At 71.2% G+C, this 55,320-nt stretch carries 52 protein-coding genes (2 of these 52 cut by a window edge); 26 read left to right on the forward strand and 26 right to left on the reverse strand.

The window, feature by feature from the left end:
* The 3 genes in view from Acy02nite_RS12700 to Acy02nite_RS12710 are tightly spaced (each overlapping or abutting the next) and all read right to left on the reverse strand, a layout consistent with a single transcriptional unit that may run on beyond the window.
* Nucleotides 1-745, reverse strand: partial view of a xanthine dehydrogenase family protein molybdopterin-binding subunit gene (locus Acy02nite_RS12700; protein ID WP_203740180.1) — the start only. 1,289 nt of this gene lie to the left of the window's left edge; the window shows 745 of its 2,034 coding nt (coding positions 1-745); it begins with the start codon at nucleotides 743-745; its stop codon lies beyond the left edge, outside the window.
* Nucleotides 742-1,719, reverse strand: coding sequence for an FAD binding domain-containing protein (locus Acy02nite_RS12705; protein WP_203740181.1), 978 nt, complete (start codon nucleotides 1,717-1,719; stop codon nucleotides 742-744). The genes Acy02nite_RS12700 and Acy02nite_RS12705 overlap by 4 nt, the downstream gene beginning before the upstream one ends.
* Entirely contained in the window at nucleotides 1,716-2,207 is a 492-nt protein-coding gene (locus Acy02nite_RS12710) for a (2Fe-2S)-binding protein (RefSeq protein ID WP_203740182.1), read from the reverse strand. The genes Acy02nite_RS12705 and Acy02nite_RS12710 overlap by 4 nt, the downstream gene beginning before the upstream one ends.
* 108 nt (nucleotides 2,208-2,315) lie before the next feature.
* Here Acy02nite_RS12710 and Acy02nite_RS12715 point away from each other — a divergent pair, with 108 nt between their 5' ends.
* Nucleotides 2,316-2,714, forward strand: a complete 399-nt coding sequence (locus Acy02nite_RS12715; RefSeq protein ID WP_203740183.1) for a DUF6010 family protein — start codon at nucleotides 2,316-2,318, stop codon at nucleotides 2,712-2,714.
* Here the strand turns inward: Acy02nite_RS12715 and Acy02nite_RS12720 are convergent.
* Entirely contained in the window at nucleotides 2,680-2,859 is a 180-nt protein-coding gene (locus Acy02nite_RS12720; protein WP_203740184.1) for a hypothetical protein, read from the reverse strand. The two genes, Acy02nite_RS12715 and Acy02nite_RS12720, sit on opposite strands and share 35 nt — an antisense overlap.
* Nucleotides 2,860-2,920: 61 nt before the next feature.
* Between Acy02nite_RS12720 and Acy02nite_RS12725 the strand changes: the two genes are divergently transcribed.
* The 3 genes from Acy02nite_RS12725 to Acy02nite_RS12735 all read left to right on the forward strand — a co-directional run bounded on the left by Acy02nite_RS12725 (nucleotide 2,921) and on the right by Acy02nite_RS12735 (nucleotide 6,104).
* The gene (locus tag Acy02nite_RS12725) at nucleotides 2,921-3,595 is read left to right on the forward strand and encodes a P-loop nucleotide/nucleoside kinase family protein (protein WP_203740185.1); all 675 of its coding nucleotides are present in this window, start codon (nucleotides 2,921-2,923) and stop codon (nucleotides 3,593-3,595) included.
* A gap of 181 nt (nucleotides 3,596-3,776) precedes the next feature.
* A complete protein-coding gene (locus Acy02nite_RS12730; protein ID WP_203740186.1) occupies nucleotides 3,777-5,249 on the forward strand; it encodes an NAD(P)/FAD-dependent oxidoreductase in 1,473 nt (490 codons plus the stop codon).
* A gap of 180 nt (nucleotides 5,250-5,429) precedes the next feature.
* Nucleotides 5,430-6,104, forward strand: a complete 675-nt coding sequence (locus Acy02nite_RS12735) for a SprT-like domain-containing protein (RefSeq protein ID WP_239174668.1) — start codon at nucleotides 5,430-5,432, stop codon at nucleotides 6,102-6,104.
* A gap of 124 nt (nucleotides 6,105-6,228) precedes the next feature.
* Here Acy02nite_RS12735 and Acy02nite_RS12740 read toward each other — a convergent pair whose 3' ends face one another.
* From Acy02nite_RS12740 to mmsA, 3 genes are read right to left on the reverse strand one after another with little or no spacing between them, the layout of a single operon-like run.
* Complete coding sequence (locus Acy02nite_RS12740) at nucleotides 6,229-7,341, reverse strand: substrate-binding domain-containing protein (RefSeq protein WP_203740187.1); 1,113 nt, start codon at nucleotides 7,339-7,341, stop codon at nucleotides 6,229-6,231.
* A gap of 18 nt (nucleotides 7,342-7,359) precedes the next feature.
* Nucleotides 7,360-8,658, reverse strand: a complete 1,299-nt coding sequence (mmsB, locus tag Acy02nite_RS12745; protein WP_239174671.1) for a multiple monosaccharide ABC transporter permease — start codon at nucleotides 8,656-8,658, stop codon at nucleotides 7,360-7,362.
* Complete coding sequence (gene mmsA / locus Acy02nite_RS12750; RefSeq protein WP_203740188.1) at nucleotides 8,655-10,202, reverse strand: multiple monosaccharide ABC transporter ATP-binding protein; 1,548 nt, start codon at nucleotides 10,200-10,202, stop codon at nucleotides 8,655-8,657. Before mmsA ends, mmsB begins: the two co-directional genes overlap by 4 nt.
* Nucleotides 10,203-10,400: 198 nt before the next feature.
* On the opposite strand from mmsA, the gene Acy02nite_RS12755 reads away from it, so the two are divergent.
* Together Acy02nite_RS12755 and Acy02nite_RS12760 are read left to right on the forward strand one after the other, a co-directional pair.
* Nucleotides 10,401-11,522 carry an ROK family transcriptional regulator gene (locus Acy02nite_RS12755; RefSeq protein ID WP_239174674.1) on the forward strand — a complete coding sequence of 374 codons (1,122 nt, stop codon included), beginning with the start codon at nucleotides 10,401-10,403 and terminating at the stop codon, nucleotides 11,520-11,522.
* A 95-nt stretch (nucleotides 11,523-11,617) separates the two neighbouring features.
* Nucleotides 11,618-13,651 carry a sensor histidine kinase gene (locus Acy02nite_RS12760; RefSeq protein WP_203740190.1) on the forward strand — a complete coding sequence of 678 codons (2,034 nt, stop codon included), beginning with the start codon at nucleotides 11,618-11,620 and terminating at the stop codon, nucleotides 13,649-13,651.
* Between the two features lie 21 nt (nucleotides 13,652-13,672).
* On the opposite strand, the gene Acy02nite_RS12765 is transcribed toward Acy02nite_RS12760, so the two are convergent.
* Together Acy02nite_RS12765 and Acy02nite_RS12770 are read right to left on the reverse strand one after the other, a co-directional pair.
* Entirely contained in the window at nucleotides 13,673-14,035 is a 363-nt protein-coding gene (locus Acy02nite_RS12765; RefSeq protein WP_203740191.1) for a response regulator, read from the reverse strand.
* Nucleotides 14,036-14,277: 242 nt separating this feature from the next.
* On the reverse strand, nucleotides 14,278-15,069 hold the full coding sequence (locus Acy02nite_RS12770; RefSeq protein ID WP_203740192.1) for an LLM class oxidoreductase: 792 nt from the start codon (nucleotides 15,067-15,069) through the stop codon (nucleotides 14,278-14,280).
* 145 nt (nucleotides 15,070-15,214) lie between these two features.
* Between Acy02nite_RS12770 and Acy02nite_RS12775 the strand changes: the two genes are divergently transcribed.
* A complete protein-coding gene (locus Acy02nite_RS12775; protein ID WP_203740193.1) occupies nucleotides 15,215-16,828 on the forward strand; it encodes a methyl-accepting chemotaxis protein in 1,614 nt (537 codons plus the stop codon).
* On the opposite strand, the gene Acy02nite_RS12780 is transcribed toward Acy02nite_RS12775, so the two are convergent.
* Nucleotides 16,818-17,867, reverse strand: coding sequence for an LLM class flavin-dependent oxidoreductase (locus tag Acy02nite_RS12780; protein WP_203740195.1), 1,050 nt, complete (start codon nucleotides 17,865-17,867; stop codon nucleotides 16,818-16,820). The genes Acy02nite_RS12775 and Acy02nite_RS12780 overlap by 11 nt on opposite strands.
* 208 nt (nucleotides 17,868-18,075) lie before the next feature.
* Between Acy02nite_RS12780 and Acy02nite_RS12785 the strand changes: the two genes are divergently transcribed.
* Nucleotides 18,076-18,714: a DUF2461 domain-containing protein gene (locus tag Acy02nite_RS12785; protein ID WP_239174676.1), complete on the forward strand. Its 639-nt coding sequence runs from the start codon at nucleotides 18,076-18,078 to the stop codon at nucleotides 18,712-18,714.
* 46 nt (nucleotides 18,715-18,760) lie between these two features.
* Nucleotides 18,761-19,207, forward strand: a complete 447-nt coding sequence (locus tag Acy02nite_RS12790) for a VOC family protein (RefSeq protein WP_203740199.1) — start codon at nucleotides 18,761-18,763, stop codon at nucleotides 19,205-19,207.
* 10 nt (nucleotides 19,208-19,217) lie between these two features.
* On the opposite strand, the gene Acy02nite_RS12795 is transcribed toward Acy02nite_RS12790, so the two are convergent.
* Both Acy02nite_RS12795 and Acy02nite_RS12800 read right to left on the reverse strand, forming a co-directional pair.
* A complete protein-coding gene (locus Acy02nite_RS12795; RefSeq protein ID WP_264653266.1) occupies nucleotides 19,218-19,571 on the reverse strand; it encodes an ArsR/SmtB family transcription factor in 354 nt (117 codons plus the stop codon).
* Nucleotides 19,568-20,029, reverse strand: a complete 462-nt coding sequence (locus tag Acy02nite_RS12800) for an SRPBCC family protein (protein ID WP_203740201.1) — start codon at nucleotides 20,027-20,029, stop codon at nucleotides 19,568-19,570. The genes Acy02nite_RS12795 and Acy02nite_RS12800 overlap by 4 nt, the downstream gene beginning before the upstream one ends.
* Nucleotides 20,030-20,275: 246 nt before the next feature.
* On the opposite strand from Acy02nite_RS12800, the gene Acy02nite_RS12805 reads away from it, so the two are divergent.
* From Acy02nite_RS12805 to Acy02nite_RS12830, 6 genes are all read left to right on the forward strand, one after another.
* Entirely contained in the window at nucleotides 20,276-21,061 is a 786-nt protein-coding gene (locus tag Acy02nite_RS12805) for a GntR family transcriptional regulator (RefSeq protein ID WP_239174679.1), read from the forward strand.
* Between the two features lie 77 nt (nucleotides 21,062-21,138).
* The gene (locus Acy02nite_RS12810) at nucleotides 21,139-21,366 is read left to right on the forward strand and encodes a 4Fe-4S dicluster domain-containing protein (RefSeq protein WP_203740203.1); all 228 of its coding nucleotides are present in this window, start codon (nucleotides 21,139-21,141) and stop codon (nucleotides 21,364-21,366) included.
* Nucleotides 21,363-22,709: an ABC transporter substrate-binding protein gene (locus Acy02nite_RS12815; RefSeq protein ID WP_203740205.1), complete on the forward strand. Its 1,347-nt coding sequence runs from the start codon at nucleotides 21,363-21,365 to the stop codon at nucleotides 22,707-22,709. The genes Acy02nite_RS12810 and Acy02nite_RS12815 overlap by 4 nt, the downstream gene beginning before the upstream one ends.
* Nucleotides 22,706-23,533 carry an ABC transporter permease gene (locus Acy02nite_RS12820; protein ID WP_203740207.1) on the forward strand — a complete coding sequence of 276 codons (828 nt, stop codon included), beginning with the start codon at nucleotides 22,706-22,708 and terminating at the stop codon, nucleotides 23,531-23,533. The genes Acy02nite_RS12815 and Acy02nite_RS12820 overlap by 4 nt, the downstream gene beginning before the upstream one ends.
* Nucleotides 23,530-24,294, forward strand: coding sequence for an ABC transporter ATP-binding protein (locus Acy02nite_RS12825; protein ID WP_239174681.1), 765 nt, complete (start codon nucleotides 23,530-23,532; stop codon nucleotides 24,292-24,294). The genes Acy02nite_RS12820 and Acy02nite_RS12825 overlap by 4 nt, the downstream gene beginning before the upstream one ends.
* Nucleotides 24,291-27,023: a fumarate reductase/succinate dehydrogenase flavoprotein subunit gene (locus Acy02nite_RS12830; RefSeq protein WP_203740209.1), complete on the forward strand. Its 2,733-nt coding sequence runs from the start codon at nucleotides 24,291-24,293 to the stop codon at nucleotides 27,021-27,023. Before Acy02nite_RS12825 ends, Acy02nite_RS12830 begins: the two co-directional genes overlap by 4 nt.
* Before the next feature lie 167 nt (nucleotides 27,024-27,190).
* Here the strand turns inward: Acy02nite_RS12830 and Acy02nite_RS12835 are convergent, their stop codons facing one another.
* On the reverse strand, nucleotides 27,191-28,162 hold the full coding sequence (locus tag Acy02nite_RS12835; RefSeq protein ID WP_239174732.1) for an ArsR/SmtB family transcription factor: 972 nt from the start codon (nucleotides 28,160-28,162) through the stop codon (nucleotides 27,191-27,193).
* A gap of 70 nt (nucleotides 28,163-28,232) precedes the next feature.
* Between Acy02nite_RS12835 and Acy02nite_RS12840 the strand changes: the two genes are divergently transcribed.
* Nucleotides 28,233-29,471 carry an MFS transporter gene (locus Acy02nite_RS12840; RefSeq protein ID WP_239174683.1) on the forward strand — a complete coding sequence of 413 codons (1,239 nt, stop codon included), beginning with the start codon at nucleotides 28,233-28,235 and terminating at the stop codon, nucleotides 29,469-29,471.
* On the opposite strand, the gene Acy02nite_RS46470 is transcribed toward Acy02nite_RS12840, so the two are convergent.
* A complete protein-coding gene (locus Acy02nite_RS46470) occupies nucleotides 29,431-30,951 on the reverse strand; it encodes an HIRAN domain-containing protein (protein WP_239174685.1) in 1,521 nt (506 codons plus the stop codon). The two genes, Acy02nite_RS12840 and Acy02nite_RS46470, sit on opposite strands and share 41 nt — an antisense overlap.
* Before the next feature lie 216 nt (nucleotides 30,952-31,167).
* Between Acy02nite_RS46470 and Acy02nite_RS12850 the strand changes: the two genes are divergently transcribed.
* Nucleotides 31,168-31,965 carry a hypothetical protein gene (locus Acy02nite_RS12850; protein ID WP_203740214.1) on the forward strand — a complete coding sequence of 266 codons (798 nt, stop codon included), beginning with the start codon at nucleotides 31,168-31,170 and terminating at the stop codon, nucleotides 31,963-31,965.
* A gap of 113 nt (nucleotides 31,966-32,078) precedes the next feature.
* On the opposite strand, the gene Acy02nite_RS12855 is transcribed toward Acy02nite_RS12850, so the two are convergent.
* Both Acy02nite_RS12855 and Acy02nite_RS12860 read right to left on the reverse strand, forming a co-directional pair.
* The gene (locus Acy02nite_RS12855; protein WP_203740216.1) at nucleotides 32,079-32,420 is read right to left on the reverse strand and encodes an ester cyclase; all 342 of its coding nucleotides are present in this window, start codon (nucleotides 32,418-32,420) and stop codon (nucleotides 32,079-32,081) included.
* Nucleotides 32,417-32,854 (reverse strand): MarR family winged helix-turn-helix transcriptional regulator, encoded by a 438-nt coding sequence (locus tag Acy02nite_RS12860; protein WP_203740218.1) that lies wholly within the window; start codon nucleotides 32,852-32,854, stop codon nucleotides 32,417-32,419. The genes Acy02nite_RS12855 and Acy02nite_RS12860 overlap by 4 nt, the downstream gene beginning before the upstream one ends.
* 58 nt (nucleotides 32,855-32,912) lie before the next feature.
* Between Acy02nite_RS12860 and Acy02nite_RS12865 the strand changes: the two genes are divergently transcribed.
* Complete coding sequence (locus Acy02nite_RS12865; RefSeq protein WP_203740220.1) at nucleotides 32,913-33,317, forward strand: DUF3224 domain-containing protein; 405 nt, start codon at nucleotides 32,913-32,915, stop codon at nucleotides 33,315-33,317.
* A 405-nt stretch (nucleotides 33,318-33,722) separates the two neighbouring features.
* Here Acy02nite_RS12865 and Acy02nite_RS12870 read toward each other — a convergent pair whose 3' ends face one another.
* Entirely contained in the window at nucleotides 33,723-35,264 is a 1,542-nt protein-coding gene (locus tag Acy02nite_RS12870) for an alpha/beta hydrolase (protein WP_203740222.1), read from the reverse strand.
* A gap of 213 nt (nucleotides 35,265-35,477) precedes the next feature.
* Between Acy02nite_RS12870 and Acy02nite_RS12875 the strand changes: the two genes are divergently transcribed.
* The 7 genes from Acy02nite_RS12875 to Acy02nite_RS12905 all read left to right on the forward strand — a co-directional run bounded on the left by Acy02nite_RS12875 (nucleotide 35,478) and on the right by Acy02nite_RS12905 (nucleotide 43,442).
* Entirely contained in the window at nucleotides 35,478-37,148 is a 1,671-nt protein-coding gene (locus Acy02nite_RS12875) for an ABC transporter substrate-binding protein (RefSeq protein WP_307872278.1), read from the forward strand.
* Between the two features lie 73 nt (nucleotides 37,149-37,221).
* On the forward strand, nucleotides 37,222-38,229 hold the full coding sequence (locus tag Acy02nite_RS12880; RefSeq protein WP_203740224.1) for an ABC transporter permease: 1,008 nt from the start codon (nucleotides 37,222-37,224) through the stop codon (nucleotides 38,227-38,229).
* 14 nt (nucleotides 38,230-38,243) lie between these two features.
* Nucleotides 38,244-39,185: an ABC transporter permease gene (locus Acy02nite_RS12885; RefSeq protein WP_203740533.1), complete on the forward strand. Its 942-nt coding sequence runs from the start codon at nucleotides 38,244-38,246 to the stop codon at nucleotides 39,183-39,185.
* 6 nt (nucleotides 39,186-39,191) lie between these two features.
* Complete coding sequence (locus Acy02nite_RS12890) at nucleotides 39,192-40,178, forward strand: ABC transporter ATP-binding protein (protein WP_203740226.1); 987 nt, start codon at nucleotides 39,192-39,194, stop codon at nucleotides 40,176-40,178.
* Nucleotides 40,175-41,272, forward strand: a complete 1,098-nt coding sequence (locus Acy02nite_RS12895) for an ABC transporter ATP-binding protein (RefSeq protein ID WP_203740228.1) — start codon at nucleotides 40,175-40,177, stop codon at nucleotides 41,270-41,272. The genes Acy02nite_RS12890 and Acy02nite_RS12895 overlap by 4 nt, the downstream gene beginning before the upstream one ends.
* A 241-nt stretch (nucleotides 41,273-41,513) precedes the next feature.
* Complete coding sequence (locus tag Acy02nite_RS12900; RefSeq protein ID WP_203740230.1) at nucleotides 41,514-42,707, forward strand: coiled-coil domain-containing protein; 1,194 nt, start codon at nucleotides 41,514-41,516, stop codon at nucleotides 42,705-42,707.
* Nucleotides 42,708-43,103: 396 nt separating this feature from the next.
* A complete protein-coding gene (locus tag Acy02nite_RS12905; RefSeq protein ID WP_014689763.1) occupies nucleotides 43,104-43,442 on the forward strand; it encodes an RNA polymerase-binding protein RbpA in 339 nt (112 codons plus the stop codon).
* A gap of 376 nt (nucleotides 43,443-43,818) precedes the next feature.
* On the opposite strand, the gene Acy02nite_RS12910 is transcribed toward Acy02nite_RS12905, so the two are convergent.
* The 9 genes from Acy02nite_RS12910 to kdd all read right to left on the reverse strand — a co-directional run bounded on the left by Acy02nite_RS12910 (nucleotide 43,819) and on the right by kdd (nucleotide 54,132).
* Nucleotides 43,819-44,337 (reverse strand): FxsA family protein, encoded by a 519-nt coding sequence (locus Acy02nite_RS12910; protein ID WP_203740232.1) that lies wholly within the window; start codon nucleotides 44,335-44,337, stop codon nucleotides 43,819-43,821.
* Between the two features lie 270 nt (nucleotides 44,338-44,607).
* On the reverse strand, nucleotides 44,608-45,396 hold the full coding sequence (locus tag Acy02nite_RS12915) for a polyprenol monophosphomannose synthase (protein ID WP_203740234.1): 789 nt from the start codon (nucleotides 45,394-45,396) through the stop codon (nucleotides 44,608-44,610).
* The gene (gene lnt, locus Acy02nite_RS12920; RefSeq protein WP_203740535.1) at nucleotides 45,393-47,009 is read right to left on the reverse strand and encodes an apolipoprotein N-acyltransferase; all 1,617 of its coding nucleotides are present in this window, start codon (nucleotides 47,007-47,009) and stop codon (nucleotides 45,393-45,395) included. The genes Acy02nite_RS12915 and lnt overlap by 4 nt, the downstream gene beginning before the upstream one ends.
* 533 nt (nucleotides 47,010-47,542) lie before the next feature.
* The gene (locus tag Acy02nite_RS12925; RefSeq protein ID WP_203740236.1) at nucleotides 47,543-48,859 is read right to left on the reverse strand and encodes a glutamate mutase L; all 1,317 of its coding nucleotides are present in this window, start codon (nucleotides 48,857-48,859) and stop codon (nucleotides 47,543-47,545) included.
* Nucleotides 48,860-48,905: 46 nt separating this feature from the next.
* Entirely contained in the window at nucleotides 48,906-49,271 is a 366-nt protein-coding gene (kal, locus tag Acy02nite_RS12930) for a 3-aminobutyryl-CoA ammonia lyase (protein WP_203740238.1), read from the reverse strand.
* Complete coding sequence (gene kamE / locus Acy02nite_RS12935) at nucleotides 49,268-50,002, reverse strand: lysine 5,6-aminomutase subunit beta (protein ID WP_203740240.1); 735 nt, start codon at nucleotides 50,000-50,002, stop codon at nucleotides 49,268-49,270. Before kamE ends, kal begins: the two co-directional genes overlap by 4 nt.
* Nucleotides 49,999-51,546 carry a lysine 5,6-aminomutase subunit alpha gene (gene kamD / locus Acy02nite_RS12940; RefSeq protein ID WP_203740242.1) on the reverse strand — a complete coding sequence of 516 codons (1,548 nt, stop codon included), beginning with the start codon at nucleotides 51,544-51,546 and terminating at the stop codon, nucleotides 49,999-50,001. The genes kamE and kamD overlap by 4 nt, the downstream gene beginning before the upstream one ends.
* Before the next feature lie 14 nt (nucleotides 51,547-51,560).
* Nucleotides 51,561-53,027 (reverse strand): amidohydrolase, encoded by a 1,467-nt coding sequence (locus Acy02nite_RS12945; protein ID WP_239174738.1) that lies wholly within the window; start codon nucleotides 53,025-53,027, stop codon nucleotides 51,561-51,563.
* Between the two features lie 94 nt (nucleotides 53,028-53,121).
* Nucleotides 53,122-54,132, reverse strand: a complete 1,011-nt coding sequence (gene kdd, locus Acy02nite_RS12950) for an L-erythro-3,5-diaminohexanoate dehydrogenase (RefSeq protein WP_203740246.1) — start codon at nucleotides 54,130-54,132, stop codon at nucleotides 53,122-53,124.
* A 112-nt stretch (nucleotides 54,133-54,244) separates the two neighbouring features.
* Here kdd and Acy02nite_RS12955 point away from each other — a divergent pair, with 112 nt between their 5' ends.
* Nucleotides 54,245-55,320 carry the 5' portion of a KamA family radical SAM protein gene (locus Acy02nite_RS12955; protein ID WP_425548190.1) on the forward strand. The gene runs 301 nt beyond the window's last position, so only the first 1,076 of its 1,377 coding nucleotides appear in the window; its start codon is at nucleotides 54,245-54,247; its stop codon lies off the right edge, out of view.

Genomic DNA, 55,320 nt, shown 5'->3' on the forward strand with positions numbered 1-55,320 from the left:
CGAGGGCGGCGAGGACGGCGTTCGGGCGGGCGCTGCCCTTCGAGCCGAAGCCGCCACCGACGTGCTCGGTGACGACGTGCACCCGCTCGGCGGGCAGCCCGAAGATCGCCCCGACGGTCTCGGCGATGCCGGACGGGTGCTGGTTGGAGTCGTACAGGATCAGGTCCTGACCGTCCCAGCGGGCGATCGTGGCGTGCGGCTCCATCGGGTTGTTGTGCAGGGCCGGCGTCTCGTAGACGACGTCGATCGTGACCGGCGCCCCGGCCAGCGCGGCGTCGACGTCACCGGTGTCCGAGGTCGCGGGAGCATCCGGCACGACCGTCTCCGGCGTGTAGCGATCGGGGTGGTCGGCGCGCAGCTCGACGTCGTGGTCCTCGGCGGTGATCTCCAGCTGGACGGCCTGGGCCGCTCGGCGGGCGGCCTCGATCGAGGTGGCGATGACGAGCGCGAGGGGCTGGCCGCGGTACCGGATCTCGTCGGACTGGAGGACCGCCAGCTCGGGGTCGTCGGGTTTCTCCAGCTCAGGGGCGTTGCCGTGCCACAGGACGGCGAGCACGTCCTCCTCGGCGGGATCGGTCAGGACCGCGTCGAGGCGGCCGCGGGCGACCGGGGAGGCGACGATCCATCCGTACGCCAAATGATCTTGTGGGTATTCCGCCGCGTAGCGGGCCGCGCCGGAGACCTTGGCCGGGCCCTCCAGGCGCGCCAGGGGTGAGCCCACCGCGCGTGCCGACGTCGAGGTCATCGGGTCACCTCCCCGGCGAGGCCTTCGAGAACAGAAACGGTCAGATTCCGGATCAGTGGCAGCTTGTACGCGTTGTCGCGCAACGGCCGCGCGTCCCGCAGTTCCACGTCCGCGGCGGCCATGAAGTGCTCCCGGGTCGCCGGCTGCCCGCGCAGCGCCGCCTCGGCCGCGAACGCCCGCCACGGCTTCGGCGCGACCGCCCCGAACGCCAGCCGAACGTCGCTGACCAGGCCGTCCTGGATGTCGATGGCGGCCGCCACGGAGCCGACTGCGAACGCGTACGACGCCCGGTCGCGCGCCTTCCGGTAGGCCGACCGGGTCGCGAACGGCAGCGCCGGCAGGTCCACCGCCGTGATCAGCTCACCGTGCTCCAGGACGGTGTCACGGTCGGGAGTGTCCCCGGGCAGCCGATACAACTCGGTCACCGGAACCGACCGCTGACCCGTCGGCCCGTCGAGCTGCACGACCGCGTCCAGCGCCGCCAGCGCGACCGCCATGTCCGACGGATGCGTCGCGACACAGGCCGGCGAACCCCCGAGAATCGCGAGGTTGCGGTGGTCGCCGTCGCGCGCCGGGCAGCCGGACCCGGGCCGGTGCTTGTTGCACGGCATCGTCGCGTCCATGAAGTACCGGCACCGCGTGCGCTGCAGCAGGTTTCCGCCGGTCGTCGCCATGTTCCGCAACTGGCCCGACGCCCCGGCCAGGAGGGCCTGGCTCAGCACCGGGTAGGCGGTCCGCACGCGCTGATCCGCGGCAAGATCACTGTTGCGTACGCTGGAGCCGATGCGCACCCCGCCCCCGGGCAACTCGCCGACCTCGCTCATCGGGAGCTTGTTCACGTCCACGAGCACGTCGGGGGTGGCCACACCGAGCTTCATCAGGTCGACCAGGTTCGTGCCACCGGCCAGGAACACCGCGCCCGGCTCGAGTCCGTCGGCGAGGCCCGTGGCCGTACGGTATGCGAAGGTCTTCATCGGCCCGCCGCCTGCCTGATCGCCGGAACCATGTTCGGGTAGGCGGCGCAGCGGCACAGGTTCCCGCTCATCCGCTCGCGGATCTCCGCGTCGCTGAGCAGGTCGTCGCCGTCGCTCGTCGCCGCGCTCGGCCAGCCCTTGCCGACCTCGTCGAGCATGCCGACCGCCGAGCAGATCTGGCCCGGCGTGCAGTAACCGCACTGGAACCCGTCATGATCCAGGAACCCCTGCTGGACGGGGTGCGGCTCGCCCTTGTGTCCCAGCCCTTCGACCGTGGTGATCTCGGCGTCCTGCTGGGTGATCGCCAGGATCAGGCAGCTGTTGACACGGCGGCCGTCGAGCAGGACCGTGCACGCCCCGCACTGCCCGTGATCGCAGCCATTCTTGGCGCCGGTCAGGTGCAGGCGCTCGCGCAGCGCGTCGAGCAGGGTGGTCCGCGGATCAAGGCCGACGAGGTGGTGCTGAGCACCGTTGACGGTGAGACGCATTCCCCGGCGATACCCACGTACGGGGCGTCGAACCGTGTGGCCAGATCCCGTCGGCACGGGTCGTTCCAGCCACTGTCGGCGCGCGTCGATTCCTCCTAGGTTCGTGTCATGTCTGTGCTGTTGCCGCTGCTCATCGGCGTTGTCGCCGTTCTCGTCCTGTCCCTGCTCCCGGATCGTCACCGCCGGAAGGTCAACGCGCTCGGCATCGCCGGGGCGGGCGCCGTCTACGTCAGCGGGGGCGGCTTCGGGGTGTGGGAGCTCGCGTTCACCACGGTCATGACCGTCGTCGCCTACCTCGGCCTGCGCGACTGGAGGTGGATCGGTGCCGGCTGGCTGCTGCACACCGGCTGGGACGTGCTGCACCACCTCAAGGGCAACCCGATCCTGCCGTACGCCCATGACTCGTCGTTCGGATGCGCGATCTGCGACCCGGTGATCGCCCTGTGGTGCTTCGCCGGTGGCCGGTCACTGATCAATCGACGTCCTCCGGCGAGTGTGGACGCCTGACCGCCTGGTTCGCGGCGTCCGGCACGATGGTGCTGCCGTCGGACTCGCGGGTGCCGTCCGCGGCGACGTCCGGATGCGCCGCACGCCGATGCTCCTCGATCTCGCCGTCGGCCAGGTCCCGATGACACAGGTTGCAGGTCGCCATCCCCCTACCCAAGCAGACCGATAGCCGCCCCGCTGGCAGCATGGCCTGGCAGCATGGTCGGATGTCGACCGCCGAGCCGCCCCGGGCCCCCTCCATGCCGGCCGCCCACGAGGCCCCGGCGTCCCGCGCCGCCGAGCCGGCGTCCCCCGCCGCCGAGGCTCCGGCATCCTCGATCCCGCCCGCGGACGAGGCTCCGGCCGGGTCCGGCTCGGGTGAACGCGCGCTCGTCGCGGCCGTGTGCGGGTCGCCCGGCGCCGGGAAGACCACCACCGCCACAGCCATCGCCCGCTCGCTCGGGCTGATGCTGCTGACCCGGGACGAGATCTCGGCCGGCCTGCACCTGTCCGGGGTGAACCGCGACTCGTCCCGCGGCCGGGCCGAGGCGCTGCTGGTCGAGACGGCGTGCCGGTTCGCGAGCGCCGGGACGAGCGTCGTCGTGGAGAACTCCGTGCTCTCCCGCGACCTCGTCGACGGGCTGCTCGCCACCGGCGCCCGCGTGGTGGCGGTGCACGTCGTCGCCGACCCGGAGGTGATCGGCCGCCGCCTGCGCGACCGGGCGGTGCACGGGCGCGCGGTGGGCGGCATCCGGCCCGGCGACCTCGTCCTGCTCGACCTCTTCGAACGCGGCGAGATGCCCTCGTCGATCTTCGAACCGCCGTCCGGAGTGCACCAGCTCGTCCGGGTGGACACCTCCGCCGGCGGGGAGCCCGCCATCGCGGTGGCCGACCTCCTGTGAAGCGGTGCCACGGTCCGGGACCGTTGAACTTTCTGGCTCGAGATCCGTTGAAAGGTATGTCCGGGTGCTCGCGTCCCCAGCGCGGCGCCCGGACAACCCCTCCTCAGCCCTGACAGCGAAGGCCCTCTGTGACGGGCGAGACAGGCTGTCACAATCGCGGGGGCTGCGCGGTCCTCACTGTGTGCGAACGATTCTGGTGGTGGGCGGCGGTTACGCCGGGTTCTACACAGCGTGGAAGCTGGAGAAGAAACTCCGGCGCGGCGAGGCACGGGTCGTCGTCATCGACCCGCGGCCCTTCATGACGTATCAGCCGTTCCTGCCCGAGGTGCTGGCGGGCTCGATCGAGGCGCGGCACGCCGCCGTCTCGCAGCGACGTCATCTCAGGAAGACCAAGCTCGTCTCCGGTACGGTCGTGAAGATCGACCACGCGTCGAGAAGCGTGACCGTGCGTCCGGCCGAGGGCCCGGAATACCGGCTCGGCTACGACACGATCGTCGTCACGGCCGGTGCGGTGACTCGGAAGCTGGCCATCCCGGGCGTTGCCGAGCAGGCGATCGGGCTCAAGCACGTGGAAGAGGCGGTCGCCATCCGGGACCAGCTGCTCACGGCGTTCGACCGGGCGTCGACGCTGGCACCGGGCCCGCGCCGGCGACGGCTGCTCACCGTCACGTTCGTGGGCGGCGGCTTCTCCGGCGTCGAGGGGTTCGGCGAGCTGTTGTCGCTGGCCACAGCCCTGGCGAAGAAGTACCCGGAGCTCGACCCGGCCGAGGTCAGCTTCCACCTGGTCGAGGCCCGGGACCGGATTCTGCCCGAGGTGAGCGAGAAGCAGGGTCGCTGGGTGGTCCGGTCGCTGGAGAAGCGCGGCGGCCACGTGCACCTCGGGGCGCAGGTGCTCTCCGCGCAGGACGGGCACGTGGTGCTGTCGACCGGGGTGGAGTTCGACTCCGACCTGATCGTGTGGACGGCCGGCAACGCGGCGAACCCGATGGTGCACAACCGCACCGCCCTGCCGGTCGACGCCCGGGGGATGCTCGTCGTCCGGGCCGATCTGCGGGTCGGGACCGAGGACGCGCCGATCCCGGACGCGTGGGGCGCCGGCGACGACGCGGCGGTGCCGGACCTGGCGGCCGGGAACGGGACGGCCACCGTGCCGAACGCGCAGCACGCCGTCCGGCAGGGCAAGCTGCTGGCCCGCAACCTCCTCGCCGACCTGCGCGGCGGCCGGACCAGGCAGTACGTGCACCACAGCCTCGGCACGGTAGCCACGCTCGGCCTCGGCCGCGGGATCTTCGAGTGGAAGGGCATCGTGATCAAGGGTTTCCCGGCCTGGCTGATGCACCGCGGCTACCACGTGCTGGCGGTGCCGAGCTGGGAGCGGAAGGTCCGGGTGCTGGCGATCTGGCTGACCGCGGCGGTGTTCGGGCGGGACATCGTCTCGCTCGCGTCGGTGCAGCACCCGCGGCAGGCCTTCGTCACCGGCGGCGACCCCACGGCGCTCACTGTCGCCCCCGAGCCCGTGACCGACGACACCGAACCCGTAGGCGACGCCACCAAGCCCATGAGCGACGCCACCGCACCCATCGCGGTCAGCGGCGAGCCCCAGCCGCTCCCCGCGCTGGTCACGGTCAAAGCCGCGACGCCCGCAGGGGAATAGCCAGCCGCGCGACTCACGCTTCCCGGCTGGTTCTCATGGGCGTTATGAGGGACGAATAACGCCCATGAGAACCAGCCGGGACCTTGAGCGCGTAGCGGCCTGGACCACCGGCCCCGTCGCGGGCTCCAGCGGCTGGACCTTGTCGGTGCGGCATCATTGTTGCGACGACAAGGAGCACGGTTGAACCTGAACGACGCGCGGGAGCTGGCGCTCGGCCTGATGGCCCGGCACGGGCTGACGAAGTGGCGACTGACCTTCGACGACGCGAAGACCCGGGCCGGGGTGTGCCGTTCCGGCAGTAGGGAGATCGGGCTGTCCCGCCCGTTGATCACGCTCTACTCCCCCGAGCAGGTCACCGAGACGATCCTGCACGAGATCGCGCACGCGCTGGCCGGGCCGCGGCACGGCCACGACGCGGTGTGGCGGGCGACGGCGATCCGGATCGGGTGTTCCGGCCGCCGCTGTGTGCCGGAGGAGGCGCCGCGCGTCGACGGTTCCTGGCACGGCGTCTGCCGCGCGGGTCACCGGACGACGGCGCATCGGCAGCCGATCCGGGTCAAGTCGTGCCGGGAGTGCTCGCCTCGGTTCGACCGGTCGGCGCTGTTCGCCTGGACCTACCGGGGGCATCCGGCGCCGGTGCACCCGGCGTATGCCGCCGAGATCACCCGGATGCGGGCTCCGGCGACCGTTCCGGCGGTGCAGCCGGGGGTCGGCGACAAGGTCCGGCTGACCGGCGCCGGGAAGTATGGCGGGCTGACCGGCACGATCGTGAAACAGGGCCGGACCCGGTACCAGGTGAAGACCGCCAAGGGCCTGCTGAACGCTCCGTTCACCCTGGTCGAGCCGGCCCGGTGAAAAGGGTCGAGCCGGCCCGGTGAACAGGGTCGAGCCCGCTCGGTGAACAGAAGCGAGCCGGCCTGGTGAACGGAACAGGCGCCCCTGGAGAACCAGGAACGCCTGCGAGCTGCGTCTTACCGGATTACTTGGTGAGCGCGGACAGCTTCGGGTCGTTGGCGTACGCCTCGGCCGCGTTCGCCTTGGTCACGATGACCGGGTTCAGCAGGTAGGCCGGGACGACCTTGGCACCGTTGTTGTAGGTGTCGTTGTTCGTCTGCGGCGCGGCACCGGTCTGCAGCGACTGCACCATCTTGATCGTCTCGGAGACCAGGTTACGGGTGTCCTTGTTGATCGTGGAGTACTGCTCGCCGGCCATGATCGACTTGACCGACTCGACCTCGGAGTCCTGACCGGTGACGACCGGGATCGGCTTGCCGGCGGCCTTCACCGAGGTGATGATCGCGCGGGCCAGGGTGTCGTTCGGGGAGAGCACGCCGTCCAGGGTCTTGCCGCTGGTGTAGGTCGAGTTCAGCAGCGAGTCCATGCGGCTCTGCGCGCCCTCGGCCTTCCAGCCCTGGATCGCGGTCTGCTTGACGTCCTTCTGGCCGGAGCCGACGATGACGTCACCCTTGTCGATGGCCGGCTTGAGCACGTCCATCGCGCCGTCGAAGAAGACACCGGCGTTGTTGTCGTCCGGCGAGCCGGAGAACAGCTCGATGGTCCACGGGCCGGTCGGCTTCTTGGCCTTCATGCCGTCCAGCAGGGCCTGGCCCTGGAGCTGGCCGACCTTGAAGTTGTCGAACGCGATGTAGTAGTCGACGTTCGCGGTGTTCTTGATCAGGCGGTCGTACGCGATGACCTTGGCACCGGCCGCGTGGGCGGCGTCGACCTGGGTGGTCAGCTGCGCGGCGTCGGTCGCGCCGATGACGATGACCTTCGCGCCCTTGGTCACCATGGCGGTGATCTGTGCCTGCTGGTCGGCGACCGTGGTGGAGGCGCCGGCGTACTGCACGTCGGACTGGAAGCCCGCGGTCTTGAGGCCGTTGGTGAACAGGTCACCCGCGAGCACCCAGTTCTCCGAGGTCTTCGACGGCAGGGCCACGCCGATCAGCGCGTCCTTGGCGAAGCCCTTGGCGTCACCGGAGCCGGAGCCGGAGTCGCCGCTGCCGCCCTCACGGTCGTTGGAGCAGCCGGTCAGAGCGAGCGCGACAGCCGCACCGACGGCCACGCTCTTGATCAGAAAGTTACGACGCATGGGAGATTCAAACCCTTCTCAGGAGCGGGCCGCAGGCTGCTTCACGACGTTCGATTCCGTTGACGCGCTGTCCGCCGCCTCATGCCTGGAGCGGTTGGAACGCGTAAGGGAACCGATGATCGAGAAACGACCCTGCTTCTTGTTGTAAACATCGAGGGCGACAGCGCCGAGCAGGAACAGACCCTTGATGATCTGGACCATGTCGGAGCCGGTGCCCGTCAACTGCAGACCGTTGTTGAGAACGGCCATGACCAGACCGCCGACGATGGAACCGCCGACCGTGCCCAGGCCACCGGAGACCGCCGCGCCACCGATGAAGACCGCGGCGATCGCGTCGAGCTCCCAGCTGAGTCCGTCCTGCGGGCCGGAGGCCGCGGAGCGGGCCACGAAGATCATGCCGGCCAGGGCGGCCAGGACGGACATGTTCATCATGACGAAGAAGTTCACCCGGCGCAGTTTCACGCCGGACAGCTCGGCGGCACGGGCGTTGCCGCCGACCGCGTAGATGTGCCGGCCACCGGCGGTGTTCCGCGTGTAGAAGGAGTACACCAGGACCAGCACGGCGAGGATGATGCCGGAGATCGGGAAGCTGGTGCCGACCCGGCCACCGGCGAACCGCAGCGTGACGAAGACGATCACGGCGATCATCACGACCATGCGCAGGACCGCGATCCACATCGGCGCGGGCTCGGCGCCCTGCATCTGGGTGCGCACCTGCCGGGCGCGCAGCTCGCGCCACACCACGGCGACGCAGGCCAGCAGGCCGAGCAGCAGGGTCAGGTTGTTGTACCCGGTGTCCGGCCCGACCTCGGGCAGGTAACCGGCGCCGATCTCGGTGAAGCCCTTGGGCACCGGGACCGTGTCGGCGTTGCCGATGTACTGGTTGCCGCCGCGGAACAGCAGCATGCCGGCGAGCGTGACGATGAAGGCCGGGATCCCGACGTACGCCACCCAGAAGCCCTGCCACGCGCCGATCAGCGCGCCGACGACCAGGCCGAGCACGACGCCCAGCGGCCACGGCAAGTTGTGCTCGGTGACCGTCTTGGCGACGACGATGCCGACGAACGCGGCGACCGAGCCGACCGACAGGTCGATGTGGCCGGCCACGATCACCATCAGCATGCCGATGGAGAGCACCGAGATGTACGCGTACTGCTGGGTCAGGGCGATGAGGTTGCCCGACTGCAGCGTGAGCCCGCCCGTTTTGAACTGGAAGAACAGGATGATCGCCACGAGCGTGAAGATCATGCCGAACTGACGGGCGTTCGACGTCGTACCGCCGAACAGGTTTTTCTGTAGTTCTTTTATCCGACTCATGACGTGGCCAGCTTCTTCGTGGAGGTCATCTGCTTCATGAGGGTTTCCGGGTCGGCGTCACGGCGCATGATCTCGCCGGTGATCGCGCCCTCGAAGACCGTGTAGATGCGGTCGCAGAGCCCGATCAGCTCGGGCAACTCGGACGAGATCACCACGACCCCGCGGCCCTCGGACGCGAGCTCCTGGATGATCCCGTAGATCTCGTACTTCGCACCGACGTCGATACCCCGCGTCGGCTCGTCGAGGATCAGCAGGTCCGGGTCGGTGAACATCCACTTCGCCAGGACGACCTTCTGCTGATTGCCGCCGGAGAGCTTGGTGACGCCCTCGTCGACGGTGGGCGTCTTGATCCGCAGGCTCTTGCGGTACGCCTCGGCCTCGCGGTACTCCGCGGCCTCGTCGAGCACCCCGTTGTGGGTGATCTTCGAGAGCTTCGCGGCGACGACGGAAGTCTTGATGTCGTCGAGCAAGTTCAGGCCGACGGCCTTACGGTCCTCGCTGACGTACGCCAGGCCGTTCGCGATGGCGTCGGAGACCGTCTTGAGCTGGATCTCCTTGCCGTCCTTGAAGATCTGCCCGCTCTCGTAGACGCCGTAGGAGCGGCCGAACAGGCTCATCGCCAGCTCGGTGCGCCCGGCGCCCATCAGGCCGGCGAACCCGACGATCTCACCGCGCCGAACGGTGAAACTCGAGTTCTTGCAGACCAGGCGGTCGGCGGAGATCGGGTGCCGAACGGTCCAGTTGCGGACCTCGAAGAACACCTCACCGATGTTCGGCTCGTGGTCCGGGAACCGGCTGCCCAGGTCACGGCCGACCATGCCCCGTACGATCCGGTCCTCGTCGGCGCCCTCGCCCTTGACGTCGATCGTCTCGATCGTCTTGCCGTCGCGCAGGATCGTGATCGAGTCCGCGATCGCCTCGATCTCGTTCAGCTTGTGCGAGATCATGATCGAGGTGATGCCGCGCTTGCGGAAGCCACGCAGCAGGTCGAGCAGGTGCTGCGAGTCGTTCTCGTTCAGCGCGGCTGTCGGCTCGTCGAGGATCAGTAGCTGCACGTCCTTCGCGAACGCCTTCGCGATCTCGACGAGCTGCTGCTTGCCGACCCCGATGTCCTTGATCAGGGTGTCGGGGTCCTCCTTCAGCCCGACCATGGACATCAGCTCCAGGGCCTTGCTGTTCGCGGCCTTCCAGTCGATGCGACCGAAACGACGCGGCTCGTTGCCGAGGAAGATGTTCTCGGTGATCGACATTCCGGGAACCAGTGCCAGTTCCTGGTGAATGATCACGATACCGGCTTGCTCGCTGGCCCGGATGTCGGAGAACTTCGCCTCGTTGCCCCGATAGATGATCGAGCCGTCGTACGACCCGTACGGGTAGACGCCGCTGAGCACCTTCATCAAGGTCGACTTGCCGGCACCGTTCTCACCGCAGATCGCGTGGATCTCTCCGTCGCGTACCGTCAGCTGCACGTCGGACAGTGCCTTGACGCCGGGGAAGGTCTTGGTGATCGACCTCATCTCCAGCAGTGGCGGAGCAGTGCTCATACCGCCTCCCAACAGGTGTTTTGCAGAGATTCTCGTGTATGACGTCGGCGTTTCCAGACTGTAAATCTTATTTATTTACTAAGTCAACCGGGGGTGGCATCATGGTCGGCATCGATCAGGTAACGACCGGGAGGCGCTTCACCGGTGCGGCGAACAGGTACCAATCTGCCCAAAGTCGGTCAGTACAACCGAGCTGTCGTGCTCGACCAGATCCAGCTGGCCGACGGCATCAGCCGGGTGGAGATCGCTGAGCTGACCGGCCTCACCCCGCAAACAGTGTCCAGCATCGTCCGCAAGCTGATCACCGAGGGCATCGTCCGGGAGGACGGCGCCACGGTGTCCAGCGGCGGCAAGCCACGCACGCTGCTGCGGGTCAACGCCGGGGCCGGGCTCGCGGTCGGCGTTCACTTCGACCCGTCACAGATTTCCTGCGTGGTCGCCGACCTGCTCGGCCGGCCGATGGTCAAGCTGCAGCAGCCGGTCCGGCCCGGGGCCTCCCCCGCCGAGATCACCAACGCGGTCGCCGGGCTGGTCTCCGAGGTCCTGGCCACCGCCGGCGTGGACCGCAAGCGGGTCCTCGGGCTCGGCCTGGCCACCCCCGGGCCGATCGACCAGACACTCGGCGCCCTGGTCGGGCCGCCGCAGCTGATGGGCTGGACGCGGGTGCCGCTCAAGGAGATGCTGACCGAGGCCACCGGGCTGCCGGTCACCCTGGACAACGACGCGACAGCGGCGGCGATCGGTGAGTGCTGGGCCGGGGCCGGGCGCGGGGTCGCCGACTTCGCCTACTTCTTCTTCGGCGCCGGCGTCGGCGGCGGGCTGATCCTGGAGAACCAGATCTATCGGGGCGGCTCGATGAATGCCGCCGAGTTCGGCCACCAGTCCGTGCAGGCCGACGGTCCGGAGTGCTACTGCGGCAACCACGGCTGCCTGGAGAGCCTGATCAGCCCGAAAGCGCTGGTCGCGGCCACCGGCATGGAGAGTTACGACGCCGTGCGCCAGGCCGCGGCCGACGGTCACCCGGTGGCGGTGGAAGCGGTCGAGGTGGCCGCCACCCACCTCGCGACGGCGGTGGTCAACGTCGCCAACATCCTCGACATCGACCTGGTCGTGCTCGGCGGGCACGGTCTGCGCCACCTCGAGAACCGCTTCCGCGACGCCACCGCCAAGGCCCTGGCCACCCGGCCCCTGGCAAGAAGCATTCGCACGGTACGGGTGGAGGTGTCCCCGCTCGGCGCCGACGCGGCAGTGGTCGGGGCGGCGGCGCTGGTGCTGCACACGACGTACTCGCCCCAGGTCTCCGAACTGCTCTCCCTGTAGTCCACCGGCGTGGTTTGCTGAGAAGCATGGAGCCTCCGGGCCCTCCCCCGGCGGCGCGTCCCGCTCCTCGGATCGCGTTCCTCAGCGGTGACGCCATGCCGGACGCGGCGGCCGACCGGTTCGCCGCGGTGGTCGCCCGGGTGGCCCACGCGCCGACCGTGTTGATCCTGCTGGCCGACGGCGACCGGTTGCGGCTGGCAGGCGCCCACGGGATTCCCGCCGACTGGCCTTCCCACGCGACGACACCGGCCGGCCGGACGGTGGCCGGGCTGATCGTCCACCACAACCGTCCCCTGACCAGCACGGATCTCGCGGCCGACCCGCGGGTGCCACCGCAGGCGCCCGCCCGGGAGCTCGGCGTCCGCGGATACGCCGGGTATCCGATCCACGACCCCGTCGGGAACGTCTTCGGGGTGCTCGCCGTGATGGACCCCGAGCCTCGCTGCTGGACGACCGGCGAACTGGCCGCTCTGGACGACGCGGCGCGGGCGTGCGCCGCGTTCGTGGCCGAGCGGTCCGCCCGGGAGGACATCGACACCCAGCGCCGCTTCCTGGACGCGCTGCTGCAGAGCCTGCGGACCGCTGTCGCCGCGTGCGACGCCGGCGGGCGCATCGTGTTCGCCAACGAGGCGTTGCGCCAGCTCACCGGGCCGGCGCCGCTGTTGCGCCCGCTCGCCGAGTGGTCCCAGCACAGCTACCTGAAGGACCTGGAGGGCCGCCCGCTGCGGCGCGAACAGGTCCCGCTGTTCCGCGCCCTGGCCGGCTCCCACGTACGCGACGAGGAGTTCCTGGTCCGGTCGGCTGACGGGCGGATCCGGATCGTCGCCACCGACGCCCAGCCGATCACCGGGGAGCACGGCAGACGGCTGGGCGCGGTCGCCTGCCTCCGGGACGTCACCGACCAGCGGATGACCGAGCGGTTCCACGAGGTCGAGGCGGCGGTGTCGGACGCCCTGGCGCACGCCGAGACCGTGCAGGAGGGCGGACCGCAGGTGCTGCGGGCGATCTGTGCCGGTTTCGGCTGGCGGTACGCCCAGCTGTGGCTCGCCGACGAGGCGACCGGCGAACTGGACCTGGTCGCCGACCAGCACGCGGACGCCGAGGCCCGGGCCCTCGCCGCCTCGGTGTCCGCACAGGCCGAGATGATCGCCGAGACCGCCCGCCGGATCGGGAAGGCGGTCCGGGAGAGCCGGTGGGGCGCCGAGCTCGCCGTGCCGGCCCGGTCAGGCGACCGGACCGTGGCGGTGCTGACCTTCTTCGCCGACCCGCCGGAGGCGCCTGTCGACCCGCCGGGCGCGCCGCCCGACTCACTGAGTGCACCTGCCGAGCCGCTGGTCGCGCCTGCCGACCCGCTGGTCGCGTTCCTCAGTGGGGTGGCCGCGCACGTCGCCGAGTTCCTCGAACGCCGCCGCGCCGAGGAGCTGACCGTGGCGCTCGCGCACAGCCGGGACGAATACCTGGCTCTGATCGACCATGAGTTCCGCACGCCGCTGACCTCGATCTCGGCCTACATCGATCTGCTGCGCGACACCGAGCCCGACGCGGCCGCCGACGAGCTGCCCGGCATCCTGGACGTGCTCGGCCGCAACAGCGAGATCCTGCGACACATCGTCGAGGACCTGCTCGACCTGGCCGGCATCGACAACGGCCACATCGAGCTGGCCGAGGAACCCGTCGACCTGGCCGCCACGGTGACGGCCGCGGCCCGGGCGGCCGAGCCGCGCGCCGCGGACGCCGGGGTCGCGCTGCACCTGGACGTGGCGGAGGGCACGACGGTCCGCGGGGACGAGAGCCGGCTGCGCCAGGTCGCCGATCATCTGATCGCCAACGCCGTCGGCCACACCGTCGGGGCCGGCCGGGTGTCACTCGCGCTGACCCGCCCGGCGCCCGCGGTCGTCGAGCTGACCGTCACCGACGACGGGCTGGGCATCCCGGTGGAGGACGAGGACCGGGTGTTCGCCCGCTTCTACCGCTCGGCGCGCACCCGTGAGCATCGCCTGCCCGGGGTGGGACTGGGCCTGACGATCAGCCGCGCCATCGTCGAACGCCACCACGGGACGATCCGCTTCGTGCCGTGCCCGCCGCCGGGCACCCGCATCACGGTGCGCCTGCCGGCCTGCCGCTCCTGACACCCGCCGCCGGGATTGCGGTCAGCTGCCGACCAACTGCCGCACACAACCGACCAGCTCATGCGCGGTGAACGGCTTGGTGACGACCGCGGTGGCCTGAGCCCGCTCCGGCCGGTCGTCGCCCGGAGTCAGACTGCCGCTCACGAAGATCACCGGAAGGTCCCTGGTCGCCGGGTCGGCGCGGATGGCCAGGCACATGTCGACGCCGGACATCACCGGCATGTCGATGTCGGAGACCACGGCGGCCGGCCCGTGCTCGCGGACGGCTTCCAGCGCGACCGCCCCGTTCGCCGCCTCGACCACGGTGAACCCGGCGCGGCTCAGCACCCGGGTCATGATCATCCGGATGTCGTCGTGGTCCTCGGCAACCACCAGAAGAGTCATGCAGTTCGTTTTCACTTCGTCGCGGGATCCAGGCGGAGGCCGGTCGGCCCCGTAGAGGCGGTCAACGCTCCAGGAATCAGCCTAAATCGTTCGTCGTGCCCGAGCGGCGCTTTACGCCATCAGGCAACATCTCCCCCTGATGGCGCAGGCATGCACCTCCGCTTCACGGCACGGCCGGCCGCCGTTGGGCGAGCTCCCGCCGCCGCCCGGCCGTCGTGGCGACCGACGTTCTCCGGTGCGGGTCAGGCGGCCAAGGCGACCGCCGGGCGCAGCTCGAAGGACTCGCGCAACGTCCGGGCGACCGGCCGCGGCGCGAGCGCGCGCACCACCCGCACGATGTCCTGCACGCCGCCCTCGATCGTGAGCTCCACGCCGTCCAGCAGGTGCTCGTCGACCCACGCCCGCAGCCGCGTGGCGAACCCCGGCCCGGCGTCACCCCTGATCACGGTGACCCGGCCGAGCAGCGCGACCTCGCCGCGCTCGCGCCCGGCCAGCCGCAGCGCCTGGGTCAGCACCGCGTCGGCGCCGGCGGCCTGCCCGAGGTCGACCACCACCACGTCGGCGACCGGGGCCAGCGCGCCAACCCCGAGCAGCCCGAGGTCGGCGACGAGGATCGGCCCGTCCGGCCGGTCGTCGCCGGGGAAGGAGCTCCACAGCCTGGTCAGCACCCGCGCGTACTCCGTCCAGCGCAGCACCGGGTCGGCCGCGCTCTGCTCCCCCGGCCCCGGGCGCAGCACCGCGCCGGACCGGCCGCCGGTCGCCGTGTCGAGCGACAGCAGGCGTCGCGCCGCGGCATAGGGCGGGTTGCCGGTGGTCGGCAGGACCGGCAGGTAACCGACGCCGGTGTGCCGCGCGGCCAGGTACGCCGCCACCACGGCCGGGTCGAGGGCGGTGCCGTGGAGCGAGCGGTCGGCCAGCCGGATCGCGGCGACCCCGGCTTCCTCGGCGGCGGCCGCGACGGTGCCGGCCTCGGCCAGCGAGAGCAACCCCGGGCCGCCGACGGCGAGGGCGAGCTGGACGGGGACACTGCGCATCGGGGACCACCTTCGGGCAACGGGCGACGACCGGCCCAGTAAACCACAATTCCTATAGACACGATATAGATTAAGGAAGGGCGCACGCGATCCGGAGCACACCGAAAAGCGTCAACCAGCGCCGGCGTACGCCGATGACACGGGTATGCGGATCAGTGACATCAATGTCGGCAAGCGCCTCGGCGCCTCCTATCTCGTGCTGACCGCCCTGATCGGCGCTTCGGCCGGAGTCGGCTGGTGGGGCATGCGCCAGCAGGTCGCGGCCGAGCAGAAGCTGGCCGTTCTGGAGCACATCCGCGATGACATCGAAGCCATCAAGTACAACGCCGCCGACGTGAGCGGCTGGCAGGGCCTCGTCGTCGCGGACGTCGGCGCTTTCGGATACTCGTACGCCACCGGCCCGGACGGCTACAACCGTCAGGGCGAGCTGAAGTCGAAGAACACCATCTACGCCGAGCTCGCCGCGACCGGCACGGAGGCCATGACCGCGGCCGAGCGGGCCGAGTTCGCCAAGCTCAAGCCGGCCTGGGACGAGTTCTTCACCTGGGACTCCACGATCATGAAGTGGCTCTCGGCGGACACCCGGGCGGCTCGCGCCAAGGCGATGACCAGCATCAACGGCGGCGAGGCGAGCGACTCGTACGGGAAGATCCTGGACATCACCGCGGCACTGGACAAGTCGGTGAACGAGCGCGCCGACACGGTGCGGGCCGAGGTCGAGCAGGTCCGTTCCGAGGCGCTGCGCCTGCTCGTGCTCACGCTGGCGCTCGCCACGGTCCTCGCGATCACGATGGGGCTCTGGGTCACCCGCTCGGTGACCGGCCCGCTGGCGAAGGTGGTGGCGGCCCTCAAGCGGCTCGCCGACCACGACCTGACCGTCCGGATCGGCCTCGACCGCCGTGACGAGCTCGGCACCCTCGGCGACGCCGTCGACCGCACCGCCGAGTCGCTGCGCGAGACGGTGTCGGCGATCGCCGTTCACGCCGGGACGGTCTCCGCCGCCTCCGACGAGCTCTCCGAGGTGTCCACCCGGATCGCCGCGGCCAGCGCCGACGTCGACGCGCAGGCCACCGCGGTCGCCGGCTCGGCGAACCACGTCTCCGGCAACGTCCGGACCCTGCAGGCCGGCAGCAGCGAGATGACCCTCGCGATCGACGAGATCGCCCGCAACGCCGGCGAGGCCGCACAGGTCGCCGGGGAGGCGGTCGGCGCGGTCGAGCAGACCAACCAGACCGTGAGCAAGCTGGGCGAGTCGTCCGCCGAGATCGGCAAGGTGGTCGCGATGATCACGTCGATCGCCGAGCAGACGAACCTGCTCGCCCTGAACGCGACGATCGAGGCGGCCCGCGCCGGCGAGCTGGGCAAGGGCTTCGCGGTGGTGGCCGGCGAGGTCAAGGAGCTCTCGCAGGAGACGGCCAAGGCGACCGAGGAGATCGGCCGGCTGGTGGACGCCATCCAGAACGACTCGTCGGACGCGGCCGGCGCGATCGGCCGGATCGGCGACGTCGTCGCGCGGATCAGCGACTTCCAGACCCTGATCGCGGCGGCCGTCGAGGAGCAGACCGCCACCACCAGCGAGATGGGCCGCAACGTGGCCGAGGTCGCGGCGAGCAGCACGACCATCGCCAGCAGCATCGCCGGGGTGGCCGGCGCGGTCGGCACCACGACCGCGGTCGCCGGGCAGGCGCAGGAGAACGCCGCGAACCTGGCCCGCACCAGCGGCGAGCTGCGCCAGCTGGTCGCCGGCTTCAAGCTCTGAGCAGCGGCAACAGCTGACCGCCCTGCCTCCCGATCTCCGGGAGGTAGGGCGTGTCCGACAGCACGAAGTGGCTGATCCCCAGGTCGCGGTACTTACGCAGCGACTTCGCCACGTCCTGCGCCGAGCCGACCAGCCACGTCGTCCCGGCGCCGCCACCGCCGTAGCGCCCGGGCGCGGTGTACAGGTTGTCGTCGAGCACGTCGCCGCGCCCGGCCAGGTCGAGCAGCCGCTGCTGACCCACTGCCGCGTGCCGGTTCGCATCGACGCTCTGCCGGCGCGCCATCTCCGCGACCCTCGCCTCGGCGTCCGCCCAGGCCTGCTCCGTCGTGTCCCGCACCAGCGTGGTGATGCGCAGACCGAACTCCAGGGGCTGATGCTCGCGACCCAGCTCGGCACTGAGCGTTTTCAGACGATCGATCCTTTCCCGTACGCCGTCGAGCGTCTCGCCCCAGAACAGCTGCACGTCGGCCTCGGCAGCGGACACCCGCTCGGCGGCCTCCGACGCGCCGCCGAAGTAGAGCCTCGGCGGATCCGTCAACCGCGGCACCACCGTCGAATCCGTGACCGAGAAGTGCTCGCCCCGGTACGTGACGTTCTCCCGGGCCCACAACCGGCGCACGAGACGCAGGAACTCCCGCGTACGGCCGTACCGCTGAGCCTGGTCCTGCTCCTGATCGCCGTAGGCGGCGAGGTTGTCCTTCCCGGAGACCACGTTGATCAGCACCCGCCCGCCGCTCAGGTGCTGGAGGGTCGCGGCGGACGAGGCGAAGTGCGCGGGCCGCCAGTACCCGGGCCGGACCGCGATCAGCGGCCGGAACGTCGTCGTCCGTGCCACGAGAGCGGTCGCGATCGTGAACGTGTCCGGCCGGCCCCACCCGGTGCCGAGCAGCGCCCCGCCCCAGCCGTGCTCCTCGAGCGCCCGGGCGTGGGCGGTCAGCGTGTCGAGGCTGTTGTGGCCGGCGACCACGTCGTCGCCCCGGTGGCCGGGACGATCCTCGTTCGGGATGTACCACAGGAACTCGCCGCTATCTCCCATCATCTCTATAGCTAATAGAGGTTTCTGTCGGTCATCTCAAGGAGTTCGCCCGAGGTGAGTCGGACGGCACCGGTTCCCGGCTGGGCACTGAGGGGTGTTTCCCGGCGCCGAAACACCTCTCAGAACCAGCCGGCCTGCGGCGATACGCGGGCCTGAGCGGGGCGAGCGTGGCCGGCGCCGACGGCGCGCGGGGATGGCGCAGAATCGGGGGGTGACGTTTCGTGGGTGGCCGGTGGAGGCGCTGGAGTTCTACGAGGGGCTGAGCGCCGACAACTCGAAGACGTACTGGACCCGGCATCTCGCCTTCTACGAGGAGCAGGTGCGCGGGCCGATGCTGGAGTTGCTGGCCGCGCTCGAGCCGGAGTTCGGGCCGGGCAAGATCTTCCGGCCGTACCGGGATGTGCGGTTCAGCAAGGACAAGACGCCCTACAAGACGCATCTCGGGGCGTGGCTGGAGGGTGGCGGCTACCTCCAGCTGTCCGCTGACGGGCTGGCCGCCGGCTCCGGGTACTACCAGCTGGATTCCGGTCAGCTGGGCCGCTTCCGGGAGGCGGTCGCGAACGATGTCAGCGGCACGCTTCTGATCGGCATCATCGCGGAGACGGAGAAGGCCGGCATCGGCGTGGTCGGCCGGGACACGCTGAAGACGGCGCCGCGCGGCTACCCGAAGGACCATCCGCGGATCGAGCTGCTCCGGCACAAGGGGCTGATCACCTGGACGGAGTGGCCACCGGCGGCCTGGCTCGGGACGGCCGCCGCGAAGACCCGGGTCGTCGAGTTCCTGCGCGGGAGCCTGCCGCTGCGGCACTGGCTGGACGATCACGTCGGGCCGCCCCTCGCCGCGCAGTGAGCGTTTCAGGTCAGCCGGTGTCCGCAATTCAGGGCAGAGTGACCGTATGAGTCTTGAGATCGCTCGCGAGATCCAGTTCACCTTCGACGCCAACGATCCGGGCGCGCTGGCCACGTTCTGGGCGGAGGCGCTCGGCTATCAGATCCAGCCTCCGCCGGCCGGGTTCGACTCGTGGGAGCAGGCGCTCACCGCGTGGGGCGTGCCACCCGAGCGTCACAACAGCGCGTCGGCGGTGGTCGACCCGAAGGGTGCCGGGCCGCGGCTGTTCTTCCAGCAGGTGCCGGAGGGCAAGAGCGGCAAGAACCGGGTGCACCTGGACGTGCGGGCCGCGCCCGGCCTCAGCGGCGACGAGCGGATGGCCGCCCTGGAGGCCGAGGCCGCGCGACTGGTGACGCACGGCGCCACCCGGCTCGAACGTCACGAGCCGAAGCCCCCGAACGCCGGCCACATCGTCATGGCCGACCCCGAGGGCAACGAGTTCTGCCTCGATTGAGAGGCGCGCTTCACTCCCTGCTCTGCTGAATCGCCTCGGCGATCCGCTTGATGCGCTGCAGCCGGGCGTCCCACGCCGCGCCGACCGCGGAGAGCTGGGCGACCGCGCGGGCGAGCTGCGGCTCGTCGACGTGGTAACGCCGTTCCCGGCCGGCCTGGGCGCCGCGCACCAGCCCGACCCGGTCGAGGACGGTCAGGTGCTTGGCCACGGCCTGGCGGGTGACGGTCAGCTGCTGACTGAGCGTGGTGGCGGTGCCGCCGCCCTCGGTGAGCAGCAGGTCGAGCATCCGCCGCCGGGTCGGGTCGCCGATCGCCGACCAGAGGTCGTCGTCGACCGCCGCGGCGACGCCGACGGCGCTGCTCACGGCTGGACCTGGAGCGTGGCGACGTAGGGCGCGAGCCGCGGCAGGAAGTGATCCCAACCGGACACGTGGTCGTGGTAGCGCTCCTCCAGGACGGCCTGCGACCAGCCCTGCTCGCGGAATCCGGTCTCGGTCATCCGCAGGAGCGTGCCACCGCCGGAGGCGGCCAGCTCGAACGTGACGAGCAGCGAGTTCCCGGGGGTCGCCGCCGTGCCGGCCGGGTGCGTCCAGCGGAACGAGAAGGTCCGCGGCGGCTGCGCCTCGACCACGGTGAACTGCTCGACGGAGCCACCCTCGTGGCAGTCGCCGAAGGTGATCGTGCCGGTGCTGCCGGGGCTGCTCGCGAAGCCGGCGTCGTCGGGCCACCAGCCCTTGAGGTGTTCCGAGCTGCTGACCACCTCGAAGACGATCTCCGGGGTGGCGTCGACGTAGATCTCGCGTTCGATGGTTCCGAGTTCCATGACATCCTCCTGCAACCTTTGGTTGCACATCACGCTAGCCGCTCCGGCCGCAACACGCAACCATCGGTTGCAGATGTCGACGGGCTCGGTGACGACGCGCCGGTTCCACGATGCGGACTTCTTCCCCGGCGCAAGTATCGGCTCCGGGGTGGAGCATCGCAGGTCACAGCTATGACCACCGGTCGCCGAGGTGGCGCAGCGGGTGGACTGTTCCACTTTTCCTATGAGGTTAATAGGTTAATGGCCGTGAAGGCCGTGGAGGAGATGACACCGCAGCTGACCGAGGCGCGCCGGCGCCGCGCCGACCGGGCCCGCCAGGTCGCCGACGTGCTGCGCCATCAGGTGCTGGCCGGGGCGTTCGGGTCCGGGGCGCTGCCCGGCGAGTCGCTGCTCTGCCGTGACTACGCCGCCACCCGCAACACCGTCCGCGAGGCGCTCGGCCTGCTCGCCACCGAGGGCCTGGTGGAGCGCCTGCCCGGGGTCGGCACGCTGGTCGTCTCCGCGAAGTACGCGCACGGCCTGAACCGGCTGGCCGGGCTCGCCGAGACGCTCTGCGAGCACGGCGAGATCACCAACGAGGTACGCACCCTCACGGTCGTCCGGCCTCCCGCCGTCGTGACCGGACGGCTGGGCGTGCCGGACGGCGAGCAGGTCGTCTACCTGGAGCGGGTGCGCAGCCTGGACGGGGTCCCGGTCTCGCTCGACCTGACGTACCTCCCGCAGGACATCGGCGTCCCGCTGCTCGGTGAGGATCTCGCGCACCGCGACGTGTTCGTGCTGATCGAGGAGCTGACCGGGCAGAGCCTGGGTCACGCGGACGTGAGCGTCGAGGCGGTGAACGCGGACCCGCACAGTGCGGCCCTGCTGGCGGTCGCGGACCGGTCGGCGCTGCTCATGGTGGAGCGCGTGACGCATCTGGCCGACGGGCGCCCGGTCGACCTGGAGTGGATCCGGTTCCGCGGTGACCGGCTCACGCTCCGGACCCAGCTGTCCCGCCGGGCGGCTCCGGCTCCGGTGCACCGCGCCGGCTGACGCACCGGATCACACGATCGACCATCAGAAGACGCTTTCCGCCGTACGCCGGATAAATGCCCCTTTAAGGAGAAGAAATGGCGCTGGTGAATCAGCGGGTGGACGTCCCCGTCACCATCGACGAGAGCCTCTGCATCGACGAGTGCACCCTGTGCGTCGACATGTGCCCGCTGGACTCCCTCGCGATCGATCCGGAGTCCAGCAAGGCCTACATGCACGTGGACGAGTGCTGGTACTGCGGCCCGTGCGCGGCCCGCTGCCCCACCGGCGCGGTCACCGTGAACATGCCGGTGCTCCTCCGATGAGGGCCCGGCTGGCGTCGCTGCTGGCGCTGACGACCGCGCTGGCCGGCTGCACGGTCGCCGGGAACGCCGCCGAGGACGGCACCGAGAGGGTCGTCGTCGGATACCAGTCCAAGACGATCAACACGGTCACCGCCGGCACCCTGCTGCGCGCCCAGGGCTTCCTGGAGAAACGGCTCGGCAAGAAGTACTCGGTGGTCTGGCAGGACTACGACACCGGCGCGCCGATCACCGCCCAGATGATGGCCGGCAAGATCGACATCGGTTCGATGGGCGACTATCCCCTGCTGATCAACGGCGCCCGCGGCCAGCAGTCCGAGCAGACCCGCACGAAGATGATCGCGGTCACCGGCTACAACCTGCGCGGCGCCCTGAACACCGTGGTCGTCGCCCCGGACTCGCCGATCCGGCAGCTCGCCGACCTGCGCGGCAAGGTCGTCTCGACCAGTGTCGGCTCGGCCGCACACGGCCTGCTCGTGCAGGCGCTGCGCAAGGCCGGCGTCGACCCGGAGAAGGACGTCAAGGTCGAGAACCAGCAGCCGCCGATCGGCGCGTCGGCCCTGCAGTCCGGCAACGTCGCCGCGCTGTCGCAGTTCGTCGCGTGGCCGGGCCTGCTGGTCCAGCGCGGCGACGCGCGGGTGCTCTACGACGGCGGTGAGCTGAACGTCGCGACGCTGCACGGGACCGTGGTCCGCCAGCAGTACGCCACCGCCCACCCCGACGTGGTGACGGCGTTCCTGCAGGCACAGCAGGACGCGACCGAGTTCCTCTGGAAGCAGCCGCTGAGGGCCGCGGAGATCGTCGCCGAGCAGACCGGGCTGCCCGCCGAGGTGGTCTATCTCTACAACGGCGCGAACGGCATCGCCACGTTCGCGATGCCGCTGACGGCCGAGCTGAGGCAGGCCATGCAGAACGACGTGCCGTTCCTGAAGTCGATCGGCGTGCTGCAGGGCATCGACCTGAACGCGTTCCTCGACGACTCCTACCTGTCCGGCGTGCCGGGCAGTGACGCCGCGAACGGCGCGGTCCTGACCGGCACCGATCCGGTCTGCGGCAAGCCGGTGCAGAAGGACGCGGGCGAGTTGTGGTTCACCGGCGAGGAGACCACCCAACCGGCAGCCGACCCGTCGTGCCTGCTCAGAGCCGTGAAGGCGGCGAAGCGGGCCGGCCGGCAGGTGCGCGCGGCGTACGTCCCGGACACGACCACCGGCACCCGCTGGTTCGCCGACCGCAGCGTCTGGGTCCACGACGGTGACCGTTTCTTGCCCTTCATCACACAGGGCGCCGCCCAGCGGTACGGCAAGGGCTCGATCATCACGTACGAGCAGGCGGTGGCCGCCGCATGACGACGCTGACCGCCATCCGCACCGCATCGGTCGAGGCCCCGGTCCGCCGCCGGCCGCGCTGGCTGATCCGGGCCGGGTCCCTGCTCGCCGCGTTGCTGCTCTGGCAGTGGCTCACCGCCGGTGACGTCACGCTCTGGCTGCGCTTCGACCGGCTCCCCACGCCGATCGAGGTCGCGGACCAGTTCGGCCGGCTGCTGCGCGACCCCGTCTACTACGTCGACATCGCGCAGAGCCTGGTCCGCATCCTGACCGGTTTCGCCCTGGCCGCCGCGCTGGGCATCGCGGCCGGGGTCGCGGTCGCGCGGTCGTGGCTGCTCGCCGACGTGCTGCAGCCGCTGTTCGAGGTGCTCCGGCCGATTCCGGCGATCGCCCTGGTCCCGGTCGCGATCCTGGTCTTCCCGCAGAACGAGCAGGGCATCGTCTTCATCACCTGCGCCGCCGCGTTCTTCCCGATCCTGGTCAGCACCCGGCACGCGGTCCGCGCGCTGCCGGAGGTCTGGGAGGACGCGGTCCGCACGATGGGCGGCGGGCGCCTGCGGGTCCTGTTCAGCGTCGTGCTGCCCGGCGCGCTGCCCGGGATCTGCGGCGGGCTGTCGGTCGGGATGGGCGTCTCGTGGATCTGCGTGATCTCCGCCGAGATGATCTCCGGCGACTTCGGTGTCGGGTACCGCACGTGGCACGCGTACACGATCGTCGACTACCCCGCGGTCATCGTCGGCATGATCACGATCGGCGTCCTGGGCTGGGCGACGGCCGGCGCTGTCGAACTGGCCGGCCGCCGCGCCACCCGCTGGCTGCCGTCGCGCGCGGGGGTGGTGAAGTGAGTGGCCTGGCGCTGCGCGCCGAGCGGGTCAGCCTCGGTCACGGCGCCGGGCCCGTGGTGCGCGAGCTCGACTTCGACGTACGCCCGGGAGAGGTCCTCGCCGTCCTCGGCGCCTCCGGGTGCGGCAAGTCCACCCTGCTCCGCAGCCTCGCCGGTCTCCTGCCCGTGGTCGCCGGCCGGCTGCTCGCCGACGGTGAACCGGTCACCGGCCCGTCCCCCGAGCGCGCGCTGATGTTCCAGGACGACGCCCTGCTGCCGTGGCGGACGGTCCGGCGCAACGTGGAGCTGCCGCTCGCCATCCGCGGCCTCGACCGGGCCGCGCGCCGGGACCGGGCCGGGCTCTGGCTCGACCGGGTCGGCCTGGCCCACCACGCCGACCGGCTGCCCGCCCAGCTCTCCGGCGGCATGCGGCAGCGCGTCCAGCTCGCCCGCACCCTCGCCGGTGAGCCGCGCGCCGTGCTGATGGACGAGCCGTTCGGCGCTCTGGACGCGCAGACCCGGGGCGCGATGCAGCGGCTGCTCGCCGACGTGCTGAGCAGCACCGCGGCCACCGTCGTGTTCGTGACCCACGACGTGGACGAGGCGCTGTTCGTCGCGGACCGGGTCGCCGTCCTGGAGCCGGGCGGGGTGCGCACGCTGGTCGACGTTCCCGAGCCACGGGACCCGGCGACGCGCGGCACCCCGCTGGTCCGGGCGGCCCGGATGGAGCTTCTCGGAGCGCTGGGCGCGACCGACCCGTACGTAAGGAGCCTGTCTTCATGATCTTCGAAGAACCCTCGGAGGCCGCGCGCGAGCTGGAGTGCGACGTCCTCGTGATCGGCGGCGGCACCGCCGGGACGATGGCCGCGCTCTCCGCCGCCGAGCACGGGGCGCGCGTCCTGCTGCTGGAGAAGGCGCACGTGCGGCACTCGGGCGCGCTGGCGATGGGCATGGACGGCGTGAACAACGCGGTCATCCCGGGCAAGGCGACGCCGGAGGACTACGTCCGCGAGATCACCCGGGCCAACGACGGCATCGTCGACCAGCGCACGGTCCACCAGACCGCCACGCGCGGGCACGCCATGGTGCAGCGCCTGGAACGGTACGGCGTCAAGTTCGAGAAGGACGAGTACGGCGAGTACGCGGTCCGCCAGGTGCACCGCTCGGGCCGCTACGTGCTCCCCATGCCGGAGGGGCGCGACGTCAAGAAGGTCCTCTACCGGCAGTTACGCCGCCGCGAGATGCGCGAGAAGATCCAGATCGAGAACCGGGTCATGCCGGTACGCGTCCTGACCCGCGACGGGCGCGCGGTCGGCGCCGCCGGTTTCGACACCCGCAGCGGCGAGTTCGTCACCGTCGCGGCGGGCGCGGTGATCCTGGCGACCGGGGCGTGCGGACGGCTCGGGCTGCCGGCCAGCGGTTACCTCTACGGCACGTACGAGAATCCGACGAACGCCGGGGACGGGTACGCGATGGCGTACCACGCCGGCGCGGAGCTCTCCGGCATCGAGTGCTTCCAGATCAACCCGCTGATCAAGGACTACAACGGGCCGGCCTGTGCGTACGTCGCCAACCCGTTCGGCGGTTACCAGGTCAACAACCGGGGCGAGCGGTTCGTCGACTGCGACTACTGGTCGGGGCAGATGATGGCCGAGGTGGCGCGCGAGCTGGACTCCGACCGCGGGCCGATCTACCTCAAGCTCAGCCACCTGCCGGACGAGACGATCAGCGCGATCGAGGGGATCCTGCACACGACCGAGCGGCCGTCGCGCGGAACGTTCCACGCCGGGCGCGGGCACGACTACCGCACCCATGACGTGGAGATGCACATCTCCGAGATCGGGTTGTGCGGCGGCCATTCGGCGTCCGGGGTGTGGGTGGACGAGAACGGCCGGACGACGGTTCCCGGGTTGTACGCGGCCGGGGATCTGGCGTGCGTGCCGCACAACTACATGATCGGCGCGTTCGTCTTCGGCGACCTGGCCGGGACGCACGCCGCGGGTCTTGCCGGTGACGTCCGGGCGCCGCTGCCGCCCGATCAGGTCGAGGCCGCCCGGGACCTCGTCTACCGGCCGCTGCGCACCCCGGAGGGGCCGCCACAGCAGCAGGTGGAGTACAAGCTGCGGCGCTTCGTCAACGACTACGTCGCCCCGCCGAAGTCCGCGGCCAAGCTGGAGATCGCGGTCGAGACGTTCCAGCGCATGAGCGGCGAGATCGGCGGGATGGGCGCGCGGACCCCGCACGAGCTGATGCGCTGCGCCGAGGTGAGCTTCATCCGCGACTGCGCGGAGATGGCGGCGCGTGCCTCGCTGGTGCGCACCGAGAGCCGCTGGGGGCTGTACCACGAGCGGGCCGACCACCCCGAGCGCAACGACGAGGAGTGGCTCTACCACCTCAACCTGCGGCGCGGCCCGGACGGCGAGATGGAGTTCCTCAAACGTCCCGTCGCTGAGTACCTGTTCCCGGTCGACGACTTCCGGCCCCCCGGCGGCCTCGAGGCGGTGCCGGTGCCCGAGATCCGGCGGTTCGGCGTCACCGCGCAGACCCCCGATGCGGTACGTACGACGGAAAGCTCCGCCGCGCCGGCCGCGAACCGGATCGTCGCGGTTCTCGCGCTCGCCGAAGCGCCGTCCCCGCTCGCCGCGTTCGCGCCGTTCCTGGACGACCCCGACGCGGGTGTCCGGCGCACCGCCGTGACCACGCTGACCGAGGTGGCCCCGGCGGGCGTGGCGGACGCGCTGGTGAGTGCCCTGGCTGATCCGGATCGGTCAGTGCGCTCGGCGGCCGGGGCCGGACTGCGAGAACTGGCCGACGTGCTGGCCGGGTCGCCGGAGCTGGCGCGGCGACTCCGGGCGGCCTACGGCAGCGGCGACCCGGCTGTCCGGGACGTCGTGGTGGAGCTGCTCCGGGTGATCGACCTGGGAACCGCGGCCGATTTCCGCGCCGCCGCGGAGGACGTCGACGTGACGGTCCGCCTGCAGGCGGTCCGCGGCCTGGTCCGCCGCGACGACGTGCCGGGGCTGGCCGCCGCCGCCCTCGACCCGGCCCGCGAGGTCCGGGTCGCCGCGGCCCACGGCCTCGGCACCACCGCCACCCCGCACGACACCGCCGCCGTTTCACCCGACACCGCCGGCCGCGCGCGGGATCAACGGGCCGCCGCGTTGGAACGGCTCGCCGGTGACGGCGACGCTCTCGTGCGGGCGGCGGCGCTGACCGCGGCCGCCTCGATCGGGTGCCCCGGCTCGCTGACGTCGGTGGCGATCGCCCAGCTCGGCGACCCAGCGTGGCAGGTCCGCGAGGGAGCGGCGAAAGCCTTGGGAGCGGCCCGGCCGGAGCTGGCGGTCCCGGTCCTGCTCACCGCCGCCAAGGACGCGAACCTGGACGTGCGCCGGGCGGCAGTCCGATCGCTGTCGGCCTGGCCGGATCGCGACGACGTCCGGGCCGCCCTGCTCGAAGCGGGCGCCGACGTGGACGCCGACGTCCGGGCGTGGGCCCGGCGGGCCCTGGTGTAGCGGGACGGCCGGCTCCCGCGGTGCGACCGGGCTTGCCCGGCCACCGTGCGAGCCGGCTGGGACCAGTCGTTTCCGGTGCGGGTCATCGCCGCCGGAGTCAGCGCCACGTGCCGCACGCCGACGCCTGGATCACCTGCTTCACGCCGGCGCCTGGATCACCGCGTGCTTCACGCCGACGCTTCGATCACCGCGTCCCCGAGCGGAGTCCGGGAGTAGAGAACCGAGCGCCCCGACCGGGCCCGCGTCACCAGCCCGGCCCGGAGCAGCACCGCGAGATGGTCACCGACCGCCCCCGTGGCCAGTTCGAGCACCGCCGCCAGGTGGGTCGTGCTGGCCGGCTCGGCGAGAGCCGTCAGCAACTGCGCCCGGCTGCGCCCCAGCAACGCCGCCAGCGCGGACGGCACCGGCTCCGCGGCGGACTCGAACAGCGCGCCCGCGCCACGAGCGGGGTAGATGATCGCTTTCGGCCACGGATCGTCAGCGAAGACGGCCGTCCCGGGTCGTACCAGCACCGATGGGACGAGCAGCAGCCCCGCACCGCCCAGCGCGCCGACCGGTCCGCCGTGCGCGGCGAGCTCGATCCCGCCGTCGCGCCAGCGCACCTGCGGGCCGAGGCCGGCCAGCGCCGCCGCCCACCCCGCCCGGCCGAGCTCCGCGGCGCGGTGCACGACGTCGCGCTCGCACACCGCCCGCAGCTGCGGCCACTCCCCCGCGAGCACCTCCGACCAGGCCAGCTCCAGGAAGCCGGCGAGCCGGTCGAGCACGTCGTCGGCGTGCAGGATCGCCGCGACCGCCGCCGGGACGTGCCGCCCGGCCAGGTAGAAGTCGATCTCCTCGCGGGCCGCCGCGAGCGGCCAGGACCGTACCGCCGCGAGGTCCTGCTCGATCGTCTGGGTCATCCCGCGTGGTGGCGGCGTGTAGAAGTTCGCCCCCTGCCGGGCGTTCTTGAGCATCTGGACCGCGGCCAGGCACGGGTCGTGGCGCAGCCGATCGAAACCGGACCGGAATCGCGCGAGCCAGGACGACGGCAACCGTGGCGCGGGGATGCTCAGCGCCCGCAGGAGGTTGTGCAGCTCGAAGATCGGCGACACCGCGAACCGCGTCCGCAGCAGGTCCTCCGCGCCCACCTCGAACCGCATCACGCCCCCGACGTTACGCCCCCTGGCGAATCAGTCGCGTCGCGCCGGCCGCCGCCGACATGGTGGACCGGTGACTGTCATCGACCGGGGCGCGACCTACCGCGAGGTCTTCGCCGAGCCGAGATTCCGGGTGCTGTTCTTCGCCCGCACCGCCGCCATCGCCGCCGAGTCGCTACGGATCTTCGCCCTGTCCGTGCTCGTCTTCGACCGGACCGGGTCGGCGCTGCTCAGCGCGCTGGCGTTCGCCGCGGGCTTCCTGCCGCAACTGGTCGGCGGGCTGCTGCTGGGCGCGCTGACCGACCGGATCCGGCCACGGCCGCTGATCGTCGGCGGCTACCTCGCCGGCGGGGCGGCCGCGCTGCTCGTCGCCGTCGTCGACCTGCCGGTCGCCGCGCAGCTCACGATCATCGCGGTGGTCGCCTGCGGCACGCCGATCTTCTCGGGCGCGGCCGGACGGCTGGTGTCCGAGGTGCTCAGCGGCGACGCGTACGTCCTGGGCCGCTCCGTCCTCAACATTGCCTCCTCCGGCGCCCAGCTGATCGGCCTGGCCGCCGGTGGCGTGGCGGTCGCCGCGCTCGGGGCCGGACCGGCGCTGCTGATCGCGGCGGGAGGTCACGTGCTGGCGGCGGTGATCGTACGGCTGGGCCTTCCCGATCTCGAAGGGGTGCCCGGCGAGAAGGGCTCCGCCGTGCGGGCCAGCGTGACCGGTGCCGGTGAGCTGCTCGGCGACCCGGTGATCCGCCGGTTGTTGCTGGTCCACTGGCTGCCATCGGCGTGCGTGGCGGGCGCCGAGGCGCTGCTCGTCGCCTACGCCACCGCGCGCGGCTTCCCGTCCGGGTCGGCGGGCGTGCTGATGGCCGCGCTGCCGGTCGGCATGCTGCTCGGCGACCTGATCGTCGGCCGCTGGGTCCGTCCCGCGGCGCGCGAACGTCTCTCCCGCCCCCTGGTCCTGCTCGCCGGTGGCCCGCTGATCCTGCTGGTCACCGGCATCCCGGTCGGGGTGACCCTCGCCGTGCTGGTCCTGTCGGGCGCGGGCGCCGCCTACCAACTCGGGCTGCAGCGCCCCCTGCTGGACGCCACGCCGGAGTCGCGCCGCGGCCAGCTGTTCGCCCTGCTTTCCACCGGCCTGATGACCCTGCAGGGCCTGTCCCCGGTCGGCCTGGGCGCGATCGCGCAGCTCAGCACCCCGGGCACGGCCGTCGCCCTGGCCGGCGCCGCCACCCTCCTCTGTGTCCTGCTCGTCCCGCGGGCGAGGTCGGAAAGGCCGGTCAGCGGGGCAGCACCTCCATCGCCACCTCGTCGTGGGTGACCGTCGGCTCCCACCGGCTCAGCACCCGCCGCGCCGGCTCCTCGACGACCGCCACGGACCAGTCGTCGCCGGCGAACGCCCGCACGTCGTCCATCCGGGCGAAGAACACGATCGACGTGAACGCCACCTCGTCCCCCTCGGCCCGGCGCAGCAACCGGGCGCCACGGAACCCGGGCAGCCTCGCCAGCCGCGGCGCCACCCCGGTCTCGTAGTGCCGCTGGTACTCGTCGGCGACAGCCTTCGGCGCCCACCCCCGCCAGGTCCGCGCCACCATGCCGGAGGGCTCCGGCAACGAGCGATCCGCATCGGGCGGCGCGTCGATCCACAACTGCCACCCCGCGGGCGGCGGGCCCCAGGCCGGATCGGGCGTCCACCCCGGGGCCGGCGACCAGCCCAGTGGCGGCGCGGGCCAGTTCGGTGGCGGGTTGAGCCGGGGACCGGCCGGGCGGGGTGACGGTTGCGGTGATCTCGCGGCCGGCACGGCAAGGGACTGAGGCAGACCCGATTCGCGTACGTCGTGAGCCCGCCCGTCCGCGGCCACCGCCCCCGCGATCACCGGCGCGACCGGGGGCGGGACGTCCAGCGCCGGTGGGACGAAGGGCGCGGTGGTCTGTCCGGCGGGCACCCGCAGCACCGCCGTCTCCGCCGCCGACGGCCCCGCCGGCCGGTCCGCCGCACTCGAGTTCCGCACCGCGTGGCGCGCCGCCTCGGGCGGGTCGCTCAGCCAGCTTTCCGGCAGTTCGTGCGCTCTGGCCGCGTACACGATGACCTCGGTCTTGATGCTGTTGCCCTTGACGATCGCGCGGGCGCAGGCCACCAGACCGCGCTCCGCGAGATGCCGCACGGCGGCCAGCACCTCGCCGCTCATGCGCGGGCTGAGCTGCCCGATCCGGACACCGTCGATCCGCACCTCCACGACGGCCCGCGCGCTGCGGGCCGGCTGCTCGGTGATCTCGTGCAGGGTCGCGTGCACCCAGCATTCGCCCTCGGGACGCAGCCAGGCCGCGAGCGCGTCGAGATGGTGGTGCTCACCGGTCACCTGGATCGCCCCGCCCGGCGGCAGCAGCCGATGCTCCTGCGGGGGCGGCTGGTTCGCCGGGATGATCAGGTGCGGTTCGGCGAGGTCGAGGCGCACCGAACCGGTGAACTCGCCGGGACCCGCCTCCGAACCCCAGACCCGTGCGCCGACCTGCGGCGTCCACCCGTGCGCGACCAGCGCCGACAGCGCCGGCGCATACCGTTTCGCCGCCTCCCGCGGCAGGTGACCGACCTGCGCGGAGCCCACCCAGACGCCGACCGCGTCCCGGTCGTGCCGGTTCTGCGGCTCGGGCAGCAGCTGCGCGGCGACAGTGAGCTCGGTGCCGTCCGGCGGGATGCGCGCGCCGAACAGCGCCCGGATCGCGGCCCGGTAGTGCGACTCACCGGCGACTTCCGCGGCGGCCCAGCCGCGCTGGCCCCACAGATCGAACGGAACCGTCATGCGAGCCACCGTACGATCACTCGTTGATCATCCATACCGACCGATCGGCTGCCTTGCCCCGGGGTCACGCTTCGATCGACGAGAATCACTCTCAAGGGTGACCACGCCGCGCCTCCCGATGTTGCCGGCCGCTTCTCGACCGCCCGCCACCGAGACTGGGCGGCTACCGAGACGCCTGGGAGAATGTACTGGCAAAGGCATTGCCGAGGAGTTGAAGTGACGGACAAGAAGACGTACGCCGAGACGTTCGACCGCAACGCGGTCACCTGGCGCACGGGCACCCGCACCAACGGCGGCGGCAACTGCGTCGAGGTCACCGATCGGGTCGCGACACGGCTGGCGGCCGATCCGTCGAAGACGATTCGCCTGGCTGTTGCCGGTCGTTCGGACCTACCGGGAACGGTACTGATCACTCTCGCCTCCGACGACGACAGGAACGTCCGTGAAGCGGTGGCAACCAATCCGAGAGCACCGCGAGAAACTCTGCTCCGACTCGTCAGCGATCCTCACCGGCACGTTCGCTGGGCGGTGGCTCACAATCCCGCATGCGACGAACACGTGCAACGCGCCATCTGCGCATCGCCGGACGAGGACCTCCGGTACCAGCTCATCTATCGCAAAGATCTCGCTCCGGACGTAGCAGCCGCGCTCGCCTCGGACAGTTCCGTGAACGTCCGCGGGGAATTTGCCATGGAAACCATCGATCCTGCGGCCCTGGCCACCTTGAGCACCGACTCCGTCGCCAAGGTCCGAGCCGGCGCAGCAATGAACACCCGCACGACAGCCGAGCAGCGCCGGGTCCTCGCCGGGGACCCGTCAGCCCTGGTCCGGTCCGCGCTCGTGCGCACCGTCACTCTGGAAGAGGAAGACCTCCAGCGGCTCGTCCGGGATCGATCGGTAGAGGTCCGATGGTGGATGGCTGCCGCGCTCCTCACTCCACCACACATTCGCGACGTCCTGAGAGAGGACCCCGACCCATCGGTCCGCCAGCAGGCAGAGGATCCGTCCTACTGAACCCTCCCCCGGACGCAACGACAACGCGATGCACGACTCAGTCCCCGGCAAAAACCCGGCCCTCGACACCCTCAACTGCCGAATTGAGTGCGCCTCCGAAACGGTCGCGCTGGTCAGGCGTCGCGGCGCATTGAGGTCAGCGCCCACAGTTCAGTGATCCGGCCGTCGCGGACGCGGTACATTTCCAGCATCGTCGGCGTCTGGTCCGGTATTCCGTGCACGCTCAACCGCGTCGCGACACCGTCGCCATCGACGATGATGTCCTCGACTTCGACGCGGGCTTCGGGAAACGCGTCATGGAGCCGCTCCCAGGACTCGACGATGCTTCGCGGCCCCGTCGTTTTCAGTGGATGACTGTAGAAATCGTCGGTGAAGATCTCCAGCGCCGCTGCATGGTCGTGATTGTTGAAAGCCGTGTACATGCGCAGCGCCGCCGCACGTGCTTCGCCTGTCATGTGTCCGCGTCTCCCCGATTGAGGTTGTCACGCAGTCGCTGTAGCGCCTGCAGCACTCTGTCCTGGTCTTGCTTGTCAACGCCATCGAGCAACCGCTCTTGGTAGTCCTGATGCCGCTCCCGTAACTCGATGGCGAACCGCGTGCCGGCCGGAGTGAGTGACGCCAGCGTGTAGCGGTTGTCGGCCGGGTCGACACGACGTTGGACCAGCCCGTCACGTTCGAGTTCCTTCACCAACCGCGTAATGCTCGCCCCGTCGATGCCGAGGGTTTGGCGCAGTTCGCTGTGACTGGTCTCGCCATTGCGGTGCAAGCGGACAAGAATCTGAACCCTTTGAACGCTCATCCCGATCGAGCGCGCGAACCCCTGCCTGAGCTGCGCGGCAGCTTCGCCGAACAAACGGAAGAACGTATCCTCCGTCGTCTCACCTTCCATGATCTATTTGTATACACAACTCTTGATAAAGTCAAGAGTTCGTCGTAGCGTGTCAGACATGCGAGCAACTGGAACGTTCGAGGTAGTCGACTTCAGTGCGGCTCCCGTGCCGCCTTCCGAAGTCAAGACCGGCCTGCCGGTCGGTTTCGCCACCATGCGTAAGACGTTCACCGGCGAGATCGAGGGCCGATCCGAAACGCTCTTCACGGCTGCGTTCGACCCCGCCAGTAGCACCGGCACGTACGTCGCGATGGAGTCGTTCGAGGGCCACGTCGCCGGCCACCCGGGCACCTTCAACTTCGCGCACTCCGCCACCACTACGGGGCGGGATCGGCAGGCGGAGTTTCTGGTCATCGTCCAGGGAAGCGGCACTGGAGACCTGACCGGCATCCGCGGCACCGGAGGATTGGCCGTCGATGAAGACGGCATCCACCACATCCGGTTCGACTACGAACTGTCCTGACTCCCCTGCATCGCCGGCCATCAGATGGTCGACCCACGCGCGACGACGGGAGTAATAGCCATCAGCGCGGCAAATTGATCCACACCCGCTCTTGATCAACCATCGCGTCCGCCGAGCCTCAGCAAGGCGGTCGCGCTAACGATCGCCAGGATCCATATGAATGTCCGGCCTCATTCGCGATGAGGACCATCCGGCGGCCGGTCTTGCCGGACCACGCGCACTCATCTGCCGCGAAGCGAGCGCTGCCGGCCGAGATCCACTGCGGCTTGGACAAAAAGAATACGGCCCTGACCAGTATAAACCCTGGTCAGGGCCGTTCTCTGAGCCGCCTGACGGAATCGGACCGTCGACCTACGCTGTCCGGCTCGGGCGATGCCGAGCCGGACGGCGGCGTGATCGCTCAGGTCAGGCCGCGGGGAACGGCGGCAGGTCCTGGCCGCAGCGGGTGCCCGACGGCGGTAGCTGACCGGCGAGCAGGTACCGGGTGTACCAGCCCTGCACGCACGCGCTGTAGCTGCTGGTGTGCCCGAACCCGTCGAGCGTCAGCAGCCTGGCGTTGCCCAGTTCCCGGCTCATCCGCACGCCGAAGTCGTACCGGGTGGCCGGGTCGTAGGTGGGGTTGACGACCAGGACCGTCTTGGCGGTCCGCTTGTTCCACGGCCCGGCGTAGCGTTCCCTGACGACGGGCCAGTTCGCGCAGCCCACCTCCCCGAACGCCTCGGACCGTCCGAAGGTCCGGTGCGCCTTCTCGAAGATCGTGGCGAACCCGGGGTAGAGCGCGGGGTTGCGCGGCAGCGGCGCGTCGGCGCAGTTCACCGCGTAGAAGGCGTCGTTGGACGTGTACCCGTAGGCGTCTGTCGATCCGCCGCGCGCCGGCGGCGCCGAGGGCATCGGCGGGGCAGGGGTGGCGCGCAGGGTGGACGGCCCGCCGAACACCTCGCCGTACAGGATCTGCAGGACCTGCGCGGTGTCCGGGAAGCTGGCCACGTCGTACATGCTGCTCGACACGAAGCCGGTCAGGTCGTCGATGGTCACCTCCCCGTACGTCGGTGACGTGACCGGTCCCTGCCGGAAGCGTTCCCGCAGCCGGGCGAACTTGGCCTTGCTGTCCCCGGCCAGCGCGCAGTTCGTCCCGGCCTTGTCACACTCGCGGAAGAAGCCGGCCAGGGCGATCTCGAAGCCGCCGGCCCGCTCGAACTTGTTGGCGAGCCGGTGGTTGGCCCGCTGGTCCGGGTCGACGTTGCCGTCAATGATGATCGCCCGCACCTTGCCCGGGAACAGGTTGGCGTAGGTGGCGCCGATCATCGTCCCGTACGAGTAGCCGATGTAGGTCAGTGCCTTGTCGCCGACCGCCTGGCGCAGCCGGTCGAGGTCCTTGGCCACGTTGAGTGTGCTCATGTGGGTCAGCAGCGGACCGGCGTTGCGCTTGCAGCCCTCGGTGTACTCCCAGTTCGCCGCGAGGGTCTCGGCGATCTCGGCCTTGGTGATCGGCACCGCTTTCATCCGGGCCAGCAGCGCCTCGGCCTCCTCGTCGGTGGCGAAGCACTGGATCGGGTCGCTGGCGCCGATGCCCCGCGGGTCGAAGCCGACGAAGTCGAACCGGGCCAGCACCTCCGGCTGCACGATCCCGGCGGCGGCGCGGACCAGGCCACGGCCGGCGCCACCGGGGCCGCCGGGGTTGACGAAGATGGTGCCGAGCTTGTGCGCCTGATCGGCGGCGGGCCGCCGCGCCAGCGCGATGGTGGTGGTCGGCCCACCGGGACGGTCGTGATCGAGCGGCACCTCGTAGGTGCCGCAGTCGAAGCCGGTCAGCTCCGGCTCGGTGCACGCCGACCAGCCGACCGCGGGCACCCGGGCCGCCTGCGCCGCGCCGGGAACGGCGAGCGACGCGACGACCAGGGCGAGGACCGTGCCGGCCCGGGCGGCAATCGAAGGACGTACGGCCATGTTCTCGCCTTTCGTTGGGAAGCAGGACCAGGCGTCACCCTGCCACACATCGACAAGTCTCGTTACCCCTCGCGCGCGGGGGCGGGCCGGAAAACAGCAATGACACGATCCGGTAGCGATTCGCGATGTCGATCATCATGAATGGCTAAGGTCATACCAGCGGTGACCAGCCGTCATCGCGTTTCTCCGTACTCATAGGACGGTGAGAACACGATGCGTGCCCCAGGAAGGCAGGCGTACTGGCGCCGGGCGGTCATCGCCGCAGGTGTCACCACGGCGATGGCGATCGGCGCAGCCGGCTGCGCGAAGAGCGACCGTGACAGCGGTGACAAGGGCGCCGGCGGCGGCACCTTCGTCTTCGCGGGCGCCGGCGACCCGAAGAACTTCGACCCGATCTTCAACGACGACGGGGAGTCGTTCCGGCCGATCCGGCAGATGTACGACACGCTCGTCGCCCACAAGCCCGGCACCGCCGAGCTGACCGGTGGTCTGGCGGAGAGCTGGTCCAACGACCCGACCGGCAAGATCTGGACGTTCAAGCTGCGCCAGGGTGTCAAGTTCCACGACGGCACCGCGCTGGACGCGGCCGCGGTCTGTGCGAACTTCGACCGCTGGTCCACCATGAAGGGCGACGCCGCCCAGTCCCAGATGATCTACTACGCCGACGTCTTCGGCGGGTTCGCCGGCAGCCCGGACGCCGTCTACGACAACTGCAAGGCGCAGGACGCCGGGACCGCTGTCGTGACGATGAAGAAGTACAAGGGCGCGTTCCCGGGCGCGTTCGCGCTCACCGCGTTCTCCATCGCCAGCCCGGCCGCGATGAAGCAGTACGGCGCGGACACCGTGACGCAGAGCGGCGACTCCTTCTCGTACAGCGCGTTCGCCACCGAGCACCCGACCGGCACCGGCGCGTTCACGTTCGGCGGCTGGAACAAGGCGACCGGCGAGATCACCCTGAACCGGAACCCCGACTACTGGGGCGAGAAGGCCAAGGTCGACAAGATGATCATCAAGGTCATCAAGGACGAGAACACCCGCAAGCAGGAGCTGCGCGCCGGCACCGTGCAGGCGATCGACTTCCCCGCACCGGCGGACCGCAAGGCTCTCGCCGACGAGGGCTACACCGTCCTGCCCCGCCCCGCGTTCAACATCCTCTACCTGGGCATCAACCAGAAGAACCCCAAACTGAAGGATTTGCGCGTACGGCAGGCGATCGCCTACGCCCTGAACCGCCCCCAGCTGGTGCAGACCAAGGGCCCCGGCGGCTCGAAGGTGGCCGACCAGTTCCTGCCCGACACCGTGCTCGGCTACGCGCCCGACGTGCAGAAGTACGAGTACAACGTGGACAAGGCCAAGCAACTGCTGGCCGACGCCGGCGCGACCGGGCTCACGCTGAACTTCTACTACCCGACCGAGGTGACCCGGCCGTACATGCCGAATCCGCAGGAGATCTTCACCGTCCTCGCCAACGACCTGCAGGCGGCCGGCATCAAGGTCACCGGCGTGCCCCGGCCGTGGAACGGCGGCTTCAAGGACGACGTGCAGCAGTTCGGCAAGCAGGACCTGCACATCCTCGGCTGGACCGGTGACTACAACGACCCGGGCAACTTCGTCGGCACGTTCTTCGGCCGTCCCAAGGACGAGTTCGGCGACCAGGCGATGACCGACATGTTCTCCGCCATCGACAAGGCCGACGCGACGGTCGACCAGGCCGCCAAGAAGACCGCGTTCGAGCAGGTCAACCGGGATCTGGCCAGCAAGTGGCTGCCGGCCGTGCCGATCTGGCACGCGCCGCCGGCCCTGGTCACCACGAAGAACGTCCAGGGGCTGGTGCCGAGCCCGCTCACCGGCGAGCAGTTCAACACCGTCTCGATCAGCAAGTAGGCGCTCACCGCCGTCGCGGTCCGGACCCCCGGACCACGGCGGCGGCGATCCCGGGAAGGAGCCGTCTTTCTCCATGGTGCGAGTCGTTCTACGCCGCCTGAGCCAGTTGGGCGTCACCCTGATCGCCCTGATGACCCTGATCTTCTTCTGGCTGCGGAGTCTCCCCGGCGGGCCCGTCGACGCGTTGCTGGGCGAACGCGCCACCCCGCAGACCCGTGAGACGCTGACCCGGGCGCTCGGCTACGACCAGCCGATCTGGGTGCAGTACGGCCGGTTCCTGCGCAACGTCGTGACCGGCGACTTCGGCAACTCCATCCGGACCGGCGAGCCGGTGGCCGACGTGATCAGCCGGGCCTTCCCGGCGACCGTCGAGCTGGCCCTCGCCGCGATCGTCATCGCGGTCGGGCTGGGCATCCCGCTGGGTTACCTCGCGGCCCGCCACCACGGCCGGCTGCTCGACAACGCGACCATCGTCGTCACCCTGGTCGGCATCTCGGTCCCGATCTTCTTCCTCGGTTACCTGCTCAAGGACTGGCTGACCCAGGGCACCCACCTGTTCCCGCCGTCCGGGCGGATCAGCACCGGCGTGGAGAACACCGGCGTGACCGGCTTCTTTGTGCTGGACGGGCTGCTCACCAGGGAATGGGACGCCTCCGCCGACGCCCTCTGGCACCTGATCCTGCCGGCCGTCACACTGGCGACGATCCCGCTGGCGATCATCGTCCGGATCACCCGGGCCGGCGTGCTCGACGTCCTCGACGAGGACTACGTCCGTACGGCGGATGCCAAGGGTCTGCGCAATGCCACCATCCGCAAGCGACACGTGCTGCGCAACGCGCTCCTGCCGGTCGTCACCACGATCGGCCTGCAGACCGGCACGCTGCTGGCCGGCGCGGTGCTGACCGAGAAGGTCTACAACTGGGGCGGGCTGGGCACGCTGATCACCGACTCGATCAGCGGCAGCCGCGACTATCCGGTGCTGCAGGCGCTGATCCTGCTGGCCGCCGTCGTCTTCATCGTGGTCAACCTGCTGGTCGACCTCTCCTACGCGGTCATCGACCCGAGGGTGCGTGTCCGGTGAACGGCCCCGGCGGCATGGCGACGCTCGCCGACCACAAGCGCCGCCGCATCGACGAGCTCACCGCGCGGACCGCCGAGGGCGGCGGGGTCAGCCTGCTGCGCGACGCCGGACGACGCCTGCTGCGCAACCCCGCCGCGATCGTGGGCGGGGCCATCATCCTGCTCTTCCTGATCATCGCGATCTTCGCGCCGCTGGTGGCCCCGCACGACCCGGTGCAACGGTTCCCGGAGCTGACCGGCGGGCTGACCGTCGACTCGATCCCGGGCGCCTCCGCGGGGCATCCGCTCGGCAGCGACCCGCTGGGCCGCGACTTCGCGTCCCGGATGATCTACGGCGCCCGGCAGACCCTGTTCGTCGGTGTCCTGGCCACCCTCATCGGCCTGCTGTGCGGGGTGCTGCTCGGCGCGATCGCGGGCGCCGCCGGCGGCTGGGTCGACATGCTGATCATGCGGATCACCGACGTCATGCTGGCGCTGCCCAGCCTGCTGCTGGCGATCACGCTGGTCGCGCTGGCCCGCCAGCCGACGCAGTGGACGGTGATCGTCGCGGTCGCGGTGGTGAACGTGCCGATCTTCGCCCGGCTCCTGCGCGGGTCGATGCTGGCCCAGCGGGAGAGTGATCATGTGCTCGCGGCCCGGGCGCTCGGCGTGCGGCAGCGGCACATCGTGACCCGGCACATGTTGCCGAACTCGCTGACAGCGGTCATCGTGCAGGCCACCCTGACCTTCGCGGTGGCGATCCTGGACGCGGCCGCGCTGTCGTTCCTGGGGCTCGGCGACCCGGACATCAACCGGGCCGAGTGGGGCCTGATGCTCGGCGTGGACGGCGTCCGTTACCTGGAGGTCCGACCGGAACTGGCCTACTTCCCGGCGATCGCGATCATCCTGGTCGCCCTCGGCTTCACCCTGCTCGGCGAGAGCATGCGCGAGGCCCTCGACCCGAAGAACCGGCGGTGACCTGTCATGCCTCTGCTCGACGTACGCGATCTGAAGGTCGTCTTCCAGCGCAAGGGCGCCGAGCCGTTCACCGCTGTGGACGGCGTCGGCTTCGCCGTGGAACCGGGCCAGACGGTCGGGCTGGTCGGCGAGTCCGGCTGCGGCAAGTCGGTGACCAGCCTGGCGATCATGGGACTGCTGCCGCGCCGCGGCAACCGGGTCACCGGTGAGGTCCTCTTCGAGGACACCGACCTGCTGAGGCTGCGCCCGCAGGACCTGCGGGACCGGCGCGGCCGGGACATCGGCATGATCTTCCAGGACCCGTTGTCCTCGCTGAACCCGGTGATCCCGCTCGGCCTGCAGGTCGCCGAGGTGCTCGAACGCCACCAGGGCAAGACTCGGCAGGCGGCGCTGCGCCAGGCGCGGGAACTGCTCGACGCGGTCGGCATCCCGGATCCGGCCCGGCGGCTCAGGGAGTTCCCGCACCAACTCTCCGGCGGCATGCGGCAGCGGGCGCTGATCGCCATCGCGCTGGCCTGCAAGCCCCGGCTGCTGATCGCCGACGAGCCGACGACCGCGCTGGACGTGACCATCCAGGCGCAGATCCTGGCGCTGCTCAAGGACCTGGTCGACAGGTCCGGCACGGCCCTCGTGATGATCACTCACGACCTGGGGGTGGTGGCCGGGCTCTGCGACACGGTCAACGTCCTGTACGCCGGCAAGGTCGTCGAGCGGGCCGTGCGCCACGACCTGTTCGCGGACCCGCGACATCCGTACACCCATGGGCTGCTGCGGTCCGTGCCCCGGCTGGACGCCGACCGCGGCGGGCGCCTGCACCAGATCCGCGGCTCGGTCAGCGACAACATCCCGTGGCCGGACGGCTGCGCGTTCGCCCCGCGCTGCGACCGGGTGATCGACGACTGCATCGGCGCGACGGTGCCGCTCACCCCCACCCGCCGCCGCGACGGCGCGCTGCGGTGCACCAACCCCGTCCCGCTGGAGGTGCCGGCGTGAGCGAGACCCTCGTCGAGATCGACGACCTCAAGGTCCACTTCCCGATCAAGAGCGGACTGCTCTTCGACCGCACCGTCGGGCACGTCTACGCCGTCGACGGCGTCTCGCTCTCGATCCGGCGCGGCGAGACCTACGGCCTGGTCGGCGAGTCCGGCTGCGGCAAGTCCACGCTCGGGCGCGGCCTGCTGCGCCTGGTCGAACCGACGAGCGGCACGATCACCTTCGACGGTACGGACGTGCGCGCGCTCAAGGGCGAGCAGATGCGGCTGTTCCGCCGGCGCATCCAGATGGTCTTCCAGGACCCGTTGTCGAGCCTCGACCCGCGGCAGTCGGTCGAGTCCCTGCTCGTCGAGGGCCTCAAGGCGCACGACCTGCACCGGGACAAGGCAGCGGTACGGCAGCGACTGCGGTCCACCCTCGACGCGGTCGGCCTGCCGTCGTCGACGCTGAACAGGTACCCGCACGAGTTCTCCGGCGGGCAGCGCCAGCGCATCGGCATCGCCCGCGCCCTGATCCTCGGGCCCGAGCTGATCGTGGCCGACGAGCCGGTGTCCGCACTCGACGTGTCGATCCAGGCGCAGGTCGTCAACCTCCTCGGCGACCTGCAGGACTCGCTCGGCCTGACCTACCTGGTGATCGCGCACGACCTCGCGGTCGTCCGGCACATCTCCGACACGATCGGCGTGATGTACCTGGGCGCGCTGGTCGAGGAGGCCGACGGCGACCGGTTGTACGAGCGGCCGCTGCACCCGTACACCCGGGCGCTGCTCTCCGCCGTGCCGATCCCCGACCCGTACATCGAGGACCGGCGCGAGCGGATCCTGCTCGCCGGTGACCTGCCGTCGCCGGCCGACCCGCCGAGCGGATGCCGGTTCCGTACGCGCTGCCCGTGGTCACAGCCCCGTTGCGCCGAGGACCGGCCGCTGCTGCGGGCGTTCGACGACTCGGGGCAGCGGGTGGCGTGCCACTTCGCCGCCGAGATCCTCAGCGGCGACCTGAAGATGCACGAGGTGCGTACCGAGCTGATCCACCCGGACACGGACGCGCCCGACGTCGGCGCCGGGCTGATCCCGACCCGGACAGACCTGCCCTGACGCGGCTCCCGCTCAGCCACGACAACAGATCTGTGCAGATGGACGGCCGCACGGCCGGGCGGTCCGACCCGCCGGGCCGTGCGGGTGGGCCGGGCGCGGAGGCGGGGGGTGAGGCCGTGCCGCGGGGGGAGACCCGGCCGCTCCCGCCTCGCCGCCGTCGGCGCAGGTCCGGCCGGATCGACGTGATGCCGGTGTGGTGACATCGAAATGATGGCAGGGGCGGCCTAGGGTGGGCAGTGCTATGACGATGCAGGACCAGAACGCCGCCGAGGCGACCGAAACCCGACCGTGCGCCCACTGCGGGCGCCCCGTGCCGCAGCGCAACTCCGCCGGCCGGCCGTTCCGGTACTGCCGGGACAACGACGGTGAGTGCCAGCGCGCCTCCCGCAACGTGCGGATGCGGCACCGCTCCTCCCCCGGCCTGGCCGGCTCGGTCGCCCGCACCTGGGAGGTCGTGGACCGGCTCGACCAGATGGTCGGGACGCTGACCGAGGCCCTGCATTCGGAGATGTCCCCGGCCGGCGTCGAACGGCAGGTCGCCGAGGTGCGCGCGGAGACGTCGTCGGCGGTCGCCGCCGCGCACGCGGAGCGGGACGACGCGCGCCGCGACGCGGAGCAGGCGGCCACGGCGACCGCGGCGGCGCAGCAGATCGCGGCGGCCGCGACGGCCGAGCGTGACGAGGCACGCCAGCGTGCGAGCGAGGCGACGCGCGCCGCCGAGGAGGCCGGCAAGCGCGAGCAGGAAGCGCTCAAGGCCCGTGACGAGGCGGTGAAGGCCGCGACGGCCGCGGCAGCGCTGCGGGAACGTGCCGAGACGGAACGCGACGCCGCCGCCGAGGACCTGACCGCCACCCGGCGCGACCTGCAGGAGACCAAGGGCCAGCGCGACGCGGCGGAACGCGACCTTGCGGCAGCCTTGAAGGACCACAACGATTTCCGGCGTACGGCGGAGCAGGCGGCCCTGCGCGCCGAGGAGTCACTGACCGCCGCCCGTGCCGACGTCACCGCCGCCCGGGAGGCCGCCGAGCAGGCCGAGCTGCGTGCGAAAGCCGCCGAGCAGGCGACCGCGGAAGTCACGGCCCGCGCCGAGCGGGCAACCGCCGATGCCGCCGCGCGCGCCGAGCGGACCGCCGCCGACGTGGCCGGGGTGCGCCAGGAGCTCGCGTCGGTGGTGTCCGAGCGGGACGAGTTGCGACGCACGGCCGGGGATCTCGACCGTACGCGCAAGGATCTTGAACGTGCCGCCGAGGAACGCGCCGAGCTGGAGCGCCGCCTCGCGGCCGCACGCGCCGACGCGGACGCCGCACACCAGCGGGTCGCTCAGCTCACCGGGCAGGTCAGTGACCTGGCGTCGGCTCTGGCCGCGCTCGGCTCGGCCCGCCCGCCCGCCGCGACGCCGCCCGCACCGGCCCAGGCCGCACCGGCGGATCTCTGATCACCGCCGGTCCTGACCACGCCCGCCGCGCCCGGCGCGACGCCGTCCGCACCGGGGGCGCTGATCACCGTCGGCCCTGACCACGCCCGGCCCGCCCGCCGCGACGCCGTCCGCACCGCGGATCACCGTGGGGCCGGGTTCGTGGGGGGTGAACGCCCGAGTGACCGACATCGCACCACCCGTAGATGTGTTAAACAGCCATAAACTGGACCAAGGTCCACTTCACGAGCGTTCAAATTGGGGTGTAGGGTCGCACGCCGGTTACGCTCATAGCGTTACATCGCCTTTACCAGGCGGGTAAAAGACCGATAGAACACTCGGCGGCCGCAGGAATCCGGCGACCGTCCCTTTCGTTACACCAACGGAAGCAGCACCACGAGCGAGGGGAAGCCGATCATGGGCGAACGCATGCTGCGCGGCAGCCGTCTAGGCGCAGTCAGCTACGAGTCCGACCGTAACACCGAGCTGGCGCCCCGACAGACCCGTGAGTACCTGTGCGTCAAGGGCCACCAGTTCGAGGTTCCGTTCGCCGTCGACGCCGAGGTGCCGACCACCTGGGAGTGCAAGTTCGACGGCAGCGTGGCCCGACTGGTCGACGGCAGCGAGCCGGAGCAGAAGAAGGCCAAGCCACCGCGCACCCACTGGGACATGCTCCTGGAGCGGCGCTCGATCGCCGAGCTCGAGGACATCCTCAACGAGCGCCTGCAGGAAGTCCGCACCCGCCGCGGTCGCTGACCTCCGGCCAGGCCGCACCGCGGTCGCCGGCTGACCCCGGTCACGCCAGCCGCAGGCTCGGGCCGCCGACAACCACCGCACGGCCCCGAACCTGTCGGCACCCGCCCCAGACCCCGGACCGTCGGGGCCTCCACGAGCCTCGGGCCGCCGGTCCTCACCGCGGCCCCGAACTCGCCGGCACCCAGCGGGCCCCGAACCGTCGGGGTCCAGCACGGGCCTCGGGCCGCCGGCACCTACCGCAGGGTTCGAGCCACCAGGCCGCACCCGCGGGCTCCGGCCCGCCGACCGCACGAAGAACATCAAGACACACGAAAGGGCCGCCCTTCTCGGGGCGGCCCTTTCGTCGTGTTCCGGTCGGTGCGGGACAGCTGGCCGGCTAGCGGACGATCTCGCCTTCGATCGCGGCGGCGGGCTGGCGGTGCACCGGGGGCTCGTCGACGACGGATGCGTCGACCACCGTGGGGTCGTCGACGCGGACGCGAACCTTGCGCGGGCCGAACAGGTCGCCGGTGACGCCACCGCCGAGGCGACGGGTCGCGAAGCGCTCGACGCCGCGCCGGGCCAGGCCACGGCCCGGGGGCAGCAGCAGGAGCAGACCGGCCAGACCGGTGACGAAACCGGGCAGGGCCAGCAGAAGCGCCCCGCCGAGACCGACCAGCGAGTTGGTCACCTCGGTGCCGGGCGGGCGGCCGGCCGCGGCGGCCTGTTGGAAGGCCCGCCAGCCGCGGATCCCCTCACGGCGCAGCAGCGAGAAGCCGGCCAGGGTGATCGCGGCCAGCAGGAGGAACGCCCAGCCTGCCCCGATCAGGTGCGCCACCGCCACGAACGCCGAGATCTCGGCGACCGCGAGCAGCGGGAAGACGAAGGGAAGGTATGCCATCCGGCTACGGCGCATGGAGAGCCTCCGATTTCATGCGAACTCCACCAGCATGACACTCGAACCTGCGTCCCACCTGTGTGCCCGCTGAGGCCGCCGTCACTCCCGCCGCGGGCCGCACGGATGCCGGTCCCGCCCCGGACCGCACGGATGCCGCTCCCGCCCCGGACCGCACGGATGCCGACAACCACGGCCGGGCCGGAGCACCGCGAAAACCGCCGGCCGGGCCGGAATGCCATGAAGGCCGGGCTGCACCAAGTGCGGCCCGGCCTTACGCCAACCCGGGCGTCACGGCCAGGTCTGCTCCTGCTTCGGCTTGCGGCCGACGGCCTTGAGCAGCGACTCCTTACGAGCCTGAGCACCCCACACGGTCACCCGCAGCAGCTGCTCCTTGAAGATGTTCCCGCTCATCTTGCTGACACCGTGCTCCCGCTCGGTGAACGTGATCGGCACCTCGACCAGCCGGAACCCACCCCGGAACGCCCGCCAGGCCAGCTCCACCTGGAACGAGTAACCGGTCGACGCCACCGACGCCACGTCGATCGCGTCGAGAACCGCCATCCGGTACGCCCGGTACCCACCCGTGGCATCCCGGAACGGCATACCCAGCGCCATCCGGATGTAGATGTTGCCACCCCGCGACAGCAGCAGCCGGCGCATCGGCCAGTTGTGCACGCTGCCACCCGGGATGTACCGCGTGCCGAGCACCGCATCCGCCCCGGCGAGCGCGTCGAGCAGCTTCGACAGCTCCTCCGGCGCGTGCGAGCCGTCCGCGTCCATCTCGACGACCGCGTCGTAACCCTTGTCCTTGGCCCAGGCGAACCCGGCCTTGTACGCCGCGCCGAGCCCCTCCTTGCCCTGCCGGTGCAGGACGAAGATGTGGTCGTCGGCAAGGGCCAGCTCATCCGCGATGGCCCCGGTACCGTCCGGCGAGTTGTCGTCGGCGACCAGGATGTCCACCTCCGGCACCGCCTTGCGCACCCGCCCGGTGATCAGCCGGACATTGTCCGCCTCGTTGTAGGTGGGAATGATCACGAGGACCCGACCAACTCCCGGGTAGCCTTCCGCCTCGCTCAACGTTCCTCCACGATCTCGTCGCCCCCGATGCTGTCGATTACCCTCCGGCGACGCAGCGGAACGGCGCCTACCAGGGCGATCACGGCCAAACCGACCGCTGTCGCCTCGGGCCAGATGCCCGAACGAGTCGCTAGCGTACGCGTTCCCCCGGCGGCCATTTCATGCACCACCACCCCTGCGGTGTTGAAGCCCGTCGCGCCGTGCACGCCGCCGCTGGTATCCACGAACGCCGACACCCCGACGGTCGACACCATCAGCGAGTCCAGGCCGTGCTCGACGGCCCGCAGACGCACCATGGCCAGCTGCTGGCGGGCCTCGCCCTCGTCGAACGTGGCGTTGTTCGTCTGCACGGTGAGGACCTGGGCGCCCTTGCGGACCGTGTCCCGGACGATGCCGTCGTAGGCCACCTCGAAGCAGATCACGTCGCCGATGGTCAGCGCGCCGGTGTCGATCACGCCGGCGTGGTCCCCGGCGAGCATGTTGCGCACCAGGTCGACCTTGTCGGTGACGAGCCGGGCGACCGGGCGCAGCGGCATGTACTCCGCGAACGGGACGGGGTGCTGCTTGATGTAGGCCTGGGTCAGGTCCGGCCCGGTGACCGGCATCCAGAGCAGGCCGGCGTTCTTGATGTCGCCCGGGTTGTCGGTGCGCAGGACCGTGCCGACCAGGATCGGCACGCCGATCTCGCGGGCGGCCGCGGAGATCTCGTCGGCGGCGTCCTGGTTGCGCAGCGGGTCGATGTCGCTGGAGTTCTCCGGCCAGACCACCAGGTCCGGTTTCGGCTGGCGGCCGGCGGTCACGTCGGCGGCGAGCTGCCGGGTGGCGGTCACGTGGTTGTCCAGCACCGCGCGCCGCTGGGCGTTGAAGTCCAGCCCGAGCCGCGGCACGTTGCCCTGCACGATCGCGACGGTGTAGGCCGGGCCGCCCGGCGCGGACAGCGGGATCGCGGCGGGCGCGCCGATCAGCACGGCCGCCGTGGCGGCGAACCCGGCGGCCGGCAGCAGCGCCGGACGCCGGCCGTCGCGCCAGGCCAGAGCGACCAGGGCGCCACCGGCGGCGGCCACCGCGAACGTCACCAGGGGCGCACCGCCCCAGGCCGCCAGACGCAGCGTGGGGGCGTCGCCCTGGCTGAACGCGAGCCGCCCCCACGGGAAGCCGCCGAACGGGGCCCGGTCACGCAACGCCTCGTCGGCGACCCAGAGCACGCCGGTCAGCAGCGGCCACAGCGCGCGGCGCCGGTCGATCAGCGGGGACAGCCACGCCGAGGCGAGCCCGGCCAGGCCGACGACGACGGCCTCGGCGCTGGACAGCAGCGCCCAGGGCAGCCAGCCGGCCGCGATCCGGGTCCACTCCAGCAGCGGGTAGAACAGGACGACACCGGCCAGCAGGCCCAGGCCGAAGCCGGCCCGCAGGCGCCGCCGGTGCACCGCCGCCGCGAGCAGCGCGACCCCGATCGGGGCCAGCCACCACAGGTCATAGGGCGGCAGGGCGAGCAGCAGCGCCGCGCCCGCGGCCACCGCGAGGGCCACGGCCACCGGCAGCCGCAGCGGGGCGGGCCCGGGCGGTGGCGCGGCGGGACCCGGCTCCGTCAGCTCCGGGGGCGGCATCGTCATTTCCACGCCAGGCAGGCTACCCGCCGGTCAGGGGCGTTCCGGCAGGACAGTCGGCCGCAATCTCGTACCGGCCGGATGAGAACCGGCTGAGAACAAGCCCCGCTGGCCGCCGGGCCGGCTGCGAACCGGCCCGCTGAGAACTGGGCTGACCGAGAACTGGGCCGGCTGAGAACTGGCAGAGGGGCGCGGCTCCAGCGGCCGCGCCCCTCGGGGTGCTTCTTCGTCCCTCACGCCCTTCACGGCCGGTGCACCGGACGGCCTCGCGCTGACCTTCGGACCGACGCGTCACGGGCTGGCTGCCCGCGCCGTGCCGTTGTCTACTGGCCAGGCTCGGCTCGTCCCGGCTTCCGGTGGTGCGACCCGGTCCGCGCCGCCCGCGCACCCCCACCCCCTGGACCTGGCTGAACGCGCGACCCCTGCGGGAACGGCACTGCGGCCAGTGGGTAAGGGAGCGAAGCGGATCACAGTCGCTCGCCGTGAAACAGGACCTGAAGACGGTACGTCCGGACGGGGGCGGTCTGTCAACACCGGCATTACCGATTCCGGCGTGTCGCCCCCTCCGGCGTGTCCGAAAATGTACTCCGTCGATCCGGCCCGGCGGCCAGCAGGGTGTCGGCCAGCGCCCCGGCCACCGCGGGGTGATCGACGGCCAGCAATCCCGCCGCGGCCAGCACGTACGCGCTGTCGACCACCGCCCGCGCACGGTCCGGCAGCGCCCAGCCGCCGGCCGTGTCGCCCAGCACGGCGCGCAGGACGTGCTCGCCGCCGCCGTGCCGCAGCACTCCCCCGGATCCGATGACCAGGCGGACATCGCGCAGGTCACGGCCACCCGTGCGGGGTAGTCCGGGCCCGGCCGGGTGACCCCTGGCGTGCCGCCGCAGCGCGATCGTCGCCGCGGTCGCGGCCAGCTCCTGCTCCGCGAGGGGATCTGCCAACTTCTCCACGATCGCGGCCTGCAGGGTCGACGGGGCGCCCGCGGCCACCCCGAGATCCCCCTCGACCGTCCGCGACCGCCACAGGGTGCCGGCCACGTCGCGCCGCGGGCCGGTGGACAGCTCCGCGTCCGGGACCAGCGCCGAGTACACGTCGGTCGTGGCCCCGCCGACGTCCACGACCAGGACCCCGAACCCGGCCCGGTCGGCGAGCAGCTCGACACCGGCCAGCACGGCGTCCGGCGTGGCGCAGCGCACGAGCGCGGCGAACCGCGGGCCCTTCGACAGGCGTTTGCCGCCGATCACGTGCCGCAGGAACACCTCGCGGATCGCCGCCCGCGCCGGCGCCGGGTCCAGCACGCCGATCCGGGGCAGCACGTTGCCGGTCACCGTCACCGGCACCCCGCGCGCGGTCAGAAGATCACGAGCCTGCTCCCGTACGTCCGCGTTGCCGGCCAGGACCACCGGAAGGCGCAACCGGGCGGTGGCCAGGCGCCGCGCGTTGTGCAGCAGCACCTCGGCGTCCCCGCCGTCGGTGCCGCCGACCAGCAGCACCACGTCGGGGCGGGCGGCGCGCAGCGCGGTGATCGCCGCGCCGGTCAGCGGCCCGGACGCGACGTGCACGACCTGCGCGCCGGCGGACAGCCCGACCCGGTGGCCGGCCTCGGCGGTGACCAGGCTCTCGTAGCCGACGACGGCGAGGCGCAGGCCGCCGCCGGCCGACGAGCAGACGTAGAGCGGCGCGCCCGCGCCGTCCACCGCGGCGACGGCGGCGTTCAGGCCGTCCAGGACGTCCGTCGCGGACGTGGTCGGCACCTCGGCCCGGCTGATCAGTTGTGCGTCGCGCAGATCGATCCTGGCGGCTTTCGTGTACGTCGACCCGACGTCCACGCAGACGGCTTCCGGCGCCGTCGTCACGGCTCCTCCGCCGCCCGGCCGGCGCGGCTCACGCCTTGGGCGCGGCTCACGCCTTGGCCGGCACGACGACGGTGCCCACCGCCGTCACCGCGACGATCGGCTCGTCGAGCACTGCCGCCGCCGACCCGCCCGTGCCCCGGCAGACGACCGTGGACGTGAACTCGATCTTGCGGCTGCGGGTGCCCATGTGCACCACCGTGGCGGTGATCTCCAGGACGTCCCCGGCCTGCACCGGCGCCTTGAACTGCACGTCGTCGTAGGACGCGAACAGCCCCTCGTCCCCGTCGAGCCGGATGCAGACCTCGGTGGCGACGTCGCCGAACAGCCCCAGCGAGTACGCCCCGTCGACCAGGTTCCCGGCGTAGTGCGCGTGCGAGTACGGGACATACCGCCGATGGGTGACAGTGATCAACTTCTGCTCTCAATCAGCGCGTGGACCAGGTAGGAGGCGACCTCGCGGGGCGTGGTACCGCGGGTGAAGATCCGGTCGACGCCGAGCTCGCCGGTCATCAGCTCGTCGAAGCGCGGCCCGCCGACGATCAGCAGCGGACGTTTCCCGGCCGGCAGCGCCTCCCGGAACGCCGCCGACATCGCCCGGGTGTTGTGCAGGTGCGCGTCCCGCTGGGTGACCACCTGGGAGACCAGGACGGCGTCAGCCTTCTTCTCCCGGGCCGTCTCGACCAGGTCGGGCACCGACACCTGCGCGCCCATGTTGGTCACCGACAACTCGGAGTAGTACTCCAGACCCTTCTCACCGGCGATGCCCTTGAGGTTCAGGATCGCGTCGATGCCGACGGTGTGCGCGTCGGTGCCGATGCACGCGCCCACCACGTTGAGCCGCCGCCGCAGCCGCCGCTTGATGACCGCGTTCACTTCCTTCGCGCTCAGCAGCGGATAGTCACGCTCGACGACCTGCACCTGGTCGGTGTCGACGAGGTGACCCACCTTGCCGTAGACGACGAAGAACGTGAACTCGTCGCCCATCTGCTTGGCATGCACCAGCATCGCCGGGTCCATGCCCATCTTGCCGGCGAGCTGCAGCGCGGCGCCCTCGGCGCGCTTGTCGTGCGGGATCGGCAGGGTGAAGGAGAGCTGGACCATGCCGTCGCCCGTGGTGTCGCCGTAGGGCCTGATGATGCTCACGCCAGGACCTCCGTGACCGGGTTGTAGTAGTCCGCCTCCTGCTTGGCGACGCCGTCGAGGCCCTTGCCCCGGTCGGCGGGGCGTTTCATCAAGCCGAACGTGCCGTCGGCGATGGCGTCCATCAGCGTGTCGCCGACGATGCGCTCCAGCAGCTCGATGGCCTCGCCGAGCACCTGGTTGGCGCGGCCGCGGATGAACGGGCCGGGCACGAAGTCCTCGTGCAGGTTCCCGGCGCCGTTGAGCACGTATTTCACGTTCTGCAGGGCGATGTCGCGGTCGGAGAGCCACGGCGTCACGACGGCCTCGGTCATCATCCCGACCAGCAGGATCCCCTGCCCGGTCAGCGCGCCGGCCAGGTTGAAGAAGCCGTCCAGCAGGTTGCCGCGGAACACGTCGCCGGTCATGTGCTTGGTCGGCGGCATCCACTTGAGCGGCGCCTCGGGGAACAGCTCGCGGGCGAGCAGCGCGTGCGCCAGCTCCAGGCGGAACGAATCCGGCAAGTCCGGGTTGATCTCGAACGCGTGCCCGAGCCCGAGCTGCCAGTCCGCCAGCCCCGCCTCGTGCGCGAAGAACTCGTTGAGCAGCTGGGACACGGTCACGGTGTGCGCCGCCTCGACGGCGTCCGCGGTGGTGAGGTAGTTGTCCTCACCGGTGTTGATGATGATCCCGGCGCGGGCGTGCACCTGCCGGCTGAACCGCTGGTCGACGAAGGTGCGGATCGGGTTGATGTCGCGGAACAGGATGCCGTACATCGAGTCGTTGAGCATCATGTCCAGGCGTTCCATGCCGGCCAGCGCCGCGATCTCCGGCATGCACAGCCCGGACGCGTAGTTGGTCAGGCGGATGTAGCGGCCGAGCTCGCGGGAGGTCACGTCGAGCGCCGCGCGCATCAGCCGGAAGTTCTCCTGCGTCGCGTACGTGCCGGCGAAACCCTCCCGCGTCGCGCCCTCGGGCACGTAGTCCAGCAACGACTGCCCCGTGGACCGGATCACCGCGATGATGTCCGCGCCGGCTCGCGCCGCCGCCTGCGCCTGCGGGATGTCCTCGTAGATGTCACCGGTGGCGACGATCAGGTAGATCCACGGGCGCTGCGCCGGATCGCCGTACCGCCGGATCAGTTTGTCCCGTTCGGCTCTTCGCCGGTCGACGAGCTTGAGCCCTCCGGCGGCAGCCCTTTTGGCATGTCGCCGGGCCGCGGCGACGTCCGCCTTCTTCTCGGGCACGTCGAAGCGCACCGACCCGGCCGCGGCTTTCTGCGCGAGCACGGTCAGGTCCTCGACACCCGTCGTCAGCGCGGCGTGCAGGACCGGCACGGCCACCCCGTGACCCAGCCCGACGTCCGCGCGCACGGCGTCGACCAGGCGGTTCACCCAGGGGATGCCGTCCGGGTCGGCGCCGTGCACACCGGCCAGGCGCAGCACCGCCCGCTCCACCGAGACGGTGGTGTGCGACCGCGCGAGGTCGACGACGGGCTGCCCGGCCTTCGCGGCGAGCGCCCGCGCCCGCGCGACGATCCGCGGGTCAAGATCCAGCTTCCCGGCCACCTTGTCGTGTCTCCCTAGCTCTCGTGGATGGTGTCGCCGTGCAGCACCGTGCGGCGGCAGACCGGCCGCTGCGGAACCACACCGTCGATGTCGGGCAGCAGCGCGGGCAGACCCTCGACGACCCCGCCGGGGGTGTCCCAGGCCGCGAAGGTGGCCGACGCGCCCGGCGCCAGCACGCCGACCCGGCTGACGCCGGCGGCCCGCCAGCCGCCGCGGCTGGCCGCCGCGAACGCCGCCCGCACCTTCATCCGGTAGACCGGATTGCGCGGGGCGGCGGCGGCCACCACCATGGCCCACGGGTCGAGCGCGGTCACCGGCGAGTCCGAGCCGAACGCCAGAGCCACCCCGGTCGCGTGCATCGCCCCGATCGGGTTGCTGGTCAGGGCCCGCTCGACGCCGAGGCGCTGGGCGTACATCCGGTCGTTGCCGCCCCACAGCGCGTCGAAGACCGGCTGCACCGAGGCGGTCACACCGAACTCGACCATCCGGGCGATCATCGCCTTGTCGATCAGCTCGACGTGCTCGATCCGATGGTTGCCCTCGCGCAGCCGGTCGACGCCGACCTGCTTCGCGGCGATCGCGAACCCGTCCAGGACGGTGTCGATCGCGGCGTCGCCGATCGCGTGGAAGCCGCCCTGGAAGCCGATCCGGATGCAGTCGAGCAGGTGCTCACCGACCTGCTCGGCGGTCAGGAACGCCTCGCCGCAGCCGTGCTCCCCGTCGTGGTACGCCGAGCGCAGCGACGCGGTCCGCGACCCGAGCGCGCCGTCGGCGTAGAGGTCGCCGGCCGCACCGGCCGCGCCCAGCTCCCGCGCCTTCTCGGCGCCGCCCAGCTCACCCCAGTAGCCGAAGACCTGCGGCAGCCCCTGCGCCGACAGCGCGAGCACCGACTGGAAGTCGGCCTCGCTGGACGTGCCCGGGCCGCCGCACTCGTGGACCGCGGCGATGCCCAGCGACGCGGCACGGCTCAGCGCGCTCCGCTGCGCCGCGGTGCGCTGCGCGGGGGTCAGCGCGCCGAGCGCCACCGCCCGTACCGCATGGTGGGCCTGCTCCCGGACCCAGCCGGACGGGTGATAACCCTCGACGCCCTCGGCCTGCGGCAGCAGCGCCGAGCTGACCAGCGCGGAGTGCACCGACGCCTGCGACAGGTACACCTTGCGGCCCTGCGCGGCCCGGTCCAGCTCGGCCGCGGCCGGCGGGGTCTGCTCGGCCCAGGTCGACTCGTCCCAGCCGTGCCCGTGCACCACACCGTCGGCCGGGCGTGTCCGGGCGAACGCCGCCACCGCGTCGAGCAGCTCACCCGCGGACCGCACCCCGGACAGGTCGAGGCCGTCGATGGCCAGGCCGGTGTCGGTGGCGTGCAGGTGCGCGTCGACGAACGCCGGGGTGACCAGGGCGCCCTGCAGGTCGACGGTGCGGTCGGCGGCCGGGGCGTCGGCGGTGTCGCCCAGCCACTCGATGGTGCCGCCGCGGACCAGCATCGCGGTGGCGCGCGGCTCGGCGGCGGAGTAGAAGCGGCCGTTGGTGTAACGGATGACGGCTTCGCTGTTGCGGACCAGGGGAGAAGTCATGCGGTCAGTCTCCCGCGATCCGCTTCTCGAACAAGGCTCGCACCGCGGGTGTGGTGCGCAGCAGGTCGACGGCGAACGCGGCGTGCCCGGGCACGTAGCCGTTGCCGACCAGCATGGTCACGTCCGCGGCCAGGCCCTCGGCGCCGAGCGCGGCGGCCGGGAAGCTGGTCGCCATCGAGAAGAAGATCACGGTGCCACCCGGCTTCGTGGCCAGGATCGCGCCGTGCTCACAACCGGGCACGTCGACGCAGACGACAGTGATGTCCGCCTGCGCCTTCTCCGCGACCTCGACCGGATTCCGCGCATCCGCGATCGCGATCTCGTCGGCGACCCCGGCTCCGGCGAGCGCGTCGCGCTCCGCTTCGGAGACGACGATTGCCGTGGTACGGGCGCCCGCCCGCTTCGCCGCGGCCAGGCTCAGCGATCCGCTCTTGCCCGCCCCGCCGAGCACCAGCACCGTCGGGTCCCGATACTGCCGGGCGACCCGGTCGACCAGGGCCGGCGCCCCGCACACGTCATAGACGGCCAGCGCCAGCTCAGCAGGCAGATCGCCGGGCAGCACGCCGACGATCGAACGCCCGAAGAGAATCGCCGTCCCGTCCGCCGGGACCTGCTCGGAGAGCCCGTCCCAGTCCCTGAGGTCGTCGGTGATCCGCAGCGGCGTCAGCGTCAGGCTCACCAGCGTCGCGACCCGATCACCGGGCTCGACCCCCAGCGGCGACTCCGGCCCGACCTCCTCGACGACCCCGATCAGCATCCCACCGGAGCCGGTCACGGGATTGTGCATCTTGCCGCGCGTCGCCACGATGTCGAGCACCTCGGCGCGGACCTTGGCGCCGTCCCCGCCATGTTTCTCCGCGAGCTGCCGGAAACTGGCAGCGTCGAGGTTGAGCCGCCGCACCCGGATGCGCACCTCGTCCGGGCCGATCTCCGGGGACGCGTCCAGCCGCCACGCGGCCTGGGGCAGCACCCCGGGCGGTTCGATCACCCGCTGCAGACCCACTGATCCCGCCATCGACAGCCCCCTCACGTCAAACTCTCGCCCTAAGGCGCCGCTACACCGTAAATCTTCCGTAGCCTGGGTTTCTAGACCGAAGATTCTCCAGTACGTTAGTGCACCTGAACAGATCTTAAGTTTCGGGAGGGCAACGGTGTCCGAACAGCCTTACGAGTACCAGCGGCGCGAGCTGGTCGAGCCCGACTGGACCCGGTTCCCCGGCTGGCGCGACGTCACCGCCGCCCAGTGGCAGTCCGCCCAGTGGCAGCGGGTCAACTGTGTGAAGAACGTGAAGCAGCTGCGGGCGGTCCTCGGCGACCTGGTCGACGAGTCGTTCTACGCCGACCTGGAGGCCGACCAGGAGCGCCTGGCCACCATGTCGATGCTGCTCCCGCCGCAGATGCTCAACACGATGGTGCCGCACGAGGTGCCGGACACGGCGTCGTTCTACGCCGATCCGGTGCGCCGCTACATGCTCCCGGTCGCCACCGACCGTCACCTCGACTGGCCGTCCCACCCGAACGCGAGCCGCGACTCCCTGCACGAACACGACATGTGGGTCGCCGAGGGCCTCACCCACCGTTACCCGACGAAGGTGCTCGCCGAGCTGCTGTCCACCTGCCCGCAGTACTGCGGGCACTGCACCCGGATGGACCTGGTCGGCAACAGCACCCCCACGGTCCCGAAACTCAAACTGCTCCAGAAGCCCGTCGACCGGTACGCGGCCCACCTCGACTACCTGAAGACCCATCCGGGCGTACGGGACGTGGTCGTCTCCGGCGGCGACGTCGCCAACGTGCCGTGGAAACAGCTCGAGGCGTACCTGATGGGCCTGCTCTCGGTCCCCACCGTCCGGGACATCCGCCTGGCCACGAAAGCACTGATGGGCCTGCCCCAGCACTGGCTGCAGGACGACGTGGTCGAAGGCATGCACCGGGTGGCGGTCACCGCGCAGCGCCGTGGCGTCAACCTCGCCGTGCACACCCACGTCAACCACGTGAACTCGCTGACCCCGGCGGTCGCCAAGGCCGCGCAGACCCTGCTCGAGATCGGCGTACGCGACGTGCGCAACCAGGGTGTCCTCATGCGCGGCGTCAACGCCACCTCGGAAGACCTGCTCGACCTGTGCTTCGGGCTGCAGGGCGAGGCCGGGATCCTGCCGTACTACTTCTACATGTGCGACATGATCCCCAACGCGGAGCACTG

Source organism: Actinoplanes cyaneus, from assembly GCF_016862095.1.
Classification (GTDB): Bacteria; Actinomycetota; Actinomycetes; order Mycobacteriales; family Micromonosporaceae; genus Actinoplanes; species Actinoplanes cyaneus.

What these genes read in the sequence shown, in the direction of transcription:
- Acy02nite_RS12945 (WP_239174738.1), bottom strand. Translation starts at nt 53,027, where the DNA reads ATGCTGGTCCGCGGCGGCACCATCGAGTGGCTGGGCGACACCGCCGAC.
- Acy02nite_RS12770 (WP_203740192.1), bottom strand. Translation starts at nt 15,069, where the DNA reads ATGCGCAGTGTCCCCGTCCAGCTCGCCCTCGCCGTCGGCGGCCCGGGG.
- Acy02nite_RS12720 (WP_203740184.1), bottom strand. Translation starts at nt 2,859, where the DNA reads ATGGCGACCTGCAACCTGTGTCATCGGGACCTGGCCGACGGCGAGATC.
- Acy02nite_RS12875 (WP_307872278.1), top strand. Translation starts at nt 35,478, where the DNA reads ATGCGTGCCCCAGGAAGGCAGGCGTACTGGCGCCGGGCGGTCATCGCC.
- Acy02nite_RS12865 (WP_203740220.1), top strand. Translation starts at nt 32,913, where the DNA reads ATGCGAGCAACTGGAACGTTCGAGGTAGTCGACTTCAGTGCGGCTCCC.
- Acy02nite_RS12810 (WP_203740203.1), top strand. Translation starts at nt 21,139, where the DNA reads ATGGCGCTGGTGAATCAGCGGGTGGACGTCCCCGTCACCATCGACGAG.
- Acy02nite_RS12835 (WP_239174732.1), bottom strand. Translation starts at nt 28,162, where the DNA reads ATGCGGTTCGAGGTGGGCGCGGAGGACCTGCTGCGGACGCGGTTCGCG.
- kdd (WP_203740246.1), bottom strand. Translation starts at nt 54,132, where the DNA reads ATGGCGGGATCAGTGGGTCTGCAGCGGGTGATCGAACCGCCCGGGGTG.
- mmsB (WP_239174671.1), bottom strand. Translation starts at nt 8,658, where the DNA reads ATGAGTCGGATAAAAGAACTACAGAAAAACCTGTTCGGCGGTACGACG.
- Acy02nite_RS12760 (WP_203740190.1), top strand. Translation starts at nt 11,618, where the DNA reads ATGCCGGACGCGGCGGCCGACCGGTTCGCCGCGGTGGTCGCCCGGGTG.
- Acy02nite_RS12870 (WP_203740222.1), bottom strand. Translation starts at nt 35,264, where the DNA reads ATGGCCGTACGTCCTTCGATTGCCGCCCGGGCCGGCACGGTCCTCGCC.
- Acy02nite_RS12860 (WP_203740218.1), bottom strand. Translation starts at nt 32,854, where the DNA reads ATGGAAGGTGAGACGACGGAGGATACGTTCTTCCGTTTGTTCGGCGAA.
- Acy02nite_RS12740 (WP_203740187.1), bottom strand. Translation starts at nt 7,341, where the DNA reads ATGCGTCGTAACTTTCTGATCAAGAGCGTGGCCGTCGGTGCGGCTGTC.
- Acy02nite_RS46470 (WP_239174685.1), bottom strand. Translation starts at nt 30,951, where the DNA reads ATGACGGTTCCGTTCGATCTGTGGGGCCAGCGCGGCTGGGCCGCCGCG.
- Acy02nite_RS12775 (WP_203740193.1), top strand. Translation starts at nt 15,215, where the DNA reads ATGCGGATCAGTGACATCAATGTCGGCAAGCGCCTCGGCGCCTCCTAT.
- mmsA (WP_203740188.1), bottom strand. Translation starts at nt 10,202, where the DNA reads ATGAGCACTGCTCCGCCACTGCTGGAGATGAGGTCGATCACCAAGACC.
- Acy02nite_RS12705 (WP_203740181.1), bottom strand. Translation starts at nt 1,719, where the DNA reads ATGAAGACCTTCGCATACCGTACGGCCACGGGCCTCGCCGACGGACTC.
- Acy02nite_RS12880 (WP_203740224.1), top strand. Translation starts at nt 37,222, where the DNA reads ATGGTGCGAGTCGTTCTACGCCGCCTGAGCCAGTTGGGCGTCACCCTG.
- Acy02nite_RS12765 (WP_203740191.1), bottom strand. Translation starts at nt 14,035, where the DNA reads ATGACTCTTCTGGTGGTTGCCGAGGACCACGACGACATCCGGATGATC.
- Acy02nite_RS12910 (WP_203740232.1), bottom strand. Translation starts at nt 44,337, where the DNA reads ATGCGCCGTAGCCGGATGGCATACCTTCCCTTCGTCTTCCCGCTGCTC.
- Acy02nite_RS12820 (WP_203740207.1), top strand. Translation starts at nt 22,706, where the DNA reads ATGACGACGCTGACCGCCATCCGCACCGCATCGGTCGAGGCCCCGGTC.
- Acy02nite_RS12790 (WP_203740199.1), top strand. Translation starts at nt 18,761, where the DNA reads ATGAGTCTTGAGATCGCTCGCGAGATCCAGTTCACCTTCGACGCCAAC.
- Acy02nite_RS12710 (WP_203740182.1), bottom strand. Translation starts at nt 2,207, where the DNA reads ATGCGTCTCACCGTCAACGGTGCTCAGCACCACCTCGTCGGCCTTGAT.
- Acy02nite_RS12830 (WP_203740209.1), top strand. Translation starts at nt 24,291, where the DNA reads ATGATCTTCGAAGAACCCTCGGAGGCCGCGCGCGAGCTGGAGTGCGAC.
- Acy02nite_RS12815 (WP_203740205.1), top strand. Translation starts at nt 21,363, where the DNA reads ATGAGGGCCCGGCTGGCGTCGCTGCTGGCGCTGACGACCGCGCTGGCC.
- Acy02nite_RS12725 (WP_203740185.1), top strand. Translation starts at nt 2,921, where the DNA reads ATGTCGACCGCCGAGCCGCCCCGGGCCCCCTCCATGCCGGCCGCCCAC.
- Acy02nite_RS12780 (WP_203740195.1), bottom strand. Translation starts at nt 17,867, where the DNA reads ATGATGGGAGATAGCGGCGAGTTCCTGTGGTACATCCCGAACGAGGAT.
- lnt (WP_203740535.1), bottom strand. Translation starts at nt 47,009, where the DNA reads ATGACGATGCCGCCCCCGGAGCTGACGGAGCCGGGTCCCGCCGCGCCA.
- Acy02nite_RS12885 (WP_203740533.1), top strand. Translation starts at nt 38,244, where the DNA reads ATGGCGACGCTCGCCGACCACAAGCGCCGCCGCATCGACGAGCTCACC.
- Acy02nite_RS12900 (WP_203740230.1), top strand. Translation starts at nt 41,514, where the DNA reads ATGACGATGCAGGACCAGAACGCCGCCGAGGCGACCGAAACCCGACCG.
- Acy02nite_RS12715 (WP_203740183.1), top strand. Translation starts at nt 2,316, where the DNA reads ATGTCTGTGCTGTTGCCGCTGCTCATCGGCGTTGTCGCCGTTCTCGTC.
- Acy02nite_RS12905 (WP_014689763.1), top strand. Translation starts at nt 43,104, where the DNA reads ATGGGCGAACGCATGCTGCGCGGCAGCCGTCTAGGCGCAGTCAGCTAC.
- Acy02nite_RS12855 (WP_203740216.1), bottom strand. Translation starts at nt 32,420, where the DNA reads ATGACAGGCGAAGCACGTGCGGCGGCGCTGCGCATGTACACGGCTTTC.
- Acy02nite_RS12800 (WP_203740201.1), bottom strand. Translation starts at nt 20,029, where the DNA reads ATGGAACTCGGAACCATCGAACGCGAGATCTACGTCGACGCCACCCCG.
- Acy02nite_RS12890 (WP_203740226.1), top strand. Translation starts at nt 39,192, where the DNA reads ATGCCTCTGCTCGACGTACGCGATCTGAAGGTCGTCTTCCAGCGCAAG.